General features: G+C 41.8%; 55 protein-coding genes and 1 pseudogene (1 of these 56 running past the window's edge). 50 read left to right on the top strand and 6 right to left on the bottom strand.

Going from position 1 to position 57,671, the window contains the following annotated elements; genetic code table 11:
• From CEF17_RS09505 to CEF17_RS09430, 16 genes and pseudogenes are all read left to right on the top strand, one after another.
• A protein-coding gene (locus CEF17_RS09505) for a proline--tRNA ligase (protein ID WP_100399319.1) crosses the window boundary here: on the top strand, positions 1–651 show its 3' portion. Its footprint begins 1,062 nt before the window's first position; the window shows 651 of its 1,713 coding nt (coding positions 1,063–1,713); the start codon falls outside the window, past its left edge; it ends in the stop codon at positions 649–651.
• Between the two features lie 77 nt (positions 652–728).
• A complete protein-coding gene (locus CEF17_RS09500) occupies positions 729–5,033 on the top strand; it encodes a PolC-type DNA polymerase III (protein WP_100399318.1) in 4,305 nt (1,434 codons plus the stop codon).
• 178 nt (positions 5,034–5,211) lie between these two features.
• Complete coding sequence (gene rimP / locus CEF17_RS09495) at positions 5,212–5,682, top strand: ribosome maturation factor RimP (protein WP_100399317.1); 471 nt, start codon at positions 5,212–5,214, stop codon at positions 5,680–5,682.
• Between the two features lie 57 nt (positions 5,683–5,739).
• A complete protein-coding gene (gene nusA, locus CEF17_RS09490) occupies positions 5,740–6,930 on the top strand; it encodes a transcription termination factor NusA (RefSeq protein WP_100399316.1) in 1,191 nt (396 codons plus the stop codon).
• Positions 6,931–6,944: 14 nt separating this feature from the next.
• Positions 6,945–7,220, top strand: coding sequence for an RNase P modulator RnpM (rnpM, locus tag CEF17_RS09485; RefSeq protein ID WP_083465255.1), 276 nt, complete (start codon positions 6,945–6,947; stop codon positions 7,218–7,220).
• Positions 7,217–7,519: a YlxQ family RNA-binding protein gene (locus CEF17_RS09480; RefSeq protein ID WP_054635330.1), complete on the top strand. Its 303-nt coding sequence runs from the start codon at positions 7,217–7,219 to the stop codon at positions 7,517–7,519. Before rnpM ends, CEF17_RS09480 begins: the two co-directional genes overlap by 4 nt.
• Positions 7,520–7,881: 362 nt before the next feature.
• A pseudogene (gene infB / locus CEF17_RS09475) lies at positions 7,882–9,639 on the top strand (translation initiation factor IF-2); the annotation flags it as partial.
• On the top strand, positions 9,636–9,914 hold the full coding sequence (locus CEF17_RS09470) for a DUF503 domain-containing protein (RefSeq protein ID WP_054635331.1): 279 nt from the start codon (positions 9,636–9,638) through the stop codon (positions 9,912–9,914). The pseudogene infB and the gene CEF17_RS09470, both read left to right, overlap by 4 nt.
• Positions 9,915–9,931: 17 nt before the next feature.
• Positions 9,932–10,288 carry a 30S ribosome-binding factor RbfA gene (gene rbfA, locus CEF17_RS09465; RefSeq protein ID WP_054635332.1) on the top strand — a complete coding sequence of 119 codons (357 nt, stop codon included), beginning with the start codon at positions 9,932–9,934 and terminating at the stop codon, positions 10,286–10,288.
• Positions 10,289–10,489: 201 nt separating this feature from the next.
• Positions 10,490–11,401 carry a tRNA pseudouridine(55) synthase TruB gene (gene truB, locus CEF17_RS09460; RefSeq protein ID WP_100399314.1) on the top strand — a complete coding sequence of 304 codons (912 nt, stop codon included), beginning with the start codon at positions 10,490–10,492 and terminating at the stop codon, positions 11,399–11,401.
• 151 nt (positions 11,402–11,552) lie between these two features.
• Positions 11,553–12,524, top strand: coding sequence for a bifunctional riboflavin kinase/FAD synthetase (gene ribF / locus CEF17_RS09455; RefSeq protein ID WP_100399313.1), 972 nt, complete (start codon positions 11,553–11,555; stop codon positions 12,522–12,524).
• A 153-nt stretch (positions 12,525–12,677) separates the two neighbouring features.
• Entirely contained in the window at positions 12,678–12,947 is a 270-nt protein-coding gene (gene rpsO, locus CEF17_RS09450; protein ID WP_054635335.1) for a 30S ribosomal protein S15, read from the top strand.
• Between the two features lie 203 nt (positions 12,948–13,150).
• Positions 13,151–15,277, top strand: a complete 2,127-nt coding sequence (locus CEF17_RS09445) for a polyribonucleotide nucleotidyltransferase (protein WP_100400864.1) — start codon at positions 13,151–13,153, stop codon at positions 15,275–15,277.
• A gap of 176 nt (positions 15,278–15,453) precedes the next feature.
• Positions 15,454–16,419: a polysaccharide deacetylase family protein gene (locus tag CEF17_RS09440; protein ID WP_100399312.1), complete on the top strand. Its 966-nt coding sequence runs from the start codon at positions 15,454–15,456 to the stop codon at positions 16,417–16,419.
• Between the two features lie 37 nt (positions 16,420–16,456).
• Positions 16,457–17,698: a M16 family metallopeptidase gene (locus CEF17_RS09435; protein ID WP_100399311.1), complete on the top strand. Its 1,242-nt coding sequence runs from the start codon at positions 16,457–16,459 to the stop codon at positions 17,696–17,698.
• Positions 17,699–17,782: 84 nt separating this feature from the next.
• On the top strand, positions 17,783–18,013 hold the full coding sequence (locus CEF17_RS09430) for a YlmC/YmxH family sporulation protein (protein ID WP_100399310.1): 231 nt from the start codon (positions 17,783–17,785) through the stop codon (positions 18,011–18,013).
• On the opposite strand, the gene CEF17_RS20380 is transcribed toward CEF17_RS09430, so the two are convergent.
• The gene (locus CEF17_RS20380) at positions 17,996–18,178 is read right to left on the bottom strand and encodes a hypothetical protein (protein WP_198508938.1); all 183 of its coding nucleotides are present in this window, start codon (positions 18,176–18,178) and stop codon (positions 17,996–17,998) included. The genes CEF17_RS09430 and CEF17_RS20380 overlap by 18 nt on opposite strands.
• A gap of 130 nt (positions 18,179–18,308) precedes the next feature.
• On the opposite strand from CEF17_RS20380, the gene dpaA reads away from it, so the two are divergent.
• The 19 genes from dpaA to recA all read left to right on the top strand — a co-directional run bounded on the left by dpaA (position 18,309) and on the right by recA (position 39,614).
• Positions 18,309–19,184 (top strand): dipicolinic acid synthetase subunit A, encoded by an 876-nt coding sequence (dpaA, locus tag CEF17_RS09425; protein WP_100399309.1) that lies wholly within the window; start codon positions 18,309–18,311, stop codon positions 19,182–19,184.
• 20 nt (positions 19,185–19,204) lie between these two features.
• Positions 19,205–19,801 (top strand): dipicolinate synthase subunit B, encoded by a 597-nt coding sequence (locus CEF17_RS09420; protein WP_100399308.1) that lies wholly within the window; start codon positions 19,205–19,207, stop codon positions 19,799–19,801.
• Positions 19,802–19,939: 138 nt separating this feature from the next.
• Positions 19,940–20,989 carry an aspartate-semialdehyde dehydrogenase gene (asd, locus tag CEF17_RS09415; RefSeq protein WP_054635340.1) on the top strand — a complete coding sequence of 350 codons (1,050 nt, stop codon included), beginning with the start codon at positions 19,940–19,942 and terminating at the stop codon, positions 20,987–20,989.
• Between the two features lie 15 nt (positions 20,990–21,004).
• Entirely contained in the window at positions 21,005–22,219 is a 1,215-nt protein-coding gene (dapG, locus tag CEF17_RS09410; RefSeq protein ID WP_100399307.1) for an aspartate kinase, read from the top strand.
• 89 nt (positions 22,220–22,308) lie between these two features.
• Entirely contained in the window at positions 22,309–23,187 is an 879-nt protein-coding gene (gene dapA / locus CEF17_RS09405; RefSeq protein WP_100399306.1) for a 4-hydroxy-tetrahydrodipicolinate synthase, read from the top strand.
• 215 nt (positions 23,188–23,402) lie between these two features.
• Positions 23,403–25,070, top strand: a complete 1,668-nt coding sequence (locus tag CEF17_RS09400) for a ribonuclease J (protein ID WP_100399305.1) — start codon at positions 23,403–23,405, stop codon at positions 25,068–25,070.
• A 138-nt stretch (positions 25,071–25,208) separates the two neighbouring features.
• The gene (locus CEF17_RS09395; protein WP_100399304.1) at positions 25,209–25,991 is read left to right on the top strand and encodes a ClpP family protease; all 783 of its coding nucleotides are present in this window, start codon (positions 25,209–25,211) and stop codon (positions 25,989–25,991) included.
• The gene (locus tag CEF17_RS09390; RefSeq protein ID WP_100399303.1) at positions 25,988–26,203 is read left to right on the top strand and encodes a YlzJ-like family protein; all 216 of its coding nucleotides are present in this window, start codon (positions 25,988–25,990) and stop codon (positions 26,201–26,203) included. Before CEF17_RS09395 ends, CEF17_RS09390 begins: the two co-directional genes overlap by 4 nt.
• A 114-nt stretch (positions 26,204–26,317) precedes the next feature.
• Positions 26,318–28,657, top strand: a complete 2,340-nt coding sequence (locus tag CEF17_RS09385; protein WP_100399302.1) for an FtsK/SpoIIIE family DNA translocase — start codon at positions 26,318–26,320, stop codon at positions 28,655–28,657.
• Between the two features lie 43 nt (positions 28,658–28,700).
• Complete coding sequence (yfmF, locus tag CEF17_RS09380) at positions 28,701–29,975, top strand: EF-P 5-aminopentanol modification-associated protein YfmF (protein WP_100399301.1); 1,275 nt, start codon at positions 28,701–28,703, stop codon at positions 29,973–29,975.
• Positions 29,975–31,279 carry an EF-P 5-aminopentanol modification-associated protein YfmH gene (gene yfmH, locus CEF17_RS09375; RefSeq protein WP_100399300.1) on the top strand — a complete coding sequence of 435 codons (1,305 nt, stop codon included), beginning with the start codon at positions 29,975–29,977 and terminating at the stop codon, positions 31,277–31,279. Before yfmF ends, yfmH begins: the two co-directional genes overlap by 1 nt.
• The gene (gene ymfI, locus CEF17_RS09370) at positions 31,280–32,005 is read left to right on the top strand and encodes an elongation factor P 5-aminopentanone reductase (protein WP_100399299.1); all 726 of its coding nucleotides are present in this window, start codon (positions 31,280–31,282) and stop codon (positions 32,003–32,005) included.
• 84 nt (positions 32,006–32,089) lie between these two features.
• Entirely contained in the window at positions 32,090–32,347 is a 258-nt protein-coding gene (locus CEF17_RS09365; protein WP_100399298.1) for a DUF3243 domain-containing protein, read from the top strand.
• Between the two features lie 428 nt (positions 32,348–32,775).
• Complete coding sequence (locus tag CEF17_RS09360; RefSeq protein WP_100399297.1) at positions 32,776–33,549, top strand: DUF3388 domain-containing protein; 774 nt, start codon at positions 32,776–32,778, stop codon at positions 33,547–33,549.
• A gap of 16 nt (positions 33,550–33,565) precedes the next feature.
• Positions 33,566–34,525: a helix-turn-helix domain-containing protein gene (locus CEF17_RS09355; RefSeq protein ID WP_198508937.1), complete on the top strand. Its 960-nt coding sequence runs from the start codon at positions 33,566–33,568 to the stop codon at positions 34,523–34,525.
• Between the two features lie 275 nt (positions 34,526–34,800).
• Positions 34,801–35,379 carry a CDP-diacylglycerol--glycerol-3-phosphate 3-phosphatidyltransferase gene (gene pgsA, locus CEF17_RS09350; RefSeq protein WP_100399295.1) on the top strand — a complete coding sequence of 193 codons (579 nt, stop codon included), beginning with the start codon at positions 34,801–34,803 and terminating at the stop codon, positions 35,377–35,379.
• A 32-nt stretch (positions 35,380–35,411) separates the two neighbouring features.
• The gene (locus tag CEF17_RS09345) at positions 35,412–36,638 is read left to right on the top strand and encodes a competence/damage-inducible protein A (protein ID WP_100399294.1); all 1,227 of its coding nucleotides are present in this window, start codon (positions 35,412–35,414) and stop codon (positions 36,636–36,638) included.
• A gap of 16 nt (positions 36,639–36,654) precedes the next feature.
• Positions 36,655–38,256: a DEAD/DEAH box helicase gene (locus CEF17_RS09340; RefSeq protein WP_100399293.1), complete on the top strand. Its 1,602-nt coding sequence runs from the start codon at positions 36,655–36,657 to the stop codon at positions 38,254–38,256.
• 311 nt (positions 38,257–38,567) lie between these two features.
• Complete coding sequence (recA, locus tag CEF17_RS09335) at positions 38,568–39,614, top strand: recombinase RecA (protein WP_100399292.1); 1,047 nt, start codon at positions 38,568–38,570, stop codon at positions 39,612–39,614.
• Positions 39,615–39,665: 51 nt separating this feature from the next.
• Here recA and CEF17_RS20615 read toward each other — a convergent pair whose 3' ends face one another.
• Positions 39,666–39,914: a hypothetical protein gene (locus CEF17_RS20615; RefSeq protein WP_232725607.1), complete on the bottom strand. Its 249-nt coding sequence runs from the start codon at positions 39,912–39,914 to the stop codon at positions 39,666–39,668.
• A 718-nt stretch (positions 39,915–40,632) separates the two neighbouring features.
• Between CEF17_RS20615 and rny the strand changes: the two genes are divergently transcribed.
• From rny to CEF17_RS09320, 3 genes are all read left to right on the top strand, one after another.
• Complete coding sequence (rny, locus tag CEF17_RS09330; RefSeq protein ID WP_100399291.1) at positions 40,633–42,198, top strand: ribonuclease Y; 1,566 nt, start codon at positions 40,633–40,635, stop codon at positions 42,196–42,198.
• Positions 42,199–42,361: 163 nt separating this feature from the next.
• A complete protein-coding gene (locus CEF17_RS09325) occupies positions 42,362–43,156 on the top strand; it encodes a TIGR00282 family metallophosphoesterase (protein ID WP_100399290.1) in 795 nt (264 codons plus the stop codon).
• A gap of 160 nt (positions 43,157–43,316) precedes the next feature.
• Positions 43,317–43,577 (top strand): stage V sporulation protein S, encoded by a 261-nt coding sequence (locus CEF17_RS09320; protein ID WP_100399289.1) that lies wholly within the window; start codon positions 43,317–43,319, stop codon positions 43,575–43,577.
• A 69-nt stretch (positions 43,578–43,646) separates the two neighbouring features.
• Here CEF17_RS09320 and CEF17_RS09315 read toward each other — a convergent pair whose 3' ends face one another.
• Both CEF17_RS09315 and CEF17_RS09310 read right to left on the bottom strand, forming a co-directional pair.
• Positions 43,647–44,117: a RidA family protein gene (locus tag CEF17_RS09315; RefSeq protein WP_100399288.1), complete on the bottom strand. Its 471-nt coding sequence runs from the start codon at positions 44,115–44,117 to the stop codon at positions 43,647–43,649.
• A gap of 152 nt (positions 44,118–44,269) precedes the next feature.
• Entirely contained in the window at positions 44,270–44,599 is a 330-nt protein-coding gene (locus CEF17_RS09310; protein ID WP_100399287.1) for a hypothetical protein, read from the bottom strand.
• A 233-nt stretch (positions 44,600–44,832) separates the two neighbouring features.
• On the opposite strand from CEF17_RS09310, the gene CEF17_RS09305 reads away from it, so the two are divergent.
• The 8 genes from CEF17_RS09305 (at position 44,833) to CEF17_RS09270 (ending at position 51,777) form a co-directional block, all read left to right on the top strand.
• Positions 44,833–45,114 (top strand): 2Fe-2S iron-sulfur cluster-binding protein, encoded by a 282-nt coding sequence (locus CEF17_RS09305; protein WP_054635355.1) that lies wholly within the window; start codon positions 44,833–44,835, stop codon positions 45,112–45,114.
• 155 nt (positions 45,115–45,269) lie between these two features.
• The gene (locus CEF17_RS09300; RefSeq protein ID WP_100399286.1) at positions 45,270–46,040 is read left to right on the top strand and encodes a creatininase family protein; all 771 of its coding nucleotides are present in this window, start codon (positions 45,270–45,272) and stop codon (positions 46,038–46,040) included.
• A gap of 80 nt (positions 46,041–46,120) precedes the next feature.
• Positions 46,121–47,602, top strand: coding sequence for a hypothetical protein (locus CEF17_RS09295; protein WP_100399285.1), 1,482 nt, complete (start codon positions 46,121–46,123; stop codon positions 47,600–47,602).
• A gap of 169 nt (positions 47,603–47,771) precedes the next feature.
• Positions 47,772–48,494: a TenA family transcriptional regulator gene (locus tag CEF17_RS09290; RefSeq protein WP_054635358.1), complete on the top strand. Its 723-nt coding sequence runs from the start codon at positions 47,772–47,774 to the stop codon at positions 48,492–48,494.
• Between the two features lie 92 nt (positions 48,495–48,586).
• Complete coding sequence (locus CEF17_RS09285) at positions 48,587–50,050, top strand: aldehyde dehydrogenase family protein (protein WP_100399284.1); 1,464 nt, start codon at positions 48,587–48,589, stop codon at positions 50,048–50,050.
• A 21-nt stretch (positions 50,051–50,071) separates the two neighbouring features.
• Positions 50,072–50,551, top strand: a complete 480-nt coding sequence (locus tag CEF17_RS09280) for a GlcG/HbpS family heme-binding protein (protein WP_054635359.1) — start codon at positions 50,072–50,074, stop codon at positions 50,549–50,551.
• 87 nt (positions 50,552–50,638) lie between these two features.
• Complete coding sequence (locus tag CEF17_RS09275; RefSeq protein WP_100400863.1) at positions 50,639–51,238, top strand: chromate transporter; 600 nt, start codon at positions 50,639–50,641, stop codon at positions 51,236–51,238.
• Positions 51,235–51,777, top strand: a complete 543-nt coding sequence (locus CEF17_RS09270; RefSeq protein ID WP_100399283.1) for a chromate transporter — start codon at positions 51,235–51,237, stop codon at positions 51,775–51,777. Before CEF17_RS09275 ends, CEF17_RS09270 begins: the two co-directional genes overlap by 4 nt.
• Before the next feature lie 105 nt (positions 51,778–51,882).
• Here CEF17_RS09270 and CEF17_RS09265 read toward each other — a convergent pair whose 3' ends face one another.
• On the bottom strand, positions 51,883–52,677 hold the full coding sequence (locus tag CEF17_RS09265) for an aspartate dehydrogenase (protein WP_100399282.1): 795 nt from the start codon (positions 52,675–52,677) through the stop codon (positions 51,883–51,885).
• Positions 52,678–53,122: 445 nt separating this feature from the next.
• Here CEF17_RS09265 and CEF17_RS09260 point away from each other — a divergent pair, with 445 nt between their 5' ends.
• The 4 genes from CEF17_RS09260 (at position 53,123) to CEF17_RS09245 (ending at position 55,317) form a co-directional block, all read left to right on the top strand.
• On the top strand, positions 53,123–53,455 hold the full coding sequence (locus CEF17_RS09260) for a 2Fe-2S iron-sulfur cluster-binding protein (RefSeq protein WP_100399281.1): 333 nt from the start codon (positions 53,123–53,125) through the stop codon (positions 53,453–53,455).
• Between the two features lie 137 nt (positions 53,456–53,592).
• On the top strand, positions 53,593–54,591 hold the full coding sequence (locus CEF17_RS09255) for an NAD(P)/FAD-dependent oxidoreductase (RefSeq protein ID WP_100399280.1): 999 nt from the start codon (positions 53,593–53,595) through the stop codon (positions 54,589–54,591).
• A 24-nt stretch (positions 54,592–54,615) separates the two neighbouring features.
• Positions 54,616–54,852, top strand: a complete 237-nt coding sequence (locus CEF17_RS09250) for a ferredoxin (RefSeq protein WP_100400862.1) — start codon at positions 54,616–54,618, stop codon at positions 54,850–54,852.
• A gap of 270 nt (positions 54,853–55,122) precedes the next feature.
• The gene (locus CEF17_RS09245) at positions 55,123–55,317 is read left to right on the top strand and encodes a hypothetical protein (protein ID WP_100399279.1); all 195 of its coding nucleotides are present in this window, start codon (positions 55,123–55,125) and stop codon (positions 55,315–55,317) included.
• Between the two features lie 766 nt (positions 55,318–56,083).
• Here the strand turns inward: CEF17_RS09245 and CEF17_RS09240 are convergent.
• Entirely contained in the window at positions 56,084–57,475 is a 1,392-nt protein-coding gene (locus CEF17_RS09240; protein ID WP_100399278.1) for a hypothetical protein, read from the bottom strand.
• Positions 57,476–57,671 lie beyond the last annotated feature (196 nt).

Genomic DNA, 57,671 nt, shown 5'->3' with positions numbered 1-57,671 from the left:
ATGAACAGCCTTTGCGGCGGCAATGAAGAAGACAAGCACTATACCAACGCCAATATTGAACGTGATTTTCGTGTCAATGGTTTTGGAGATTTGCGTTTCATTCAAGAAGGAGATCCCTCAGCTGATGGCCAGGGAACAATTAAGTTTGCCAAGGGAATTGAAGTGGGTCATGTCTTTAAGCTTGGGACTAAATACAGTGAAGCATTAAAGGCAGAGTATTTAGATGAAAATGGGAAGACCCAGCCGCTAATCATGGGTTGTTACGGTATTGGAGTAAGCAGAACGGTGGCTGCAATCCTGGAACAGCACCACGATGAAAATGGCATTGTATGGCCCAAAGCAGTGGCGCCATTCGATCTCCACCTTCTCACACTAAATGCGAAAAAAGCAGAACAGAGTGAATTGGGCACAGAGTTATATGCCAGTCTCCGCAAAGCTGGATTTGATGTATTATATGATGACCGCAAGGAACGGGCGGGCGTGAAATTTAAAGACTCTGATTTATTCGGACTTCCTGTACGAATTGCGTGCGGGAAAAAAGCAGATGAAGGAATTGTGGAAGTGAAGGTGCGTCGAACAGGTGAAATGGAAGAGGTCCACAAGGATGAATTACCTTCTTATCTTGAGTCACTCTTCAACACAATTCAATAAGAAAAGAGAGAATGGTACCCTTAATGTAAGGGTACCATTGCCATTCTAATGGCCAGGTAAGCAAGGAGGGAAGAAGGTTGACTGGGGAAGACCAACAAATACGCAAGGAACGCTTTCAGTTGCTCCTTGAACAGATCATGATGCCTCAGGACGTTGTGAAGGACTATTTTCAAGAGGGGAAAATTGAAAAGCTGTCAATTTTTAAAGAAGAAAAGCGGTGGCATTTCTATTTTCTATTAGATAAACCTCTTACCCATACAGTTTTTCTCCTGCTGCATGAAAGAATACAGCAAGCATTTCAGCATATTGCTTCCGTGCAGTGTTCTATACGATATGCAGAAGGAGCTTTGCCGTCTGAAAAACTGGAAGAATTTTGGCCGGCAATCGTTGATAAGATGGAAGGAGTTGCTCCTCACCTCCGTCAAAGGCTTCAAAACAGTCCGCCAGAAGTGAAGGGAAATCACCTTGTTGTTTCATGCAAAAATGAGGCCGAAGGAACAATGATTGAAAGAAGGGTTCAAGACCCTTTACATGATGCCTTGCTTTCTTTAGGGTTTAATAAATACCAGCTTCAGTCTCAAGTTCATTCATCCAAAGAAGAGCAAGAGCAGTTCGAAGAAAAGAAAAAGCAGGAAGACCAGACGAAAGTGATCGAAGCTTTGATGGAAAAGAAAAAGCAGGAGCAGCAAGCTGCGGAGGGACGGAAACAAGAACGCCTGCAAATCGGCTATCCCATAAAGGATGACCCGGTGGCCCTTGAAACCATTGAAGATGAAGAGCGTCGCATTACGGTACAAGGCTATGTATTTGAATCGGAAACCAGGGAACTGCGAAGTGGCCGAACATTACTAACCTTTAAGATTACGGATTATACCGATTCTATTCTTGTTAAGATGTTTTCTCGTGATAAAGAAGATGTCCCTAACCTGCAGGCAGTCAAAAAAGGCATGTGGCTTAAGGTAAGAGGAGGCATTCAAAACGACACCTTCGTGAGGGACCTGGTTATGATTGCAAATGATGTGATCCAGATAGATCCTCATGAGAGAATGGATGAGGCACCGGAAGATGAGAAGAGAGTAGAGCTGCATCTGCACACGGCGATGAGCCAAATGGACGGAATCCATACAGCGGGCAGCTACGTAGCTCAGGCAGCTAAGTGGGGACACAAAGCAGTAGCAGTAACAGATCATGGAGTTGTCCAGGCTTTTCCTGAAGCATATGGAGCAGCACAGAAGAATGGAATAAAGGTGCTGTACGGCCTTGAGGCCAATTTAGTAGATGACGGGGTCCCTATTGCATACAATGAAGCCCGCCGCCTTCTAATGGATGAGACATACGTCGTTTTTGACGTGGAAACCACAGGATTGTCTGTTGTATATGACACAATCATTGAGCTGGCAGCGGTCAAAATTAAAGATGGGGAAATTATTGACCGGTTTGAATCGTTTGCAAACCCTCACGAAACATTGTCAAATACGATCATTGATTTGACAGGGATCACAGATGATATGGTTGCAGATGCCCCGGAAGTCGGCGATGTGTTAAAGGATTTTCATGACTTTATCGGTGATGATATCTTAGTTGCCCATAATGCAAGCTTTGATATGGGCTTTCTGAATGCAGGCTTTAAAAAAATTGGAATAGGCGCTGCTCCTAATCCTGTAGTAGATACGTTAGAGCTTGGGAGGTTTCTCTACCCGCAGCTGAAAAATCACCGATTAAATACATTATGTAAAAAGTTCGATATTGAGCTGGTCAGTCATCACAGAGCAATTTACGATGCGGAAGCAACAGGTTATCTGCTGTGGAAAATGGTGAAAGATGCTGTGGAGAACCAAATTGAATATCACGATGAGTTAAATAATAATATGGGCCAAGGGGATTTCCATCGTCTTCGTCCGTCACACTGTATTTTGCTCGCGCAAAACCAGGAAGGCTTGAAAAACCTTTATAAGCTTGTTTCCATGTCTCATTTAAACTACTTTTTTAGAACTCCTCGCATTCCTCGTTCTCAGCTGCAACAGCATCGAGAGGGCCTTCTCGTCGGGTCTGGATGTGATAAAGGAGAGGTTTTTGAAACAATGATGCAGAAATCTCCGGAGGAAGCAGAGGAAGCTGCAAAATTTTATGATTATTTAGAGGTCCAGCCGCCTGCCAACTATCACCACTTAGTGGAAAAAGAGCTTGTAAGAAATGAAGAAGCGATTTATGAAATCATTAACAAAATTATAGACTTAGGGCAAAAGCTCAACAAAAAAGTAGTGGCCGCAGGAAATGCCCATTACCTTGACCCCAAGGAGCATATCTACCGAAAGATTCTCATCGCTTCCCAGGGAGGGGCAAATCCATTAAACAAACAAACCCAGCCACAAGTGCACTTTCGAACCACCCAGGAAATGCTTGAATGCTTTTCGTTTCTAGGTGAAGAAAAGGCGAAAGAGCTTGTTATAGAAAACACTCAGGCTATCGCTGATTCTATCGAGGAGATACACCCTATTCCCGATGATCTTTACACGCCAAACATTGAAGGCGCTGATGAAGAAATGCGGGAAATGAGTTACAACAGAGCCAAAAGTATATATGGTGATCCTCTTCCAGAGATTGTAGAAGCCCGCCTGGAAAAAGAGTTAAAGAGTATTATCGGTCATGGATTTGCCGTTATTTATTTAATTTCTCAAAAACTTGTAAAAAAATCCTTGGATGACGGGTATCTTGTCGGTTCACGTGGTTCTGTCGGTTCCTCCTTTGTAGCAACCATGACTGAAATCACAGAGGTAAACCCACTTCCGCCTCATTATGTATGTCCATCGTGCCAGCATTCATATTTCTTTAATGACGGTTCCGTTGGTTCAGGCTTTGACCTTCCTGAAAAAGACTGTGAAAAATGCGGAACAGCGTATGTAAAAGATGGACATGACATTCCCTTTGAAACCTTCCTTGGCTTTAAAGGGGATAAGGTTCCCGATATTGATTTGAACTTCTCGGGAGCCTATCAGCCGAGAGCCCATAACTATACAAAAGAACTGTTTGGAGAGAAGAATGTGTACCGGGCAGGAACAATCGGCACGGTTGCTGATAAGACAGCCTACGGTTTTGTAAAAGGTTATCAGGGGGATCATGATCTCCATTACAGGGGAGCAGAAATTGACCGTCTCGTGTCGGGATGTACAGGTGTTAAACGAACAACAGGCCAGCACCCAGGCGGCATCATCGTTGTTCCTGAAGAGTACGATATTCATGACTTCTGTCCGGTTCAGTTTCCGGCAGATGATAAAACCTCGGAATGGCGGACGACACATTTTGATTTCCACTCCATCCATGACAATCTATTAAAGCTTGATATTCTTGGCCACGATGATCCGACTGTTATCAGGATGCTTCAGGATTTAAGCGGAATCGACCCTAAAACGATTCCTGTGGATGATCCTGAGGTAATGAAAATTTTCAGCGGGCCTGATGTCCTCGGAGTGACTGAAGAGCAGATCCTTTGCAAAACAGGCACGTACGGTATTCCCGAATTTGGAACCCGTTTTGTTCGTCAGATGCTTGAAGAAACAAGCCCGAGCACATTTTCTGAACTGGTGCAGATTTCTGGTCTTTCACACGGAGCAGATGTGTGGCTTGGGAACGCTCAGGAGCTGATTCAAAGCGGAACGTGCGAGCTGAAGGACGTGATTGGCTGCCGGGATGATATTATGGTTTATTTAATCTACAAAGGAGTCGAGCATTCCCTGGCTTTTAAAATCATGGAATTTGTTCGTAAAGGGAAAGGCCTGCAAGATGACTGGGTCGAAGAGATGAAGAAAAACGACGTGCCCGACTGGTACATTGAGTCTTGCCTCAAGATTAAATATATGTTCCCGAAAGCTCACGCCGCGGCTTATGTATTAATGGCTGTACGGATTGCTTATTTTAAAGTTCATTACCCGATCCTTTTTTATGCTTCTTACTTTACCGTAAGAGCCGGGGATTTTGACATTGATACGATGGTGAAGGGAGGAGGCCCGATTAAAGCAAGGATCCAGGAAATACAAGCGAAAGGCTTTGATGCTTCACCTAAAGAAAAGAACCTGGTGACTGTGCTGGAGCTTGCTCTGGAAATGTGTGAACGAGGGTTCTCTTTCCAGAAAGTAGATCTTTACCGTTCAAAAGCTACTGAGTTTGTCGTGGACGGGGAAACGTTAATTCCTCCTTTTAATTCGTTAGACGGTGTAGGAACAAATGCTGCCCTTAGCATTGAAAGAGTCAGAGAAGATGGAGAGTTCCTTTCAAAGGAGGACTTGCAGCAGCGAAGCAGAGCAACAAAGACTGTAATCGAGCATTTAGATGCTCATGGCTGCTTAGAAGGCCTACCAGACTCAAACCAACTTTCCCTCTTTTAAGAAAAACGGGAAGAGGGTGGCCTGTCTTGCAATATTAAGCAGAATATGGTACCTTTTCTATGGTGATACTTTGGATAACGAATGGGGAAAGAGTGGGGAAACCCACTCTTTCGTTTGCATTAAGGACTAATTTATCATATTAACAAACGAAAAGAACTGTATAAAAAGGAGGTTTGGCATGAGCGATCGAGTGACTGAAATTACTTCTCGCTTGGTTGACCCTATTGTGGAGGAAATGAACCTTGAGCTTGTTGATGTAGAGTTCAAAAAGGAAGGGGAAAACTGGTTTTTACGTGTGTTCATTGATGGTGAAAATGGCGTCGATATTGAAGAATGCGGCAAGGTCAGTGAACAATTAAGTGAAAAGCTTGATCAGGAAGATCCCATTAAGCAGGCGTACTATCTTGAGGTCTCTTCTCCCGGTGCAGAACGTCCCTTGAAAACAGAAAAGGATATGTACAAAGCTATTGGAAAAAACGTTTATGTGACAACTTACGAGCCTGTGGAAGGTGAAAAGGCATTTGAGGGAGCACTGATTGACTTTGACGGCTCTGTTTTACAAATCGAAGTGAAAGTAAAGCAAAAGAAAAAAACGTATGAGGTACCATATGATAAAGTAGCAAAGGCCCGCCTGGCTGTTCTTATTTAAAGCTTACGGGGCTAGGAATGGCCGAGAGACGGTCTTTGAAAGGGGGATATAACATCCATGAATAGTGACTTTATGGATGCGTTGTCAACGCTGGAAACAGATAAAGGAATTGAAAAAGAGGTCATTGTGGAAGCCATTGAAGCGGCTCTGATCTCGGCATACAAAAGGAATTTCAATCAGGCTCAAAACGTGCGGGTTGACGTGAACCGTGATACAGGAACCATCAGAGTATTTGCACGCAAAGAAGTTGTGGAAGAGGTTTTTGATCCGCGCCTGGAAATTTCCATTGAAGCAGCTAAGGAAATCAACCCGGCTTATGAGCTTGATGATGTCGTGGAAATAGAAGTTACGCCAAAAAACTTCGGCCGCATTGCAGCTCAGACCGCTAAACAAGTGGTGACCCAGCGTGTGCGGGAAGCTGAGAGAAGCATTATTTATTCTGATTTTATAGACCGTGAAGAAGACATAATGACCGGGATAGTACAGCGCCAGGATCACCGGTTTATTTATGTTGATCTAGGAAAGGTAGAGGCCCTGCTTCCTCAAAGTGAGCAGATGAGCAACGAACATTATAAACATAACGACAGAATTAAGGCTTATATTACGAAAGTTGAAAAGACGACAAAAGGGCCGCAAATCATGATTTCTCGTACTCACCCGGGGCTGTTAAAGCGTCTTTTTGAGCTTGAAGTTCCAGAGATCTATGATGGCACTGTAGAAATTGTCTCGGTCGCCCGTGAAGCTGGTGACCGCTCCAAGATTTCTGTTTATGCTGAAGACAAAGATGTCGATCCTGTAGGCTCGTGTGTAGGTCCAAGAGGTCAGCGGGTTCAGACCATTGTGGATGAACTGAAAGGCGAAAAAATTGATATTGTCCGCTGGTCTGAGAATCCGGTAGACTACGTTGCTAATGCACTCAGTCCTTCAAAAGTCCTGGATGTACAGGTGAACGAAGAAGAAAAAAGTACGCTTGTCGTTGTACCTGATTACCAGCTTTCACTTGCTATCGGAAAAAGAGGACAAAATGCACGTCTGGCAGCAAAATTAACAGGCTGGAAAATTGACATCAAAAATGAAACAGAAGCGAAAGAACTTGGGCTCTATGATCCTCAAACAGCAAATGTTCCTGGTGCAGAACCGAAGAAAGAGCCAGATGAGGAAAGCCATGTTGAAGATGAAGAAGACTGGCTTGAGCCAGGTAATCCTGATGACCCGGAGATGGACTGGGACGAAAGTGAAAAAGACTAAAAGGGGAGAGGACAGTGAAAAAGAGAAAAGTGCCGCTGCGAAAATGCATAGCAACGGGTGAGATGAAGGCAAAGAAAGAACTTATCCGAGTGGTGCGCTCTCCAGAAGGGGAAGTTTCCGTTGACCCAGGCGGGAAAATGAACGGAAGAGGCGCTTATCTTACTAACAGCGAAGAATCTTTTTTGCAGGCCAAGCAAAAGGATTTGCTGTCCAGACATTTAAAAGTCAAGCTGTCTGCAGAGGAATATGACAGACTGGAACAGGAAAGACAAAAGGCGGGCAGGAAATGAACAATTCTTTTTACTCATTTCTTGGTCTTGCGGTCAGAGCAGGAAAGGTACTCTCCGGAGAAGAAATTGTCCTTAAGGAATTGAGGAAAAAGACCGTTTATCTTGTGCTTGTCTCAGATGATGCTTCCCCTAACACAAGAAAGAAAGTTCAGGATAAATGCACGTTTTATCAAATCCCGTGGCGTACTGCCGGGAGCCGGGACCAGCTTGGGCAGGCTATGGGGAAAGAACAGCGAGTAATCGCAGGCATTGCTGATAAGGGCTTTGCAGAAAAAATGATTTCACTTCTTGATGATTGATAATAAAAAGAGTTATGCTTTATTATGATAGGAGTTTTTTAGAGGTGCAGGTGGTTACTACTCCTGTAAAGATTCTGAATCATTGACCTTGAAGACAAAAGGGCAGGATAAGCTTTCTTGTTTGCAAAGAGGCAAAGAAAAGAAGCATTCACCTTTTGATTATAAAAGGATCACTTTGAAAGAAAAGGGACAACAGATCCCAATAGGAAGGCCGTGGTAATAGCATGAGTAATAATGATAAGAAAACCCAGAATAGACAAGGACAAGGAAACAGAAATCCTAACGCAAGAAAAGGAAAGCAGCAAAGACGAGGCGGGGGAGCAAGGAAAAGACCACAGCAGCCACGTCAAACAGTACCTACCCCAGAAAAAATCACTTATCCAGGCACTCTTACAGTAGGAGAATTAGCTGCAAAGCTTCATAAAGATTCTTCTGAAATTATTAAAAAGTTAATGTTTCTTGGTGTAATGGCAACCAAAAATGAACAGCTCAGCAAAGAAACAATTGAACTCCTTGGGGAAGAATTTGGGGTGGAAGTTGAAGAAGAAGTCTATGTAGATGAGCTGGATATTGAACATTACGTGGAAGAAGAAGATGATAAAGAAGAACATGTACAAGAGCGGCCACCTGTCGTGACAATCATGGGGCACGTTGACCACGGCAAAACGACTTTGCTTGACTCTATCCGCCATACAAAGGTAACGGAAGGGGAAGCTGGAGGAATCACCCAGCATATTGGTGCCTACCAGGTTGAGGAAAACGGCAAGAAAATTACGTTTCTTGATACGCCAGGACATGCGGCTTTTACAACCATGCGTGCACGTGGAGCTCAAGTTACCGATATTACGATTCTAGTCGTAGCGGCAGATGATGGAGTTATGCCACAAACTGTTGAAGCAATCAACCATGCGAAAGCAGCTGAAGTTCCAATTATTGTGGCAGTTAACAAAATGGATAAAGAAAATGCAAATCCGGATCGCGTCATGCAGGAGCTTTCTGAACACAACCTTCTCCCTGAAGCATGGGGCGGAGAAACGATTTTTGTAAATGTTTCAGCTGTTAAGAATGAAGGTATAGATGAACTCCTGGAAATGATTCTCCTTGTAGCGGAAGTGGAAGAGCTAAAAGCGAACCCTGATAAACGCGGACGGGGTACGGTCGTTGAAGCTGAACTTGATAAAGGAAGAGGGCCGGTTGCTACTCTTCTCGTACAATCAGGAACGATGAAAGTGGGAGACCCTATTGTAGTGGGTAACACATTTGGCCGTATTCGGGCCATGGTTAATGATGTAGGCCGTCGTGTAAAAACAGCAGGACCTTCTACTCCCGTTGAGATTACAGGATTAAATGATGTTCCACAAGCTGGAGATCAATTTGTGATTTTTGAAGATGAGAAAAAAGCAAGGCAAATAGGGGAAGCGAGAGGCATAAGGGCAAGAGACGAGGAACGCTCTCAAACGAACAAAGTCAGTCTTGATGATTTATTTGATCAAATTCAGCAAGGTGAAATGAAAGAAATCAATATTATCGTCAAGGCAGACGTTCAAGGCTCTGCCGAAGCATTACGAGGATCCCTTGAGAAAATCGAGGTAGAAGGCGCTAAGATTAACATCATTCATACTGGCGTCGGAGCGATTGCAGAATCAGATATTATTTTAGCAGCCGCATCAAATGCCATTGTCATAGGGTTTAATGTCCGCCCTGATGTAAATGCTAAGCGTACAGCGGAAGTTGAAAACGTTGATGTCCGCCTGCATCGTGTTATTTATGATGCTATTGAAGAAATTGAAGCAGCATTAAAAGGGATGCTTGATCCTGAATATCGTGAAAAGGTCATTGGACAGGTTGAAGTGCGTCAGACATTCAATGTTTCCAAAATCGGCACTATTGCCGGAAGCTATGTCCTTGAAGGGAAAATCACCCGTGATTCTGATGTCCGTCTGATTAGAGACGGGGTTGTCATCTATGAAGGTGGGTTGAATGCTCTCAAACGTTTTAAAGATGATGTTAAAGAAGTGCAAAACGGGTATGAGTGTGGTGTAACCCTTAATAATTTCAACGACATTAAAGAAGGAGACATCATTGAAGCCTACGTAATGGAAGAAATTAAACAGGCATGATTGGTGTAGTTCATTGCGAATGCTTCATCTATGAAGCGGGCAGCTTAAAAGAAAAGCGGTCTGTTTTACAAAGCCTGGTCACACGTTTAAGGCAAAGGCTTAACGTTTCAGTAGCTGAAGTGGACCATCAAAATGTCTGGCAGCGTACAGCTCTTTCAATCGTTTGCGTAGGCTCTGAAAAAGAGCCCGTGGAAAGAGAACTGCAGCGGGCTCTTTCCTTGATTGACGGAGTTTATGATTTAGAACGAACAGTCACAACGTATGAGTGGCTGTAAAAAGGAGGACCTAGATCATGGGCAATGTAAGAGCTCACCGTGTAGGAGAGCAAATGAAAAAAGAACTGGCAGATATTTTCACCAGAGAAATTAAAGATCCCCGGGTTCAGTTTGTGACTGTGACAGGTGTAGACGTTACAGGCGATCTGCAGCAGGCAAAAGTCTTTATCACGGTTCTTGGTGATGAAGAAGAAAAAGCCAAAACAGTCAAAGCTCTCCAAGACGCGAAAGGGTTTATCCGCAGTGAAGTGGGGCAGCGGATACAGCTTCGCAAGACTCCGGATATTTCTTTTGAGATTGATGAGTCCATTGAATATGGGAATCGGATTGAACAGCTGTTAAAAGAAGTGAAAACAGACAATCGAGAACAGTAAAGGAGAAAGGATAGGCAAATTTATTGTCTATCCTTTTCTTCCCTTTAAGAAAGACTCTAGTAAATCAATTGTAGTTTTGTGGTATGCAATGTCTCCCCGCATTTTTAGTGGATGGGAAGGGGGAATAAAGCAACTTGAAGCTTTGGTGTTTAAAGAGTCTCTTGATAAATGAAATAAATTATGCAGCAGGGAGTTTATAATATGGATGGTATTTTGCCTTTATATAAACCAAAAGGCTTGACCTCGCATGATTGTGTGATGAAGATTAGAAAAATATTTCAAACGAAAAAAGTTGGACATACAGGTACCCTCGACCCGGAAGTCGATGGGGTGCTTCCTATTTGTATTGGAAGAGCCACGAAAATATCTGAGTACTTAACAGCAAAGCCAAAAACATATCAGGGAACCGTAACCCTTGGCGCGGCAACCGACACAGAAGATGCAACTGGGGACATCATTGAACAGGTAAGTGTCACAAAAGCCCCGGCGATCGCTGATATTGAGACCGTTATCAAGCAGTTTACCGGAACGATCACACAAGTGCCCCCAATGTACTCAGCGGTTAAAGTAAAGGGGAAAAAGCTTTATGAGTATGCAAGAGAAGGGGTAGAAGTTGAACGGCCTAAAAGAGAAGTGACCATCTATGATTTGTCTTTTCATCATCAGTCGATCCGTTCCGAAGAACAAACAGTAAGCTTTGACTTTACGGTGACATGCAGTAAAGGAACTTACGTACGCACATTGGCTGTGGATATAGGGCGAACTCTTGGTTACCCTGCCCATATGTCTGCGCTTACCCGTACTGCTTCAGGTGATTTTACGATAGAAGAGTGCGTAACCTTTGAAGAGCTTGAACAGGCAAAAAAAGATGGTTCCCAGGAGGAGCACCTTCTTCCCATTTCAACAGGGCTGAAAGATTATGAAAAAGTGGAAGTTGATCGGGAAGTCGCAGAGAAAGTGTTAAATGGCGGGGTATTTGAAAAGTTTTCAACCGTCTCTTCTTCTTCATTCTTAATCTCGTATCAAGGAGAAATTCTTGCCATTTATACAGATCATCCGAAAAAGCGAGGCATGGTTAAGCCTGAAACCATGCTGGGGAAGCGAGGAGAATAGAAGTTTAGTTGCTTCTCTTTTGGCTGTGTGAAAGAATATGAGTAGGGTTGCAAGAAAGGCAGTGAGGCACGGAGACCCGGTTTTTTAAAGAGGGCGGCCTCAACTAAGAAACGGAAAGAAAATAAGGGAATTAGTTTGGCAGGTGATAGCTGTGGAAACCATATATCTTTACCATCCTCACTCATATACAAAAAACGACCTTCCAGAAACCGTTATAGCCTTAGGTTATTTTGACGGCGTTCATCGGGGACATCAAAAAGTGATCAAAGCTGCAAAGGCGGAGGCTGAAAAGAGGAGGGCTGATTGTGCGGTGATGACTTTTCACCCTCATCCTAAATCTGTCTTATCTTCCAAGGTCAATGAAGAAGACATGAAATATATTACACCGATGCCAGATAAAGAAAGTGAAATGAAGCGCTTGGGAGTAGATCGCCTCTATATTGTTAATTTTGATCTTACGTTTGCAGCCTTGACCCCTCAAGAGTTTGTGGATCAGTACTTAATCGGCCTCCATGCAGTACATGTCGTGGCGGGCTTTGATTATTCTTATGGAAGAATGGGAAAAGGAACGATGGAAACCCTTCCTTTTCATTCAAGAGGTCAATTCGGTCAATCGACTGTAGGGAAGCTTGAAGAAAAGCATGAGAAAATCAGTTCCACGTTGATCCGCACTAAACTAACTGATGGTGAGATTGAGGATGCAAATACCCTTCTTGGCCGCAGCTATAAGGTAACAGGAAAAGTCGTGCATGGGGAAAAAAGAGGACGGACAATCGGTTTTCCTACAGCTAACATATCCTTTTCCTTTCCTTATGTATATCCAGCGCTGGGAGTTTACGCTGTGTCGCTGAAGGTTGGCCAAAATGTATATGACGGGGTCTGCAATGTTGGCTATAAGCCTACCTTTCATAAAGAAAGAAAAGGAGAACCCAATATAGAAGTCCACCTTTTTTCCTTTGATAAAGATATTTATGAGGAAGAGGTAGAGGTTATCTGGCACAAAAGAATTCGTCATGAAAAAAAGTTTTCTTCGGTGGACGACCTCGTAAAACAGATTGAAAAAGATAAACAGGAAGCAGAACACTTTTTCAAAGAAGAGAAAAGCCGGGCTCCTTCGAAATAGGTTATAGTGAAGGAAAATAACTGTGATCTCTTGCAATTTGGACGAAAAAAAGGTATTCTAATCAATGTATTAAAAGTGACCACTTCTTGGCTGTATCGCTTCTCCGACGAACTGCTAGGAACTGGTTGAAAAAAAATCAAGGAGGTGCCTTTCATGGCATTGACACAAGAACGTAAGCAAGAACTAGTTGAAGAGTTTAAAACTCACGAAAACGATACAGGATCCCCTGAAGTACAAGTGGCGATCTTAACAGAGCAGATTAACACCCTTAATGAGCACTTACGTACTCATAAGAAAGATCATCATTCACGCCGCGGCCTTTTGAAGATGGTTGGTAAGCGCCGTAACCTGCTTACTTACTTGAGAAACAAAGACATTACTCGTTACCGTGAATTAATTCAAAAGCTCGGTCTTCGTCGATAAGCAATAACAAAAGCGGGATATGTTCCCGCTTTTTTGTTAGGTTCAGCAACTGGATATTTTTACAAACCAGAGGAGGATTTACAAATCCTCAAGTGCTCTTCTCCTATGAAATAAACTGTATTTGCTTAAGTATTGAAGCAGTTGGCAAAGATAAGTATATAAAATAAAAATGAATTTAAACACAGGAGGAATACTCATTGGTAATGGAACATGAAAAACAGACCTTTACGTTAGATTGGGCAGGACGGAAGCTCACAGTGGAAACAGGGCAGCTTGCGAAGCAGGCAAACGGTTCCGTGCTTATCCGCTATGGGGACACTGTGGTTCTTTCTACTGCAACAGCTTCCAAAGAACCAAAAGACCTTCCTTTTTTTCCATTGACCGTCAATTATGAGGAGCGGTTGTATGCTGCCGGAAAAATCCCAGGAGGATTTATTAAAAGAGAAGGCCGTCCAAGTGAAAAGGCTGTCCTGGCAAGCCGCCTGATTGACCGCCCGATCCGTCCTTTATTTCCTGATGGCTTCCGTAACGAAATACAAGTGATCAGCATTGTAATGAGTGTGGACCAAAACTCGCCTACAGAAATGGCAGCTATGCTTGGTTCATCGCTGGCTCTGTCTTTGTCTGATATTCCTTTTTCAGGTCCGATTGCCGGAGTGGTTGTGGGACGTGTTGATGGAGAGTTTATCATTAACCCGACAACAGAGCAATTGGAACAAAGTGATATTGAACTAACCGTTGCAGGAACAAAAGAAGCAATTAATATGGTGGAAGCCGGAGCGGAACAGGTTTCTGAAGAAACGATGCTTGAAGCCATTATGTTTGGCCATGAAGAAATTAAAAGACTTGTGGCTTTTCAGGAAGAAATTGCTGAGAAGCTTGCACCTGAAAAAATGGACGTTGTCTTAAAACAACTAGATCCTGACCTGGAAACGAGAGTGCGGGACCATGCTGAAGCAACCTTAAAGAGTGCAGTAACAGTGAAAGAAAAGCATGCCCGTCAGGATGCTATTGATCAAGTTACAGAAGAAATTACAGAACAATTTGAAGAAGAAGATCGAGAAGAAGTGAAAGAAATTCTTCAAAAACTTGTCAAAGAAGAATTTAGGCGCCTGATCACAAAAGAAGACCTTCGTCCGGATGGTCGTTCGTCAGGTGAAATTCGTGACCTTTCTTCAATTGTTAAGCTTTTGCCTAGAACCCACGGTTCCGGCCTTTTTACAAGAGGACAAACCCAGGCGTTAAGTGTCTGTACTCTTGGGGCATTAGGAGATGTTCAAATTCTTGATGGGTTAGGTATGGAAGAATCCAAGCGATTTATGCATCATTATAATTTTCCATCTTTCAGTGTAGGAGAAACAGGGCCGATACGTGCACCTGGAAGAAGAGAAATCGGGCATGGGGCATTGGGAGAACGTGCACTTGAGCCAATTATACCTGATGAAAAAGCGTTCCCTTATACGATTCGTTTAGTTTCAGAAGTGCTTGAATCTAACGGTTCTACTTCTCAGGCGAGTATTTGCGCCAGTACCCTTGCCATGATGGATGCGGGTGTGCCTATTAAAGCTCCGGTTGCCGGGATTGCGATGGGTCTTGTCAAAGAAGATGAGGATGTCTCCATTTTAACCGATATTCAGGGAATGGAAGACGCTTTAGGGGACATGGACTTTAAAGTGGCAGGCACGGAAAAAGGCGTAACAGCCCTGCAAATGGATATTAAAATTTCCGGCATTGACCGTGACATCCTGGAATATGCGTTAGAGCAGGCGAGAAAGGCCCGTCTTCGTATTTTAGAAAACATGCTTGCTGCCATCGGAGAATATCGTACAGAGCTTTCAGAGTACGCTCCAAAAATTCTTACAATGAACATTAAGGCAGAAAAGATTCGTGATGTAATTGGTCCGAGCGGAAAAACCATTAACCAAATCATTGAAGATACGGGCGTGAAAATCGACATTGAACAAGACGGTACCATCTATATTTCTTCTACGGACCAAGAAGCAAACCTGAAAGCAAAAGACACCATTGAAGATATTGTCCGTGAAGTTGAGGTTGGTGAAGTCTACAAAGGAAAAGTAAAACGGATTGAAAAATTTGGAGCCTTTGTGGAACTTTTTAAAGGCAAGGATGGACTTGTTCACATTTCCCAGCTGGCAGAGGAGCGGGTGAACAAAGTGGAGGACATTGTTAAAATCGGTGACGAAATTGAAGTCAAAGTCACAGAAATTGACAATCAAGGCCGCGTCAACCTTTCGAGAAAAGTCCTTCTGAAAGAGAAGAAGAAACAAGAAGAATCTCAGGAACAAAACCAGGAGCAAAATCAAAACTAGGGGCAACAGGACCCTTGTCTGATACAGTAAAGATGCTTGGCTTGGCGAAAGCCAAGTTCTTTTTGTACTGTGAGAATATGGTTTGTTTTTCAGTTTTAAAACCAAAAAGATCCCCCTTCTGCTTCGTTCTATTATTTTCATGTTTCACATAAGAATGGGACGAGGAGGGAATCATGATGAGAAAACGATTTATTGTTATACAACTATTCTTTTTTGCAATAATTGGAGTGATTAGCTACAGTGCAGTTTACAACCCCTTTAGCACTGAGTACATACAGGAAGTAAAACAGGAAGCTAGAATGGCTTCAACTACCATGCAGCAGTCGTTATATGAACAAATTCAAGAAGCTGCTGAACAATACAATGAACCGGCTGTTGATGCGGTAGTGGATAAGGTATGGAAAGCGGTACCAGGATATAACGGGAGAGTTGTTGATATTGAAGCTTCCTACAAGAAAATGAACCAAAAGGGGCAATTTGATAAGGGTCTGCTTGTTTTTAAAGAAGAAAGCCCAAAGGTGCATTTATCCGACCTTCCCCCAAGCCCAATATATAAAGGGAATTCTCAAAAGCCTATGGCAGCCTTTCTCGTAAATGTAGCATGGGGAAATGAATACCTGCCTGATATGTTGAAGACTTTTCAAAAACATAATGTAAAAGCCACGTTTTTTCTCGATGGCTCATGGGTGAAAAATAACCCTAAGTTAGCTAAAATGATTCTCGAAGAAGGACATGAAATTGGCAACCATGCTTATTCACATCCTGATTTAAAGCAAATGTCAAACGAAAGAATTCATGAAGAAATTTTAAAGACCAATGAAACCATACAAGCTGCTCTCGATGTGAAACCACGCTGGTTTGCTCCTCCATCAGGAAGCTACCGCCAGGATGTGGTTGATATCGCCCATGAACATGGAATGGGAACCATCATGTGGACACTGGACACCATTGATTGGAAAAGCCCTGAACCTTCATCTATGGCAGCAAGAATCGTAAAAGACAGCCACCCTGGAGCAATGATATTGATGCACCCGACAGGGGCCTCACGAGATGGCTTAGAGAGCATGATTACAGGAATGAAAGAAAAAGGACTTAAATTTGGCACCGTTTCCCGTTTAGTAGATGAGGGAAGAGTCCAATAGGCAGTAGTAAGGCAGTAGATTTCAAGGAGGCATTACGTTGGTAAATAAAATAACGTTAGATAATGGTGTGCGTATCGTCTCAGAGCAAATAGAGTCGCTGCGCTCAGTTTCTATCGGTATATGGGTAGGAACAGGTTCAAGAAATGAAGAAAAAGAAGAGAATGGTATTTCCCATTTTCTTGAGCACATGTTTTTTAAAGGGACGGAAAAGCGGAACCCTCAGGAAATTGCAGAAAGCTTTGATCAAATCGGGGGACAAGTTAACGCATTTACTTCAAAGGAATATACTTGCTTTTATGCAAAAGTACTTGATGAGCATGCCCCAAAGGCACTTGATGTCCTGTCGGATATGTTCTTTCATTCTACCTTTGATACAGAAGAATTGATGAAAGAAAAAAATGTAGTCCTTGAGGAAATTAAAATGGTTGATGATACACCAGATGATATTGTCCATGATATTTTAGGAGAGGCAAGCTACGGGAACCATCCCCTTGGCCTTCCTATTTTAGGTACTGCGGATACGTTGAACACATTCAGCCGTGAAACGCTGCAAGGCTACCTGGAGCGTTATTACACAGGAGAAAATGTCGTCATTTCCATAGCCGGGAACATTAAAGAAGATATGATTGAACAAATTTCCAGTGTTTTTTCTGAGTTGAAGCCCAAAGGTGCAGATAAAAATATTGAAAAGCCTACATTTTTAACAAATAAAATGGCAAGAGAAAAGGAGACAGAGCAGGCTCACCTCTGTTTAGGTTACCCGGGAGTACCAGCAGGGGATGAAAGCATTTATGCATTGGCACTGCTTAACAATGTGCTGGGAGGAAGCATGAGCAGCCGTTTGTTTCAAGAGATCAGAGAAAAAAGAGGATTGGCTTATTCTGTCTTTTCCTACCATTCTTCTTTTCAGGATAACGGAATGCTCACAATTTATGGAGGAACAGCGCCTGGCCATTTAGATGAGTTGTTTGATGCGACAGTGAATTGTATTAAGGATTTAAGAAAAAAAGGATTAACAAAGAAAGAATTAACAAATGGAAAAGAACAGTTGAAAGGAAACTTAATGCTAAGCCTGGAAAGTTCAAACAGCCGGATGAGCAGAAATGGGAAAAATGAGCTTTTACTCGGATATCACCGCAGCCTCGATGAGGTGATCCAGCAGGTAAACAAGGTTACTGAGGAAGATGTGCTAAAGGTGGCTTCCGAGGTGTTTATCGATGACTTTTCCTTGTCTTTAATCAGCCCTACAGGCAGGTTTCCCTCATCTTTATCTAAATAAAGTACTTTTTTAACCAGTTCGCCAGAACTGGTTAATTTTTTTGTCTTGTACACATACACATAAGAAGAAAAGGAGGGGGCATACATGCGCCTTAGTGAGCTCCATGGTAAAGAAGTGATTGATTATAAAAAAGGAGAAAGGCTTGGAGTCCTGGGTGCTGCTGACGTGTTAGTGGATGAAGCAACCGGAAAAGTAGAGGCCTTTCTATTACCGACACAAAGCTGGATGCCTTTTAGAAAAAAACAAAACGAAATGACTGTTTATTGGCACCATATTAAAACGATAGGCGATGACTTCTTAATCATTGATATGTAAAGAGCCATGATATGGCTCTTTTTGCATCCAAAAATTATCCCCATCAAGTGTAACTGTACATTTTAATTGGTTATCTTCGCTAAGCTCTATTTCTTCTGCACGCTCATCAGGCAGCCTGCATAACCTGAGAGTCCGGGAAGAGATGGAGTTAGGCAAACAGTCCATGCTTTCTTTACATAAAATAATAGGTGTTTGTCCGTCTCACGAAAGTTCTCATTACTCATACCGTAGTAGAGAGAAAAGGAAAAACCAAAATAATTGCATGGAAGGTTGAAGGAGAGGGAGAGGAAGCCCCATGCTGACAGGAAAGAAAATAGCTGTTATAGGTGGAGATGCAAGACAAATTGAGGTGATAGATCGTTTAATTCAACGTGATGCCACCTTGTTTCTAGTAGGATTTGAAAAGTTACAAAGGCAGTTCATTGGTGCCAAGCATGTAACAATGGAAGAAATTTCAGGAGAAGATCTGCACGCTGTATTACTCCCGGTTAGCGGGATGCAGGAAAATGGTGAAGTAGAAACAACGTTCTCAAGCAAACCGGCTGTGGTTACGCAGGAATGGTTAAACCGTACTCCGAAAGATTGCTCGATTTACACGGGTATTTCAAATAAAACACTTGACGAGATGGCAAAGAAAGCAGAATGCTCCTTAATTAAACTATTAGAGAGGGATGACGTCGCCATCTATAATGCGATCCCGACTGCAGAAGGTACGCTGCTTCTTGTCATTCAGGATACAGATATTACGGTACATGGCTCTGAAACAATAATTTTAGGGTTAGGCCGGGTTGGAATGACCGTAGCCAGAACCTTTTCTGCCCTAGGAGCATATGTAAAAGTAGGGACCGATAATTCTGCCGAAAGAGCTCGGGCAGAAGAGATGAAAATGAAAGCTTTCCCACTAAAAGAATTACCTGAAAAAGTCCAAAGCGCAGATATTTGTATAAACACAATCCCAGCTCCAGTTTTAACAGGCCATGTGCTGGCTCATATGGCTCCCCGCTGTATTATTGTAGACTTGGCCTCCAAACCCGGAGGTACAGACTTTACCTATGCAAAGAAAAGAGGAATCCGCGCCAAGCTTGCACCGGGTCTTCCAGGTTTAGTCGCTCCAAAAACAGCCGGGAAGATTTTGGCTGATGTAGCTGTCAGATTGTTAGAAGAGCAGTGAATGTGAAAGGAGGCCCAATAATGACGCTTAAAGGTAAGCGTATAGGGTTTGGGGTAACCGGCTCTCATTGTACGTTGGAAGAAATTATGCCGGAAATGGAGAGACTGCGCGAAATGGGGGCAGAGGTTATCCCTTTTGTCAGTCACACCGTTTTATCCACAGATACAAAATTTGGTTCCTCAGACCACTGGAAAAAAGAAATTCTAAAAGCCAGCGGGCAGGATGATATCATTGATTCAATTGTAAAGGCAGAACCATTTGGTCCTAAAACCCCTTTGGATGCTATGCTGATTGCTCCCCTCACCGGGACTTCTATCAGCAAGTTTGCTAACGCTATGACTGATTCTCCGGTATTGATGGGAGCAAAAGCAACGTTAAGGAATTCAAAGCCTGTCGTCCTTGCCATTTCAACAAATGATGCTTTAGGACTTAACGGAGTAAATGTTATGAAGCTGATGGCAACAAAAAATATTTATTTTGTTCCTTTCGGCCAGGACGCTCCTGATCAGAAACCAAACTCACTAGTTGCCAGAATGGAAGCAATCCCGGCTACAATTGAAGCAGCTATACATGGTCGCCAATATCAGCCAGTAATAATTGAAAAGTTCAGAGATTGAGCCGTAACTATAGTTGATAATTTTTCTCCCATCTTTTATGTTAGTTAAAGAGCCTTTTTTTTCGATTGATTTATTTTCAAAACGGGAATAAAGGTAATTATGAAAAACGGTGACATAAAGAAGGGAGAATCACACATAATGGCAAATGAAGCAGGTTATAACGTAGCAGTTGTAGGAGCAACTGGTGCAGTTGGTGAACAAATGTTAAAAACGTTAGAGGATAAAGATTTTCCTATTAAGTCTATAAAATTGTTATCATCCAAACGTTCAGCAGGAAAGAAGCTTTCCTTTAAAGGGGAAGAAGTTACTGTAGAAGAGGCAACTCCAGAAGCATTTGAGGGAATTCAGCTCGCCCTGTTTTCTGCAGGAGGATCAGTTTCCAAAAAGCTTGCTCCTGAAGCTGTGAAGCGTGGAGCAGTAGTTGTAGATAATACAAGTGCTTACCGCATGGATGAGGATGTTCCTCTTGTCGTGCCGGAAGTAAATGAAGAAGATGTAAAAAATCATAAGGGCATTATTGCAAACCCTAACTGTTCTACAATTCAGATGGTTGTAGCCTTAGAACCAGTTCGCCAAAAGTATGGCCTTAAAAAAGTCATTGTCTCCACGTACCAGGCGGTATCAGGAGCGGGGCTTGAAGCCATCACAGAAATGAAAGAGCAATCAAGAGATATTTTAGATGGAAAAGAAGTAACACCAGAAATATTACCTGTAGGCGGAGATAAAAAGCATTATCAAATTGCCTATAATGCGGTGCCTCAAATTGACCTTTTTCAAGAAAATGGGTACACCTTTGAAGAAATGAAGATGATTAATGAAACGAAAAAAATTATGCATATGAACTCTCTGGAGGTAGCTGCTACATGTGTCCGTCTGCCTGTGGAAACAGGACATTCTGAATCGGTTTATGTAGAAGTGGAAAACGGCGGAGCATCAGCAGAAGAGTTTAAAAACACCATTGCTGAAGGAGAAGGAATCACTTTAAAAGATGACCCATCCCAGCAGGAGTATCCCCTTGCCATTGACTGTGTAGGTCTTCCTGATGTATTTGTTGGACGAATCCGCAGAGACCTTGACCGTGACAATGGTTATCATATGTGGGTTGTTTCTGATAATCTAGTAAAGGGTGCAGCATACAATTCCGTTCAAATTGCCGAAAGTCTTGATAAATTAGGACTCTTGAAGTAAAGAAGAGGGTGGCTTATGAAGGTTGTTGTTCAAAAGTTTGGGGGAACCTCGGTTAGAAATGAAGAAGTAAGAAGGCAGGCAGCACATCATGTCAAGCAAGCCGTTGAAAATGGCTATAAAGTGGTAGTGGTTGTGTCAGCTATGGGTCGAAAAGGTGATCCCTACGCAACAGATACACTTCTTAGTCTTGTGAATGGCAATGATTCCTTTGCTGATGAGCGGGAAAAGGACTTACTTGTATCATGCGGAGAAGTTATCTCCTCTGTTGTTTTTACTGACTTGCTTCAATCTTTGAATGTAAAAGCTTCTGCTGTGACGGGAGCTCAAGCTGGTTTCCGCACAAATGAAGAATTCTCAAATGCAAAAATTATTGATATGCAATGCGACGGCTTAAAAGAGCGTCTGCACCACTTTGATGTCGTAGTAGTAGCAGGCTTTCAAGGCAGCTCGGCTACTGGGGAAATTACGACTCTGGGCCGGGGTGGGAGTGATACGTCAGCCACAGCCTTAGGCGCAGCCTTGCAAGCTGATTACGTTGATATATTTACCGATGTAGACGGGGTGATGACTGCTGATCCAAGAATGGTGGATACAGCACGACCTCTAAAGGCAGTAACATACAATGAAATTTGCAATATGGCATACCAGGGCGCCAAGGTAATTCACCCTCGTGCGGTCGAAATTGCCATGCAGGCTAAGATACCGATTCGCATCCGCTCTACACAATCTGACGTAGCGGGAACTTTAATTACGACAACTCATGGGGGCAGCGCCGGTAGTGATCTGGAAGAACGCCCGGTGACAGGGATTGCTCATTTATCTGAAATTTCCCAGATTACTGTGAAAGAAAAGGAAGGCCAGTATAACTTGCAGGCGGATGTTTTTAAAACGATGGCTCAGGCTAATATCAGTGTCGATTTTATTAATATTCACCCCACCGGAGTAGTGTATACGGTTCCCGATCATCTCGCAGCCAAAGCAGAGCAGCTGCTGCTCGATAAAGGGTATGAATCACAGGTTGTGAGAAACTGTTCTAAGGTTTCTGCAGTAGGAGCTGGGATGACTGGTGTTCCTGGTGTAGCCTCCAAAATCGTGGCTGCATTAACCGAACAAAACATCCAAATTCTTCAATCTGCCGATTCCCACACTACAATCTGGGTATTAGTGCATGGGGAAGATACAAAAAAAGCAGTGAATGCCCTTCATCATATGTTTGAACTTGAAAATTAATAGGTAACGAAAGAGAAATCAGGCGGGGAGAAATCCCCGCCTGACCTATAATGTCAACTTGTGACAACCCTTTCATAGGTGAAAAGGAGATGAAAGAAGTGGACCACGGGCGCTTACTCACAGCAATGGTGACTCCCTTCAATTCGGATGGTGCAATTGAATGGGCTGCGGTTGATGATCTAGTTGAATATTTAATTGCCCACAATACGGAAGGCTTAGTTGTAGCGGGAACGACCGGAGAGTCTCCCACGCTTTCCACTGAAGAGAAGCTTGCTCTATTTAAACGAGTTAAGGAAGCAGCCGGAGGGCGGGTTCCAGTCATCGCAGGGACCGGAACCAATGATACAGCTTATTCAGCGGAGCTGACCCAAAAAGCCTCTTCGCTGGGTGTAGACGGTATTATGGCTGTGACTCCTTACTACAATAAACCAACCCAAGAAGGGATGTATCATCATTTTAAAGCAATAGCAGAGTCAACCTCATTACCGGTTATGATTTATAACATCCCTGGTCGATGTATCGTTGACCTGCACAGTACGACTCTATTAAAGCTTTCTCACATTCCTAATATCACTTCGGTCAAAGAAGCCAATGGAAACTTAGAGCAGATGGCATATGTGATTGAAAATGCCCCGAAAGACTTTAAGCTTTATAGCGGAGATGATTCCTTGACGCTCCCTGTTTTATCAATAGGAGGCCATGGGGTGGTATCTGTTGCCGCTCATTTGATTGGCAGGGAAATGAGTGAAATGATCGGATGTTATTTGACTGGGGATATTACGAAAGCTGCTGGTATTCACAGGGGCCTGCTACCCAAAATGAAAGCATGTTTCATTACTCCAAATCCTGCGCCTATCAAAGGGGTTTTGGAGCAAAAAGGCATCCTTTCGAGAACAACAAGATCCCCGATTCTACCGTTAACAGATCCGGAAATGAATTGGGTTCGAGATATATTTCTCCCGGCATAACAGCCGGGTTTTCTTTTTCCTTCAAGCAGAAAGGAGAGGGAAAACCAACCAGATAAGGTCTCTTGGTCTTGTATTCTCTTTCCAAATTAAGTTATACTACAACCAAGTGATTCGTCCGGGTGCAATGGTGAAAAAGAGAGGATGAGTAACGACTTTTCCTTCCTAGAACAGGAGAGGAAGAAACAATGTAACTGAATATATAGGAGGAACGTAAATTGTCAAAGCAAAATTCAGAAACTGTACGTGTTTTTGCCTTGGGCGGCGTTGGAGAAATAGGCAAAAACATGTATGTTGTTGAAGTAGAAGAAGATATTATTGTAATTGATTCGGGATTAATGTTTCCAGAGGATGATATGCTTGGGGTCGATATTGTCATTCCTGATATCTCGTATCTTATTCAAAATAAAGAAAGAGTAAAAGGCATCATCCTCACACACGGTCATGAGGACCACATTGGAGGTCTTCCTTATGTCCTTCAAAAAATAAAAGTACCAGTATACGGAACAAAGCTTACGATCGGTTTAGTGGAAGAACGTCTAAAAGAAAAAGGATTAATCAAAAAAGCTGATTTAAGACTGATTGATTCTCATTCGAAAATTAAAGTTGGAAATGTTCCAGTCAGCTTTTTTCGGACCAATCACAGCATACCTGATTCGGTTGGTGTTGGAATTGAAACGTCCCAGGGCATGGTTGTCCATACCGGGGACTTTAAATTTGACCAGACACCTGTTGATGGGAAGTTTGCAGAAGTAGGCAAGATGTCTGATATGGGGAAAAAAGGGGTGCTTTGCCTCATGTCTGATAGTACAAACGCTGAACGCCCCGGAACGACTGCTTCAGAAACATCTACCGGAGCAGGGATTAATCAAGTGATACAAGAGGCAGAAGGAAGAGTAATTGTTACCACGTTTGCTTCCAACATTCACAGAATTCAACAGGTAGTTAGAGCCGCCGCCAATGATAATCGCAAAATTGGTGTTGTGGGGACAAGCATGCTGAAAGTAATAGAAATCGCAAAGCGTCTAGGATATTTGCGAGTGCCCAAAAATATATTTATTGAGCTTGATCAAATAAATAACTATAACGATGATCAAATTGTCATCCTTTGCACAGGCAGTCAAGGCGAACCTATGTCAGCGCTGACAAGAATGGCTAAAGGAGCTCATCGCCAAGTATCCATGAAACCTGAGGACACAGTCGTCATCTCGGCTACACCAATTCCTGGAAATGAAAAATCAGTTTCAAGAATTATTGATTTCATTTCGCGCATTGGAGCAGATGTGGTTTATGGGGATAAACAAGTTCACGCATCAGGCCACGGAAGCCAGGAAGAACTGAAATTTATGCTCAACCTCATGCGCCCACGGTTTTTTATACCGGTTCATGGGGAATACAGGATGCAGTTTGCACACAGGGAGCTAGCTCAATCTGTCGGTATTAAACAGGACAGAACGTTTCTCATAGACAAGGGAGAAGTCATCGAATTTACTAAAGGACAAGGAAAAAGAACCGGCAAAGTTCCTTCAGGGAATGTCTTAATTGACGGGCTTGGAGTCGGAGATGTTGGTAATATCGTCCTAAGAGACAGACGACTTCTTTCTGAAGACGGTATTCTCGTGGTTGTCGTAACGTTAAACAAAAAAAGCAGTTCAATTATCTCCGGGCCTGATATTATTTCCAGAGGATTTGTGTACGTCCGTGAATCAGAGAAGCTTCTTGAGGAAGCAAACAAAAAAGTTTCCGATACACTTGAAAAGTGTATGAGTGAAAACGTTAATGAATGGTCTTCCTTAAAAAGTAATATCCGTGATGTGTTAAGCAGGTTCCTTTATGAAAAAACAAAACGCAGGCCTATGATTTTGCCAATTATAATGGAGGTATAAGACCGGGGATTCCCCGGTTTTTTTTCGTAAAAAAGAAGCTTCCCCTGAAAATCGAGAGCATGTCAAATGGCTCCCTTTGTATAAATCCGCACGGGCTCGTTATACTAATCCTATTAATCATAATAGGAGGGTCCATTTATGTTCCAAAACCAAGATCCAAATACCCCGCAGACTTCCCCTCAAGCACCTCCACAGTCACCGCCGCAGCAGCCTGGAGGACAGCCAGGCGGAGCAGAAAAAGGCTCAGGGATATTAAATAAAATCCAAGAGCTTGGGCAGACAAATGTCCCTGAAATGGAACAGACAAATATCCACTGTATTACAATTATAGGTCAGATTGAAGGGCATATGCAGCTGCCTCCTCAAAATAAGACGACCAAGTATGAACACATTATTCCCCAGCTTGTAGCTGCTGAACAAAATGCTAAGATTGAAGGTATGCTGATTGTGTTAAATACAGTAGGGGGAGACGTGGAAGCAGGGCTGGCTATTTCTGAAATGGTGGCCAGCATGTCAAAGCCTACCGTAACCCTGGTACTTGGAGGAGGCCATTCCATTGGTGTCCCCATAGCCGTAGCTGCCGATTATTCTTTTATCGCAGAAACAGCTACCATGACCATTCACCCCATACGCTTGACTGGCCTGGTCATTGGGGTGCCGCAAACCTTTGAGTACCTGGATAAAATGCAGGAGCGAGTGATCTCCTTTGTCACCAAACAATCCAATATTGCCGAAGAGAAATTTAAAGAGCTTATGTTTGAAAAAGGAAATTTAACAAGAGATATAGGTACGAATGTGGTGGGGCCTGACGCTGTTGACTATGGAATTATAAATGAAGTAGGCGGTGTAGGGCAGGCGCTTCGAAAGCTGAATCAATTAATTAGTGAACAGAAGGGGCAGAAAGAAGGAATGATGCAATGATTCTTTATACGCCTGTTCCAATTGAAGCCGTGTACAAAGAGGAACATGAAGCAACTGCTTCCCAGCGCAGCGTACCGTGTGAACATGGAGTGGTCCTCCTTGAAGAACAGGAACCAAACAAATGGATCATTACCAGGCTCATGAGCACGGACCCCCAAGCGTACTTGCAAGATTGCTACCAGCCCGGAAAAGTATGGACAGACAGCCTCTAAACAATATAAAGGACTAGAAAAATATGCTATAATTAAGAAAGAGCCGCCTCCGGCGGCTCTCTTTATGAATAGAAAAGCTGGTTACATATGGAATAAACTTGTCGGGGTGAGGTTATGGCAAAAAAGAAAAAAAAGAAAAGCCAAAAGCAGAATCAGTGGGCTAAGCAAATGAAGTACGAGCTTGCAGGCCTGCTTTTCTTTACCTTGGCAATCATTGCACTTTTCAGATTCGGTTTCGTTGGGGAAATAGTTGTTCAGCTTTTTCGCTTTTTTCTAGGAGAATGGCATGTCCTGTTAACTCTTTTTGTCCTGTTTGTTTCTGTCTACATTATCGTAAAGCGCAAGTTTCCGCCACTGGCAGGGAGACGTTTAAGTGGTTTGTATATTGCCATATCGACCTTTCTCCTGTTAAGTCATTTAATGCTGTTTGAAAATCTTGGAGCACAGAGTCCTTTTCAGAGCGGTTCTGCCCTTCTGCAAACATGGGAGCTTTACTGGCTCGATGTGAGCGGAAACAGCGCATATGAAGATATCGGCGGAGGGATGATCGGGGCTCTCCTGTTTACTGTAAGCATGTTTCTGTTTGATGGAGGAGGAACAAGGGTAGTCTCAGTATTTTTGTTTGTCATTTCATTTATTTTATTAACTGGCATTTCCATGCAAGGTATTTTTCTTACCGTGGTAAATAAAATGAAAGAGAGCACTCTTGCAGCCGGCAAAGCTGTACAAGCAAAAGGAGCTGAATTTAAACAGGCCAGTGAGCAAAAGAAAGAAGAAGGGAAAAATAAAAAGGGAAAAAGGCAGGCACAAAGTCAGGCCAATAAAGAAGAGAAGGAGGTAAAAGAAGTAAAATCCGACGAAAGACCGGAACCAGTCATTTATAATTTTGCGGATCAAGCATATTCGTCAGATAACCGGAACCCTTCTGATAAAGAACCCCAGGTTTCTCAGCGGGAGAAGAAGGATAAAGAGACTGAAGAAGCCGTGAAAGAACCTCTTATGGTGGCGGCTGAAACGACAAATGAGGATTACCAGGTCCCTCCTATTGAGTTATTGTCAAGCCCTAAACAGAACAGTCAAAAGCATGAAAAGGGCCAGATTTCTTCCAATGCGAGAAAGCTGGAGCAGACCTTATTAAGCTTTGGTGTGAAAGCAAAGGTAAATGAAGTGCACTTAGGCCCGGCAGTAACAAAGTATGAAGTGCAGCCTGATATTGGGGTAAAAGTGAGTAAAATCGTAAATTTAGCCGACGATCTTGCTTTGGCACTAGCTGCAAAAGATATCCGGATCGAAGCACCAATCCCAGGAAAATCCGCTATCGGCATTGAAGTTCCGAATCAGGAAGTTGCCATGGTAGGGCTGCGGGAAGTGCTTGAAGCAGGAAAGAAAAAGGATGAGCATATTCTTTCTGTTGCTTTGGGAAGAGATATATCAGGTGAACCTGTACTGGCATCCTTAAACAAAATGCCTCATCTTCTGGTAGCTGGAGCAACTGGAAGCGGGAAAAGTGTATGTATTAATGGAATTATTACCAGTATTTTGATGAAAGCAAAACCCCATGAAGTCAAGCTCATGATGATTGACCCTAAGATGGTTGAACTCAACGTGTATAATGGGATTCCTCATTTACTGACACCAGTTGTAACAGAGCCTAAGAAAGCGTCTCAGGCCCTTAAGAAGGCTGTTGCAGAGATGGAACGCCGCTATGATCTGTTCTCTCACAGCGGAACTCGTAATATTGAGGGGTATAATGATCTGATTAGGAAGCAAAATGAGAAAAACAATGAAAAACAGCCAACATTACCGTATATCATTGTCATTGTTGACGAGCTTGCCGACTTGATGATGGTAGCGTCAAGTGATGTGGAGGATGCCATTACCAGGCTTGCTCAAATGGCAAGGGCTGCTGGTATCCATATGATTATTGCAACACAGCGTCCATCTGTCGATGTTATTACCGGAGTCATAAAAGCAAACATCCCATCAAGAATTGCTTTTGGTGTGTCCAGCCAGACCGATTCCAGGACTATTCTGGACTCAGGAGGGGCTGAAAAGCTCCTTGGCCGGGGGGACATGCTGTTTATTCCAGTAGGAGCAAACAAAAGCACTCGTATTCAGGGCGCGTTTGTATCAGATGAAGAAGTAGAGGCCGTTGTCAATGCCGTAATAGCTCAGCAGAAAGCGAGCTACCAGGAAGAAATGATGCCTGAGGAAATTCCTGAGGTTGAGTCTGAAGTTCAGGATGATTTGTATGATGATGCTGTATCTCTTGTCATGCAAATGAACAGCGCGTCCGTATCCATGCTTCAAAGAAGGTTTCGAATCGGCTATACTCGGGCAGCACGGCTGATTGATGAAATGGAAGTCAGGGGAATTGTAGGGCCATATGAAGGCAGCAAGCCTCGTGAAGTATTAGTAGATCGACGTGAGGAGCAATCGTCAGAGCAAGCCTGATACGCATTCATTACAGCTATAGTTGGAGAAAGGGTGTTTAACGATGATCCAAGAAGAAACGTATTCTGTTAAGGGATTACATGTCCATGTTGTTCCCACTGATAAGTTCAAAACCAATACTGTCGTTCTTCAAGTAAAAGCCCCGTTAAAAAAAGAGACGGTGACGCAAAGGTCGCTGTTGGCCAATGTGTTAAAAAGCGCTACTAAAAACCATCCTACGAGAAAGGATATCCGCTTATATTTGGATGAACTTTACGGAGCTTCATTTGGGATCGATGTGACCAAAAAAGGTGAAGCCCACCTGATCTCTTTTCGAATTGAAGTGGCAAATGAAAAATATTTACAGGATCCAAGCCCTCTCTTAACAAAGAGCCTGGAATTTCTCCGGGATGTCCTCTTTGACCCTTTCATGGAGAATGGAGGGTTTTCTGAAAGTATCATTACTGAAGAAAAGCGCACATTGAAGCAGCGCCTGGAGTCTATTTTTGATGATAAGATGCGCTACGCAAATGTTCGTTTAATTGAAGAGATGTGCAAAGACGAACCATACGGGATTCACCCTTATGGGAGTGAAGAGGAAATTGAGAAGATAGGCAAAGATGACTTGAAAGAAACGTACGATAGCATGATCAACGAGGATGACTTTGATTTGTATGTCGTAGGTGATGTGAAAGAAAATGAATTAAAAAAGGATATACAAGAGCTGTTTCGTCTTCCCGAAAGAGAAGGAAGCCTTGAGGCCTCTTCGGCAGCAATTACAAAGCCTGAAGATGTACGGGAGATAAGCGAAGAACAGGACGTTCAGCAAGGAAAACTGAACATTGGATACCGTACGTCCATTATCTTTAAAGATGAAAATTATCCGGCGATGCAGGTGATGAATGGACTGTTTGGCGGTTTTCCTCATTCAAAGCTCTTCATTAATGTCAGGGAAAAAGAGAGCCTGGCGTACTATGCGGCATCCAGGTATGAAAGCAGTAAAGGTCTTCTGCTTGTTATGTCAGGGGTGGACCAGAAAAACTACGATAAAGCTTTAACCATTATTAAAGAGCAGATGAAAGCAATGAAAGACGGCGACTTTTCTGATAAGGAAATTGAACAGACGAAACAAATGCTAAAAAACCAATTACTTGAGATGGCAGATGTACCCCGGGGATTGATCGAAATGTTTTACCAGGGTGTCGTTTCAGGGAAAAAAAGGTCTCTTGATGACTGGCTGGAAGCGATTGAGAAAGTGACCAAAGAAGATGTAATTGAATGTGCGAAAACGGTTGAAATGGATACGATTTATTTCTTGCGAGGAAAGGAGGCTAAATAATGGCTGAAAAACAAACATTTGACCAGCTGAAGGAAACGTTGTACCAGGAAAAACTTGACAATGGACTTTCTGTATATGTACTCCCTAAAAAAGGTTTTAACAAAACGTATGCTACTTTTACGACAAATTATGGTTCAGTTGACAATCATTTTGTCCCTCTGGGAGAAAACGAAAAAGTAAAAGTTCCTGACGGTATCGCTCATTTTTTAGAGCACAAAATGTTTGAAGATGAAAAAGGAGACGTTTTCCAGGTTTTTGGAGAACAGGGCGCCTCGGCTAATGCATTTACCAGCTTTACTCGAACAGCTTACCTTTTTTCAAGCACCCAGGAAGTAAAGAAGAATCTAACGACATTATTAGATTTTGTCCAGCATCCTTATTTTACTGAACAGAGTGTAGAGAAGGAGAAAGGAATCATCGGGCAGGAAATAAAGATGTATGAAGATAACTCTGATTGGCGTGTGTTTTTTAACCTTCTGGACAACATGTACCATAATCATCCTGTAAAAATTGATATTGCAGGTACTATTGATTCCATTGACAAGATTACAAAAGATGATTTATACACCTGCTACAATACCTTTTACCATCCATCAAATATGGCATTATTTATCGTCGGCCCCGTTGAGCCAGAGGAGATTCTGAAGCTGGTTAGGGACAACCAGGGAGAGAAAGAATTTAAAGAGCCAGAAGAGATCGAAAGGTTTCTTGCCGAGGAGCCGGAAAACGTTCGCAGAGAAAAAGAAGTCCTTCCAATGAGCGTAAATACACCAAAATGCCTGGTTGGCTACAAAGAACCCGATCCAAAAAAACAAGGGAAAGAACTGCTTCGCTATGAACTTTCTTTGCAGATTATCCTTGAACTCATGTTTGGCCAGGGCTCAGAAACATATCAACAGCTGTACAAAGAGGGACTGATTGATGATTCCTTTTCCTTTGATTATACAGGGGAGAAAACATTTGCATTCAGTGTGATTGGCGGAGATACTAAAGATCCTGATGCTTTGGCACAGAAGATACAGGAAGCCGTTCGCAGCATGAAGCAAGAGGGGATAAATGAGGAAGAGGTAGAGCGGATCAGAAAGAAAAAGATTGGATCCTTTTTAAAGCAATTGAATTCCCCGGAATTTATCGCAAATCAATTTACTCGCTATCTCTTTAATGACATGCATTTATATGATGTGATTCCTATGTTGGAAGAATTGACTTCAAAAGATTTAGAAGCTGCGCTTACGGAGCATTTTGGTGAAGACCAATGCACCATTTCCCAGGTGGTGGGCAAGAAAGCAGAGGAATCTGCATAAATGGCTGAGCACGTTTTAATTACTGGTTCAAGCGGAGCCATAGGAAAGGAAATAGCTTTAAAAATGGCGGCTTCCGGCCGCCCTTTATTTTTACATTATAATGCTTCCAAAGAAAAAGCAGAATCTCTAAAGAGAGAATGTGAAGGATTTGGCGTGGAAGTAAACCTTATACAAAGCGATTTATCAAGGCCTGAAGGAGCTACTGAGCTATTAAAAGGCATTCATTCACCTGTGGAAGCCGTGATTCATAACAGTGGAAAAAGCTCCTACGGCCTATTTACAGACCTTGACTCCAAAGACATACAAGACAATATTCAACTTCACTTAACAAGCCCTTTAGAGCTTACGAAAAGCTTGCTGCCCGGAATGATTCAAAGGCGCCATGGGCACATACTTGTTATTTCCTCTATATGGGGATTAACCGGGGCTGCCTGCGAAGTGATGTATTCTACGGTTAAAGGAGGATTAAACACCTTTGTGAAGTCCTTAGCCAAAGAAGCAGCTCCATCGGGGGTGTATGTCAACGGAATAGCACCAGGAGCTATTGAATCACCAATGATGTCTGCTTTTTCTCCTGAGGAAAAGGAGGCCCTGCGTGAAGAAATCCCAATGAGCAGACTAGGTTCTCCTCATGAAGTAGCTGATGCTGCAGAGTTTCTCCTCTCCTCTAAATCGAGCTATATATCAGGACAAATTCTTTCAGTAAATGGAGCCTGGTACTGTTAACACAGGAATTTTAACAGGAAGGGAATAATTTTTCTTTACTAATGAAAAACTACGAAAGAAACCATTAGTAAGGAGGGAAGCTTCATGTCTGTATTAGACAATTGGGAGCAGTGGAAAGATTTTCTAGGCGACCGTTTACATCAAGGACAAGGCGAAGGAATGAATAATGAAACAATTTCTGAGGTAGCTTATGAAGTTGGAGAATATTTAGCCAACCAAGTAGAACCAAAAAATGAACAAGAACGCGTTTTAGCTCAAATGTGGAAGGTAGCCAATGAACAAGAGCAGCATGCCATTGCCAACATGATGGTTAAGCTTGTTCAAAACGAAGGAACGCATTAAGTTAAGATATAAAAATGAAGGGTGCTGCGCGATGCGGTGCCTTTCTTTTATGCAGTTGTATTTTTACACAAAGGAAGGAAGACCCTTTAAAGGAAGCAAAGTTGGCTGTATAATATATTTACTGTGACAAACCCTTATGTTTTATGAGGGCAGTCCATTCAAAGACCAAAAGGGAGCCTAGGTAAATATTTGCGCAGGTGAAAGAGGAAAAGGGAGTTAATACTTTGCACTCAGGTGTATTCGAATCATTTATCGGGAAAATCCTGTTCAAACAATAAGAAATAGCGTAAAATTACAAGTGATCTATAACGGAAGAATGAGGCAGAGAATACAATGCTTGCCGTTCTGCAGGGAATTAGACAGGTGTTTTTATATAAAACAGCTTAACCAGTGCCAAAGTAACCTCTAAAGAAGAAAGGTGCTCAAATATGGAAGCAAAAGAATGGTATTTAGAGTACGAAATCCACAAAAACAGACCCGGATTATTAGGTGACATTTCATCCCTTCTAGGTATGCTTTCCATTAATATTGTGACGATTAATGGTGTGGAAGACCGCAGACGGGGAATGCTTATACGCAGCAAAAGCGACGACCAGCTTGAACGGTTTAAAGCGATCTTGGATACTGTGGAAAATATCACAGTCCGTAAATTCAGGGAACCAAGGCTTAGAGACAGGCTTGCTGTTATGCATGGCCGGTACATAGAAAGAGATGCAGACGATAAAAAGACTTTCCGATTTGTGCGAAAAGAGCTCGGGCTTCTTGTTGATTTCATGGCTGAACTTTTTAAAAAGGATCGCCATTTTTTAATAGGTATTCGCGGGATGCCCAGAGTGGGGAAGACAGAGTCACTCGTTGCAGCAAGTGTGTGTGCAAACAAAAGGTGGTCGTTTATTTCTTCAACACTTTTACGGCAGACTGTACGAAGCCAGCTTGCTGATGATGAATTAGATGGCGAGCATGTATATATTATTGATGGGATTGTAACGATGATGCGAGCTTCCGAGAAACACCGCATGCTTGTCGATGAGGTGATGAGGCTTCCTGCTGTCAAGGTGGTTGAACATCCTGACATTTTTGTTAGAGAGTCAGGATACTCTTTAAAAGATTTTGATTGTATCATTGAATTGAGAAATGAAGAAAACGAAGAAATTTCCTATGATATTGTGGATACTGGATTTTCTTCTTTTGATATTAGTTAGTTGGTAGGTGTTAGGTGTGTCACAATTAGGAGAGTTTCTAAAAGAGAAACGAGAAGAACAAGGAATATCTCTTGAAAAAATGCAGGAGATGACAAAGATTCAAAAAAGGTACCTAAAAGCAATTGAAGAGGGAGATCATTCAGCCCTTCCAGGGTCATTTTATGCACGTGCTTTTGTAAAAAGCTACGCGGAAGCACTACGGCTCGATCCAGACGAAGTTTTCGAGGAATACGGCAGTGAACTTCCTAAGCCTAAACAAGAACCAGCTGAAATACCTCCCCGGATGGAAAGAAGAAAGCCCCCTGTAAACCGGAAGAAGAGCAATAAGCTATCCTTTTTGCCTGCTGTCATGGTTTTTGTGTTTGCTACAGTGATTGCCGTAGGGATTTGGGTCGTTGTTCAAGGCTTTGGAGGCAATGATACGACAGAAGGGGAACCGCCGGCAGACGACCCCGGCTTTGAAGTAGATTCCAATGAGGAGGCTATCGGGCCTGCTGAAGAAGAGGAAAACGGTAATGACGAAGAGGAAAACGGTGAAGAGGAAGCTGCTGAGGAAGAAGCGGAGAACGGCAATGAGGAAGCTGTAAATGATGAGGAAGAAGAGGAAAACGGTACTGAAGAAGAGGAAAATGGTGAAGAAACCGGTGAAATAGAGCATGTAGATACAGAAAGCTACCGTTCTACTTACACTTTAACAGGAACAGATGAATTACTTGTTGAGATGGAGTTCAGCGGAAACTCATATGTTGACATTAGAGATGAAGATGGCGATATTACTGAAACCATTCACAGTTCCAGCGACGGAGATTCTGAATCGTACGATTTCAGCGGTCAGTCTGCTGTTACGGTAAATGTTGGCAATACCTCAGCGGTAACACTTTATATAAACGGTGAAGAGATTGATTACCCTATCAATGAGGCAAGACAGCATATTATCGTTGAAATTGGAGAAGAGAATGATGACGAAGAAGAGTAAAAAGTGAGCCTCCAAAGGCTTGCTTTTTTTGTCACATCATTTACTCATTGGCGTCGGAAGGTGCTAGAAATGAGAGAAAGCATTAATTTCTGGACCTGTTGCTTTTCTTGTATAAAACAAGCATAATCTCCCTCTTTTACGGGAAGTTATGATACAATAAGTCCAAATGCTTCCTTCGTGTTTCGTACGGTGACAACGTTTCTTCCTCCTTTCCTTTACTTATATAAATTACTGCCAGATAAATAAATCTTTATGAGACAGCAGGGAGGATAATAGTGAATTTACCTAACAAAATTACAATCGGAAGAATTTTTTTAATTCCGCTCTTCATGGTCGTTCTGCTTGTTCCCATGGATTGGGGAGAGGTTTCTATTGCAGGAAGCACTCTTCCTTTCACTCATCTTATCGGAGCGGTCATTTTTGTGGTGGCTGCCGGAACAGACTGGCTCGATGGATACTTTGCTAGAAAATATGAATTAGTTACTAATTTTGGGAAGTTTTTAGATCCACTGGCAGATAAACTGTTAGTGACAGCAGCTTTGATCTCACTAGTTGAGCTTCAACTGCTTCCAGCCTGGATGGCTATTGTGATCCTAAGCCGGGAATTTGCTGTGACGGGTGTCAGGTTAGTAGCAGCGGCCGAAGGAGAAGTGATCGCTGCTAGCTCTCTGGGTAAGTGGAAAACGGTATTTCAAATGGTAGCGATAACTGCCCTGCTCATTCATAATGTTCCTTTCGCGGCAGCAGGCATTCCTTTTGCAATGATTACCATGTGGATTGCTGTTATTTTAACTCTTATTTCCGGATGGGACTATCTAGTGAAAAATAAGCATGTAGTATTAAAGTCCATGTAAAACAGACGGATGGTGAAAAAAGAGGTGGAACAATGAATGCAGAAATCATTGCAGTAGGATCAGAACTATTATTAGGGCAGATTGCTAATACTAATGGCCAGTATATATCGAAGGAGCTGGCTTTGTTAGGGATTGATGTCTACCGTCATACGGTGGTGGGCGATAACGCAAGCCGCTTGAAAGAAGCGCTTGCAGAAGCAGAGGAAAGAGCAGATATCGTTATACTCACCGGTGGTTTGGGCCCGACAGATGATGATTTAACAAGAGAAACAGTGGCAGCGCATCTCGGAAAAAAAATTGCAGTTCACAGTCCTTCTTTGGAAAACATTGAAACGTTTTTTGCAAAGTCCAAGCGGGCCGTAACGGCTTCTAACCGTAAGCAGGCTCATCATATTGTTGGAAGCAATGTGTTTATGAACCAAGCAGGCCTGGCTTGCGGGATGGCCTGCTCTAATGAAAGGACTCACTTTTTGCTGCTTCCTGGACCTCCTCGTGAAATGAAAGCTATGTTTCAAGCGTCAGTGAAGCCGTATGTTAAGAACCTATACCCAAAAGCAAAGGCTGTTCGGTCTCGCGTGCTCCGTTTTTTTGGGATCGGGGAATCTTCACTTGAGGATCAGCTGAAAGATCTTATCGAGACTCAAACAAATCCGACACTTGCCCCTTTAGCTGAAGAAGGAGAAGTAACTCTTCGTTTAACCATTAAAGAACAAGACAGGGACCTTGCAATAAAAAGCTTAGATGATTTAGAGTGTAAAGTGAGGCAAAGAGTAGGGAATTATCTATATGGATACGGTGAAGATACATTAATGGGCAAGGCGCTAGAACTTCTTAAGGAGAAGGGGTGGACTGTGGCTGCTGCTGAAAGTTTAACGGGCGGCTTATTCAGCCAGGAGCTTACTTCTTTGCCAGGAGCTTCATCGGTCTTTGCCGGAGGAGTAATAACGTACACGAATGAAGTGAAAGAAAATGTGCTCGGCATTGATTCACTCCTCCTTGAAAGAGATGGAGCAGTAAGTGAGAATTGTGCCAAGAAAATGGCCGAGCAGGTAAAAGAGAAATTTAAAAGCAGTATCGGCATAAGCTTTACCGGAGTGGCTGGTCCTGGTGCTCATGAAGGAAAACTACCTGGGGATGTTTGGGTAGGCGTAGCTACTCCTGAAGGTTCTTTTGCAAAAAAACTTACATTGAGCGGCTCCAGAAGCACGATCAGGCTACAAACGGTAAAACACGGTGCTCATTTATTATTGAAAGTGTAGAAAAGGTGATGTGAGAATGTCTTATTTTGAAGATTTTACTATTAAAGAGGAAATTAAAAAGGCAATAAAGGATATGGGCTTTGAAGAGCCATCACCCATACAAGAAAAAGCAATTCCGGCCATACTAAAAGGTGATGATTTAATTGGCCAGGCGCAGACAGGTACAGGAAAAACAGCAGCTTTTGGAATTCCGCTATTAGATTCTATTTCCAATGAACCACATGTGCAGGCGATGATTCTTACACCTACACGTGAGCTTGCTATTCAAGTTTCAGGAGAGCTTCAGAAGCTATCCAGACATTTAAATGTTAGAACTCTTCCGATTTACGGCGGCCAGTCCATTGGACATCAAATTAAAGCGTTAAAGCAAGGCGTGCAAATCGTAATTGGAACGCCCGGCAGACTTCAAGATCATCTGCGACGCAGAACGCTTAAGCTTGACCGTGTTCAAATGGTTGTCCTGGATGAAGCAGATGAAATGCTTGACATGGGTTTTGTAGAGGATATTGAAGCGATTTTAAAACAAATTAACGTGGATAGGCAGACACTTCTTTTTTCTGCTACAATGCCAGGACCGATAAAAAAACTATCCAAACGTTACATGGTTGATCCAGTGACTGTATCTATCAATAGAGGAGAAGTGACAGCCCCTTCTATTGACCAGGCTTATTTCAAGGTTCTCGAACGGAATAAGCTGGAGTCTTTATGCCGCATTTTAGACAGTCAGGATCCGGAGTTGGGTATTATTTTTTCTCGTACAAAAAAAGGTGTGGCTGAGCTCACAGAATCCCTCCAGGCAAGAGGATACTTGGCAGACGGGCTTCATGGCGATTTAACTCAGTCACAGCGGGATGCAGTCATGAAAAAGTTCCGCGATTCTTCCATTGAGTTTCTTGTAGCTACCGATGTAGCCGCCCGGGGGATTGATGTGGAGAACGTCAGCCATGTTATTAACTTTGATATTCCTCAGGACCCGGAAAGCTATGTGCACCGAATTGGCCGTACAGGGCGAGCCGGCCGTACAGGACAAGCCTTAACGCTTGTGACGCCAAGAGAGATGAAGCATCTTCGTGCGATTGAAGCAGAAATTAAATCCCAGATTCCGACAAAGGACGTTCCATCTATTGAAGAAGTGGTGGAAAAGCAGCAGGATTCTTGGAAAAAGCAGATAACGGCACAGATGGAAAATCTGGAAGGCATGAGCTTGTTTGATGACTTAGCTGAAGAGCTTTTGCATAATTATGAGGCGAAGGACGTTGTCCGAGCCTTAATGAAAATGAACTTTTCTTCTGTTACTGATGAAAGTGACGACGGATACAACTTTGGTGAAACCGGCGGAGCCAAGGGAATGGTACGTTTCTTTATTAATGTGGGACGCAATGCCAAAATGAGTCCGAAAGTGCTCATTGAAGAGATTTCCGATATTGTAGGTATCCCTGGAAAAGCCGTGGGACGCATTGATATATTTGAAAAATTCACGTTTGTAGAAGTTCCTGAAGAGGTTGCTCCATTTGTATATGAAGCTCTTCGCTATTCACGAATTAATGGTGCACGAGTGAATCTGGAACCAGCGAAACCTCGCCCTCCTCGGGAAAAACGTGCTCCTAGAAAACAATAAACGAAAGCGTAGGTGCCCCTTTGAACCCAGTTCTTCAAAAGGGCATCTTTCTTTTTTGAAAAAGAGGCTTTCAACATAAAGATCGGTCTTTTGAGCAATACGCTCACTAAACATCACTATCTTTTTTTGAGAAAAGCGAATAAATGTTCGTAAAAAGTATTGGCATACATCTCAAAACAATGTATGATTAAGTAGATGAAACAAGTCAAGTATCTATCAGGCTGAGAAGCAATGAAAACAAGAAGGCGGACGGGTATTTTTGCTTTCTTTATTTCTTGTGAGGCCTTTAACTTATAAAGGAGAGATGGCACATGGGCGAACGTAAAGCAGCTCTTGATCAAGCTCTACGTAACATTGAAAAACAATTTGGTAAAGGGTCTATTATGAAACTCGGTGAACAGGCTGAGAGAAGAGTATCAACAATCTCAAGCGGTGCATTGGCTCTTGATATAGCACTTGGGGTCGGAGGATATCCTCGTGGCCGGGTGATTGAAGTATACGGTCCTGAATCCTCTGGTAAAACGACGGTAGCCCTCCATGCTATTGCAGAAGTACAGCGAAAAGGAGGACAAGCGGCTTTTATTGATGCAGAACACGCATTAGATCCGGTATATGCTCAAAAGCTGGGTGTAAACATTGATGATCTTTTATTGTCTCAGCCAGACACAGGAGAGCAGGCGTTAGAAATTGCTGAAGCTCTTGTACGAAGCGGAGCAGTCGATATTCTGGTTGTTGACTCTGTTGCTGCCCTTGTGCCAAAAGCTGAAATTGAAGGTGAAATGGGTGACAGTCATGTAGGTCTGCAAGCAAGGCTCATGTCTCAAGCTCTTCGTAAGCTGTCTGGGGCTATCAGCAAATCCAATTCTATTGCTGTATTTATCAACCAAATCCGTGAAAAAGTCGGAGTAATGTTTGGGAGCCCTGAAACAACACCAGGCGGCCGTGCCCTTAAGTTTTACTCTTCTGTACGTTTGGAAGTACGCCGGGCAGAAACCTTAAAGCAAGGAAATGACATGGTTGGTAACAAAACAAGAATTAAAGTAGTTAAGAACAAAGTTGCTCCTCCATTTAAGCAGGCAGAAGTTGATATTATGTACGGAGAAGGGATTTCTAGAGAGGGGTCTATTCTTGATATCGGTTCTGAGCTTGATATTGTTCAAAAGAGCGGAGCCTGGTATTCTTTTGACGGGGATCGTCTTGGTCAAGGGAGAGAGAATGCAAAGCAGTTCCTGAAAGAAAACCAGGAAATTGCCGGCATTATTGAAGAGCGCATCCGAAGCCACTATGAATTAGACGTTAAGCAGGCTGAAGGCGAAGCCGTAAATGAAGATGGTTTGCCATTAGATGTTGAGGAGTAAGAAAAAGCACTCTTTTAAGAGTGCTCAGACTGTCGAGGAACCCACGCTTTTCTAAAGCGTGGGTTCCCCGTGTTTTGGAGAAATGTCGTCTTTCAGCCATTTTATTTGCTCTAATAATACAAAAACACCCCTTAGCTGGCTGTGAGGTGGTTGGCGATCTTCTTTATGTTCTGCACTGTGGCTGTCATAAGCGGGGCTTGACTTTGTCATATATATAGGAAAAATCAATTGTGGCTTCAATTTTCCGGAGTAAGTGGTCTTCAGGAACCAGTTGATCAATCGATACCATTTCCAATTCAACTTGCTTCTCTCGGACGTAACATGTGTTATCCTCCTTTCTTGAGTAGCGAAAGACGGCGACTCCGGCGGGAAGAGCAGGAGCTGAAGACCCCGCAGGGTGATTTTCCCGAGGAGGCTGAGGCCCTGCCCGCGGAAAGCGTCCGTCTGTAGCGATTTCTTACTATATATTATTTATAATTATCTGAATAATCGAATTATTAAAGGTGAAAAACAGGTTGTTAAGCCGACTTTCTCAACAACCTGAGCACTCTTTTAAGAGTGCTTTTTTTGAAGAAGAATCGAGCCAAATAAAACAAATAAATCTATATACATAAAAGTAAAAGCAAAGAAAGTCAAAGATCTAAAAGATCCGACAATTTTTTGAGGTTTTGTTCCTCCTTGTGCTTTACAGGCAGATCTTTGAAAATTATGGGCCCGGCAAACGTGAATGCTCTCTTTTCCTTACTGCTTCAGCCTTAGGGAGTCTTGACATGTATATTATTCAAGGATACAATTAACAGGAATGATGTCTACAAGCATCATATTTTACTGAATGTTCGCAGGAATGAGCAAGAAAGTGAGTAATCAGCGTTTAGCAGTGGAACATTCATTGTAAGATTATATCGTTTCATTTTTCACACCAAATAATTATTTAATGATCTGCCGACAATTTTTTGAAAAAGTCGGCCGGCTGAAAGGCCAACAAAGACAAATTGATAGCAAGAGGAGGTGAAAAGACATGGATTTAATCTTTATCATCTCCATTTTGCTAATAGTCGTTGCAGCTTTGAGCGGATTTATCGGTTATTTTATTCGTAGATCCATAGCGGAAGCGAAGATTTCAAGTGCGGAGCAAGCTGCTAAGCAGATCACAGAGGAAGCTGAACGAAATGCCGAGGCAAGCAGAAAAGAAGCTATCCTTGAAGCGAAAGATGAAGCTCATAAGATTCGTGCGGAAGCTGAGCAAGATCTTCGCGAACGAAGAAATGAAATTCAGAAACAAGAAAACCGATTGATGCAAAAAGAAGAGATTCTTGACCGTAAAAGTGAAACAATGGACAAGAAAGAGGAATCGTTGGAAAAGAGAGAAGAAACTCTCGCCGACAAACAACGACAAGTTGACGAAAAACATAGCAAAGTGGAGGAAATCCTTTCTAAGCAGCAAGCAGAATTAGAACGAGTTTCAGGGTTGTCTCGTGAAGAAGCTCAAGCGATGATTCTTCGGGATGTGAAACAGGAACTTCAGCACGAAACGGCATTAATGATTAAGGATCATACCGAGCGAGCCAAAGAAGAGGCTGATAAGAAAGCAAAAGAAATTCTTTCGCTTGCGATCCAGCGTTGTGCCGCTGATCATATTGCTGAAACCACAGTGTCTGTAGTAAACCTTCCGAATGATGAAATGAAAGGCCGCATTATAGGACGGGAAGGCCGTAATATTAGAGCTTTAGAGACACTTACTGGAATCGATTTAATTATTGATGATACACCAGAGGCCGTAATTCTATCAGGGTTTGATCCGATTCGACGGGAAATTGCCAGAACTTCTTTAGAAAAGCTGGTACAAGATGGTCGTATCCATCCAGCACGAATAGAAGAAACGGTTGATAAATCACGTCGAGAAGTAGATGAACTTATCCGGGAATATGGGGAGCAAACTACTTTCGAGATGGGAATCCATGGGCTGCATCCAGATTTAATTAAGATACTTGGACGTTTAAAATATCGTACAAGTTATGGCCAAAATGTACTAAAGCATTCAATGGAGGTAGCTCACCTTACTTCACTAATGGCAGCTGAACTTGGAGAAGATGAACAATTAGCTAAACGTGCGGGTCTTCTTCATGATATCGGGAAAGCCATCGATCATGAAGTAGAAGGAAGCCATGTGGAGATTGGGGTCGAATTGGCCACGAAATACAAGGAGCATCCTGTTGTGATAAACAGTATAGCTTCACACCATGGGGACACTGAACCAACTTCCGTGATTTCAACGTTAGTGGCTGCGGCTGATGCATTATCAGCTGCTCGTCCAGGAGCAAGAAGAGAAACATTAGAAACGTATATTAAGCGTTTAGAGAAGCTAGAAGAAATTGCAGAATCATTTGATGGTGTTGAAAAAACGTATGCGATTCAAGCTGGCCGTGAGGTGCGCATTATGGTTAAACCAGACTTGGTAGACGATGCGGTCGCACATCACTTGGCTAGAGAAATAACTAAGCGAATTGAAGATGAACTCGACTACCCGGGACACATTCGGATCACCGTGATTCGAGAAACGAGGGCCGTTGAATATGCGAAATAAAGTGGCAGCTTCTGCCACTTTATTTCTTTTTCTAAAAGATTCGCTTACTCAGCTCACATAGGGCAAACCATTTGATTAGTATTGTTTTAAGATGGGAACGTTTTAGTAATAGGAAAATCAGTATACTACTGTTCAGTGATATAAGGAAAGGAAGTAGAAAACGATGAGATTAATGTTTATAGGAGATGTTGTTGGATCTCCAGGAAGGCAGATGGTAAAAGAATATTTGCCTAAACTAAAAACCAAGTATAAGCCCACCCTGACTATAATCAATGGAGAAAATGCAGCAGGAGGGCGGGGAATTACCGAGAAAATCTATAAAAATTTTCTTGATTCGGGAGCCCAGGCAGTCACGATGGGAAACCATACATGGGACAATAAAGAAATTTTTGAGTTTATCGAAGAGGCTCCTCATTTGGTTCGGCCGGCTAACTACCCTGAGGGAACCCCAGGAAAAGGATATACTTATGTAAGAATTAATGAGATTGAATTTGCTATTATCAATTTAATGGGACGAACGTTTTTGCCGCCGAATGATTGCCCGTTTCGCAAAGCAGATGAATTGATTGAAGAAGTGAGCAAAAGAACTTCATTTATCTTTGTGGATTTTCACGCAGAAGCGACAAGTGAAAAGCAAGCAATGGGGTGGTATCTTGATGGCCGGGTTACAGCGGTTGCCGGAACTCATACTCATATTCAGACTGCAGATGAACGCATCCTTCCAAATCAGACAGCCTACATTACCGATGCAGGTATGACAGGCCCCTATGATGGGGTGCTTGGGATGGATCGGGAAGCAGTGTTGAAAAAATTTCTTACAAATCTTCCTGTAAGGTTTGAAGTCACCAATGGCAGGGAACAGTTAAATGGAATTCTTGTGGATGTGCATCCAAAAACAGGAAAAGCAAGTAAAATACAAAGAATTCAAATTAGTGAAGATAAGCCATTTTTTGAATGAAGTTCTTTTTTGAGACAAGGGGGCTCAGGGCCGCTACTCTTTCAAATTTACATTCTCACCAGAAAATTTTGAAAACATTTACCTTTGAAAGAAGGAATATAGGCTCTTATCAGGAATATAGTATGGGAGTGGCATTATCCCACAAAAGGAGGTACTAAAGATGGAAGTATTAAAAGTATCAGCTAAATCTACCCCTAATTCTGTAGCCGGTGCCCTGGCAGGCGTCATCCGGGAAAGAGGAGCAGCAGAAATACAAGCAATTGGCGCTGGAGCCCTCAATCAATCTATTAAAGCTGTGGCCATCGCTCGAGGATTTGTAGCACCAAGCGGCATTGATCTCGTATGTATCCCTGCATTTACTGATATTACAATTGAGGGTGAAGAGCGAACGGCAATAAAATTAATTGTGGAGCCAAGGTAACACACTGTTCATCCTGGGCGGGAAAGGAAAAGCATCACCACTAGCAGGTGATGCTTTTCCTTTTTCTATTTATTTTACTTCGACAATTAAATCTGTTTCTACGGCAGCGAGACCAGGAAGTGAATTAACTCCAACTGCACAACGAGCATGTTGACCCCTTTCCCCAAATAAGTCAATTAATAAATCAGATGCTCCATTAATTACAAGAGGGACGTCTTCATAATCCTCTCTGCAATTTACATATCCTACTAGTTTTATGACGCTCTTAATTTGTTCTAAGCTGCCAACCATCGATTTAATGACTGCTAAGTGGTTCAATGTACACAGCCTGGCAGCATAGTAAGCCTCCTCAGTAGAAACATCCGTCCCCACTTTTCCTTTATATTCAATCTGACCGTTAGTTTTACACGTTATTCCGCTTAAATATATACACTTACCATATTGTTTGGCAGGTATATAATTTCCTGATCTTTTAGGAAGCGGGGGGAGTGTCAAGCCCATGCTTTTTAAATCATTTTCAATCGTGTCTGTTTCTTTCATAGGATCCTCCTTTATTGTTGGAGCAGCGTTCCTGTAATGAGAAAGTTGTAGAAATATCAATATAATTTTTATAATAAGAAAAGCACCTGAGCTTTTTCAACTGAAAAAGTGGTGCTTTATCTTATTTAAACTATAAAATAATATCGTCATGATTAAGAGGGAATCGTTATTTCATTTGTAGTATTCTTTACTAACCGTGCACTTTCAGAATCGGGACCAGCGATTTCTCCTAATTCTTCATGTGCTTCTTCGATTTTCTCGTAGGCTTCAAAGAATTTAAGAGGAATATGATTTGTATAGGTTTTTCCGTCTTTTTCCTCTCGTAAGGTTACTTTGATATCATCTTTAATTACTTTAGCAATAGTGTAGGTGGCCTTTAACTGTTTAAAAAAGTAATATTCATAGGTTTCCACAATTTCTAAGCCCTCATTTTGCACATCTGTTTGATAGTCCGCTTTATTTGTTAAAATAATATAACTCATGTTTTCTCCTCCTTAAGTAAATTAGGGTGTTGCTTTACGCCGACAGACAAAAGGTAAAGTTCACCCCTTTTATGGGATATTGTATACCATAAATAATAAAGGAAATCAGTAAATAAAACAAGAGAAAAATTAAATAATTATAATTATTAAAAATTTTCACGCAATATGTTGATTTACCAACCAAACTACCTTTATAATGTTGTTTATATTCCAAATATTGAGGGGTGTATAGTATGCCAACAGTAAAATTGCATCAAAACAATGAAGTTTACGAGCAAGAAGTAGAAAAAAATAGTAATTTAGTAGTTTTGGCAGGTATTAAACAGTTTCCAGCATTAAAATATGGCTGCGGAATGGGGAAATGCACGAAATGCACATCTAAAATTATAAGTGGACAGGAAAACTTGGCCCCGCCAAACTGGAAGGAAAAAAAGATGCTAGGGGATAAGCTCGATGAAGGGTATCGTTTAACATGTCAATTGACGATCCAGGGAGACATAGAATTAGCTCAATAGTGTCTAAATATCTGGTATACAATATTCAAAAAGAGGTAAAATCTACCACCTATAGAAAAAGAATCGTACATTATCTGCCAAACTTCTCATCAAAACCACTCTTTTCATTTATAGTTAATGGTATACCAAATACTTTGTAGGGAGGAGGGAAAGACATGAAGAAATATAATTTAACCGAGATGACTTGGGAAGAAGTTGATGAGGCACTCCCTGCAACAAAGATTGCTATTATTCCAGTAGGAGCTCATGAGCAGCATGGACCCCACATGGCAGAAAGCTGTGATGCCGTTCTGGCAACGGAAATGGCCGATTTATTAGCACAGAGACTGTCTCCAATGGCCCTGGTAACACCAACAATAAATATGGGTGTTTCTCCACATCATTTACATTTTCCAGGGACGATCTCTCTTCAACCGGATACTCTTATTGCAGTGATTAGAGATATAATTGAGTCATTGCGCGGGCATGGCATTAGGAATTTCCTTTTGCTTAACGCCCATGGGGGTAACCAGTCAACTCTCAGTGTGGCAAGCATGAAGCTGTCAAAAGAGTTAGACGTTGCTGTTTATTTTGCGAAAACTACGAGCTCAGCCAAAAAAGCGATGGATACGAATATAGAATCTGTTCTGTTTGGCCACAGTTGTGAAAGGGAAGTGTCTGAAGCCCTTTATCTTGCTCCTCACGTCGTCCGCCGTGAGCGTCTCGAAAAAGGAGACATTCATTCTGGAAATTGGGAATTGCTGCGTCCTGGCAAACCTGTGCAAGGGTTTTACTACTATGAAGAGATGACGAAAAATGGCTGTATAGGGGATGCTCGCAAAGCGAGCGAGGAAATAGGAAGAGAAATTGTAGAAGAAGCATTAGATAACCTGTCCGCATCCATCTCAAAGCTGCTTGAAACCTCTGACAATGTTCATGAAGTGTAAATGTGCAAAAGTGCCTGGCTGAGTTAAAAAAGTGGGGGAGATAAGATGAATACTGCTGCCCTAATAACGGAGGGGAAATAATGGAAAGTGTGACATTGACAAGCTCCCATTGGATTTACTTAACGGTGATTTTCACAATATTCGCTTTTATGATCTTCAGGCGTGATGTGGTCCTGCCCTCAATCATTGGACTTTTTGTCTTAGGATGGATGTTTAATTCTGAAGCAGGCTTCATTGACGGAGCAATCGGTTCTGGACAAATCGTCTTTCAGGCATTTTTAAATGCCGGGGTAGAACTATTTGATATTATGCTTGTTATCGCATTGATGGTTGCAATGTTAAAATCATTGCAGTCTCAAGGGGCTGATGTACTCATGATCGCTCCTATGAAAAAGCTAATGGTGAACACGACAACAGCATTTTTTGTCTTAGGTATTACGATGTACCTGGCTGCTACGTTTTTCTGGCCTACACCTGCTGTCGCTCTTGTAGGTACAGTTCTTATTCCAGTTGCTATGAAAATGGGCCTCCCAGCTATGGGAGCTGCAGTATCCATTAACTTGTTTGGACATGGGATGGCTCTTTCAGGTGATGTGGTTATTCAAGGGGCCACAAGGCTAACCTCTGCATCAGCAGGAATTGATTCTGCCATTCTCCTGCCTTATACGTTTATGTTTTCTTTGATAGTCGGATTTGTAGCTATCGGAATTTCTTATTATACGATTAGAAGAGATATGAAAAAAGGAAAATTGAAGGCTGAAAAGCCTCCAATCGACATTGGGAATGAAAAAAAGAAAGCGCTTCCAGATGATAAAGCATCAAAGGAAATTGCTGCAACGGTTGAAACTGGCTCGCCGCTAGGCAAGTATTCAAGATTTTTAGCTGTATTAGTTCCTGCTTCATTGATTGCTATCGTTGCATTAATGGTATACCGAAGTGTGTTTGACCCGGATAACGCCATACAAGGCGGAGATGCAACGTCGTTATTAGGAGGTACAGCTGTTGTATTGTTAATCATATCAACGCTGTGCAGCCAGGGAACAAAAGCGATTGAAGGGATTGTCAGTTATATAAGAGAAGGTTTCTTCTTTGCCATTAAGATCTTTGCTCCAGTTATCCCTATTGCTGCTTTTTTCTTGATAGGACACCCGGATCATGCAGAAACAGTGTTAGGTGAAGGAGCTCCCGGATATTTATTTGATTTAGGGAATTCCATGGCGCAATACATTGATGGAAACACGATCACCTTAACATTCGGTATTGTAATCATTGCCATATTAACAGGGATGGATGGTTCTGGTTTTTCAGGGCTGCCCCTTGTTGGCGCACTTTCTTCGGGACTTGGAAGCGGGGCTGGTGTGGATATCGCTGTATTAGCAGGCCTTGGACAAGTAGCTGCTATTTTTGCTGGCGGCGGTACGTTAGCTGCATGGGCGTTTGGGGTAGCAGCAGATGCCGGTATTGCCGGCGTAAAACCGATTGATTTAGTACGCAGAAACTTTATTCCTGTAATGACAGGCTTGTTTGTTGCCTGTATTGTGGCAATTATGTTCTTCTTATAACTGAAGAAAAAAAATATTTAGAAAATTTCTTCAAAGTTATTGACAGAAGACATAGTTGTCCATTACGATGAAACTATCATTTGGTATACCAAATACAAAATACTAACATCGTTTGGTCGTACCTTTTTAGAAAAACCAATTTCTTATACTTTTAAAGGAGGCTATTAAAATGGCAGAACTATTATCAAGAGAAGAATTTCGTAAAGAGTTAGAGGAAGCAATCAAAGGAAATCATAGTGAGGCTGCTCCATTTACAATTGCATGGGCTAATGGAGATCTTAAAAGAGAACATTTCGCACGCTGGGCTGAGAACCACTACCATTATGTGGGACCATTCGCTGACTATCTAGCATATATGTATCACAATACTCCAGAACAATACTCTGATGCGAAAGACTTTATTCTCCAAAACATGTATGAAGAAGAAATTGCTGGTGACAGACATACAGATTTGCTTATCCGTTTTGCTGAAACATGTGGAACCACTCGTGAAAGAGTAGAAGATCCTAAAAATATGGTTGCTACTACTCTAGGTCTTCAAAGCTGGTGCTACACAGTAGCTCAACGTGAAAACTTCGTCGTAGCTACAGCTGCCCTTGTTGTAGGATTGGAATCACAGGTGCCAGCTATTTATCGTAAACAAACTCCAGTATTGCGTGAAAAATACGGATTTACAGATGAAGAAATTGAATTCTTCGATCTGCACATTGTCTCTGATGAAATTCACGGAGAAAGAGGGTACAAGATCGTTCTAGAATATGCAGATACTCCTGAGTTGCAGCAACGATGCCTTGAAATTGTCCGCACAGGGGCCAAAATGAGAAGAATGTACATGGATGGTTTATGGGATGCTTACTTAAAAGAAGACTTGGGTGAAGCAGTTAAGTCCTAATTCCGAACATTTTGTCCATTTAAACAAAATCGGCAGTTTCCACCTGGAAACTGCCGTCCTTATTCATAAACTGACAGCAGAGGGTGGTATACGTGTTAAAAACAAGTGTGAATACGTTCCAGAATTATATAAACGGAGAATGGGTGGAAAGCACAAGTGAAGAAACGTTTACAAGCATTAATCCGGCTGACACAAATGATGTTCTCGGTGAATTTCAGTCTTCTGCACCTGAAGATGTAGAAAAGGCAATTGAAGCTGCAGAAGAAGCTTTTAAAACTTGGTCCAAGACGTCTCCTTCCAAGCGTGCTGCTATTTTAAACAAGGCTGCAGAAATATTAGAAAGCCGCGTGGATGAGTACGGAGAAGAATTGACGCGCGAAGAAGGGAAAATCATATCAGCAGCCAAAGGGGAAGTGAAAAGAACAGCACAAACGCTTCGGTTTTATGCGGTAGAAGGGCAGACCTTTACAGGAGAAACGTTCCCAAATGATGACCCGAATATGGATGTCTTTACGCAAAGGGAGCCATTGGGGGTTGTATCAGTTATCACTCCATGGAACTTCCCGATTTCCATCCCTGCAAGAAAGATTGCGCCAGCTTTAATTACAGGAAATACTGTCATTTTCAAGCCGTCATCTGACACGCCTTTAATTGCGCTTCGGCTTGTCCAGGCTCTTCATGAAGCAGGGCTTCCAGAAGGCGTTTTAAATTTTGTTACTGGATCCTCTTCAAAAATAGGTGACTCCATTGTTTCCCATCCAGCTATTAAAGCCATAACTTTTACAGGCTCCACTTCAGCGGGTGAGCAAATACACCGAAGCACATCTCTTACGACACGCACTCAAATGGAGCTTGGAGGAAAGAACCCGGTTATTGTAATGGAAGATACAGACTTGGACCAGGCTGCTCAAATTGTGATTAACGGTGGCTTTTCCTTAACAGGACAGGCTTGTACGGGTACCAGCCGAGTGATAATTATGGAATCTGTGGTGGAAGAATTCACACAGAAATTGGTAGAGAAAACAAAAGAATTACGGATAGACCATGGACTTGATGAGAAGGCGAAAATTGGCCCTCTTGCTAATAAAAAACAGCTGACCAACGTATTAAATTACATTGATATCGGTAAAGAAGAGGGAGCCGTTCTTCAATATGGCGGCGAGCAGGTGAAAGGTGAAAAATTTAAAAACGGTTATTTTGTCACTCCTGCTATTTTTACCAGTGTGACTCCTGAGATGCGCATAGCACAGGAAGAGATTTTCGGACCTGTTATCTCTATCATAACGGCTGGCAGCTATGAAGAAGCGATTAAGATCGCTAACAATGTAGAGTACGGCTTGTCTGCTTCCATTCTTACAAACAATATTAAGCTGGCAAAACAATTTACGAAAGATATTGAGGCAGGAACAGTTAAAGTCAATCGGACAACGACCGGTAATTTAATAAATGCTCCATTTGGAGGACTGAAGAAATCGAGTACTTCAACGTTTCGAGAGTCTGGAAGAGTCGGGTTAGAATTTTTTACCCAAATCAAAACTGTTTATATAGGTTATTAAATCAAGGGAGGGGATCTATTAATGAAACAAGCGCTCAAACTCACTTTAGAAGAAGCTCATATTATGATAGAAGCAGCAAAACAAAAAGCTGAAGAAATCAATGTTCTGGAGACCATTGCGATAGTAGATGAAGGGGGATATTTAATTGCTCTTGATCGAATGAACAATTCCAGGATTACAGGTCCTGAAATCGCAATGGCAAAAGGCTTTACGGCGGCCGGACACAAAAGGTCTACTCATTTATTTAACAAGGAGCCCAATGGCCCCGTGCTTCCTGGAAACGAAGCCTTCGGTATCCAGCATATGATTCCTGGGAAATTTGCCGTATTTGTTGGCGGTTTTCCAATCGTTGTTAATGGTGAAGTTGTCGGCGGAGTAGGAGTCAGCGGAGGAAACGGTGAACAGGATACAGCAGTAGGTACAGCTGCGCTTAAAGCACTAGAAGAGCATGTAAAAGACCAGGATTTAAGCGTTGTTACAGATGCAGACATAAAATTATAAAGAAGGAGAAGTCGTCATAGCATCCAAAGATCGGGAATGCTATGACGATTGTTTTCTCCAGGAGAAAAAAGAGAGGGAGCAGGAGAGATGAGTGCTTACTTACAAATTATCACAGGTTTTGCAAGATCAGGGGTGTTGGGGTTCGGAGGGGGCCCTACAGTTATTCCGTTAATAGAACATGAAGCCGTAAAAAAATATAAATGGATGGACTCAGATGAATTTGGGGATACGCTCGCCTTAGCCAATACCCTGCCAGGTCCAATAGCAACAAAGATGGCAGCATATATCGGCTATAAGGTAAAAGGGTCGAGCGGGGCGGCTGTAGCCATTTTAGCCCATATTATGCCGTCTATTATTGCTATGATCGGGCTTCTTGGATTTTTATATACGTACCGTAACTCCGGGATTGTAAGTGGAATGGTCCAAGCTATTACCCCCGTTATTGCTGTTATGCTTGCTGTTATGGCATTTGGTTTTTTCAAAAAAGCGTCAAGCGGTCTTGGCAAAAAAGGAATGATTGTGACCTCAGGGCTTTGTTTGTTGTTTTTAGAAGTCTTTTTTATCCATCCAGGAATTATCATTGCTTTTATACTAACTATTGCCTTTTCATATGGTACCTATCTCAGCCGTCGTCAGAAGCTGGCTGCTGAAGAAGAGAATGAGTTAAGAAAGGATGCCACCTTATGATTTATGTGGAAATTTTTATTGCTTTTTTTATTGCAAATTTACTAGGATACGGTGGTGGTCCTGCGACCATTCCTTTAATTCAGCATGAAGTAGTTACTAAATATGAATGGATGACGATGGAGGAATTTGGTGATCTTCTGGCCATTGCGAATGCTCTTCCAGGGCCGATTGCCACAAAAATGGGAGGATTTATTGGCTATGAAATTGGCGGAGTACTGGGAGCAAGTGCCGCTCTGATGGCTACAGTAGCTCCTTCAGCGGTAGCTGTCATTATCTTGTTTAAGTTTGTGAACTTATTTAAAAATGCGCTGCAAGTAAAGTTTATGACCCGGTCCGTACAGCCGGTCATAGCTATTCTGCTGGCTGTACTGGCCTATCAGTTTTTTTTAAACAGCTTTGAACAAAGCGGGATTTTTCAACTTCTCCTTTTGACGGCTATAAGCTTTCTTGCTTTAGAAAAGTGGAAGGTTCACCCTGCTTTAGTTATTTTAGGGGCATTATGCTACGGTGCTGTTTTTCTCTCTGGCATGGTTATTTAAACTATGCCATTTTTCTTTGGCATTTTTTCAATAAAAAGACACCTCAACTGTTATCCCTGTCGTTACTTTGATAAGGACCAGGAAACTCTTTGAGGTGCCGAAAAACTATATTCCCATTACTAATGGTTTTGTATACCCATGTAAGACTTTAGCAATGCTCATCGCAACGATGTAGCCTGTTTTTGGGTTATGAGGGGAGGGAGTATTTTGGACTTCTATTTTCGTTGATCCAAAAAGCCCTTCTATATAAATTTCATGAATGTTCTGGTCTATGGATGGGTCTACATAAACATCAACTTCTGTTTTTTCAAAACCAATCCCAGCCAGGCTTAAGGCGGCTGACACATTTACATTTTCAGGGAACTTAACAGCTGACTCCCGCGCGATACCAGAAAATACTAGTAAGGGTTCTGTAATGGATGGTAAATCATATTCTTTTTCAATAATTGTACCGTACCAGGCTTTGGGAGGCTTCTTCGTAATTAATTTCACTTGTGAAATATCTCCCATTGCCCCGGCTGCCACTCTATCCAAACCACCGATTGCTGCAGAGGGAACAATGATTTGTTTCTTATTGGCTGCAGCTTTGTCCTGTAGATCATTTAGAAATTCAGGATCTGCAAGCGAGCCTACTGAAACAATGATGACATTGCTGTTTTTAACAATTCGGCTACTGTATTGTTTCACAGCTTCATGACCGGCGGCTTCCACCACATAATCAAAATTATTGGAAAAAAATTGGTCAGGATCATCAGTAAACGGCAAAGAGATATCACTATTCATCTCGGCTTTTTCTTTGTTCCGTACGAGAATACTCCCTACATTTACTTCTTCCTTGGAAAGTAAAGAAAGCAATTGCTTTGTGATGGTGCCAAACCCTATGATACCTATTTGAATCATATTACCACCGCCATTTTGTATATTGTATACCTAATTAAGAAAATAAATTTTCCTAAAAACAAAACCAATAGGATAATAAGTAAAAAATGATGAGTTTGAAAAGGTCCAGTTATATCTTGATTTTGCCTTACTTCTATCTTTATGTCAAATAAAGTGGAGGATTATTCTGAATAATAATATTTATGAGAAAAATAAATAAAATATATTGTCAGAAAATTAAGTTTGTGATATTGTATTTGGTATACAATATTTTATTTTGAGGGGGAAGCCTATTGGAAAAGAAAGTGAATGGGGACTCGCTGTTAGCAAAGGCTGCTTCTAATAAAGTATCTGTTCAGGGGGAAACGAAAAAAAGAAAGTGCAGTAATTGTACATGTGTCTGTAAGAAGTAACTGGAATTGTGATTCTCTACATTCATAAAGATTTTAAAGGAGGATTTATTTAAATGGCTATTATAAAAATTAAAAACACGGATAGACAATTAGAGGTAGAAGATAATTCTAACATCCTGAGAAACTCATTAAGATACGATGGTGATGTACCAAACCGCTGTGGTGGAGGGTATTGTGGGACATGCCTCGTAAAAATTGAAGATGGAAGTGAAAACCTGGATAACATTAAACCAGCTGAAAAGAAGAAAGTAGGAGAAGATCTATTGGAAGAAGGATATCGACTGGCTTGCCAGACATTTGTTGTAAAAGATGAAATTACTCTTTCTTGGGATAAAGAAATGACTAAAAAAGTACAAAGACAGAAAGTAAAAAAAGTAAGCACCTAAGTTTGGGTGTAATTTAGTAGAATGATATGTTCCATCGGGAATGTATCATCGGTCTTTTTCACTTTTTGGTATACAATATACCTAATAACAAGAATATGAAGGAACGTAAGAGTACGGAGCTAAAGGAGACAGGATTTATGACTACTAAAGAACATATACATGATATTACGATTATAGGGGGCGGGCCCGTTGGTTTATTTACTGCTTTCTATGCAGGGATGCGTCAGTTATCTGTAAAAATCGTAGAAAGCCTGCCCCATTTAGGGGGACAGCTTTCAGCCCTTTACCCAGAAAAATATATTTATGATGTTGCAGGTTTTCCGAAAGTGAAAGCACAGGAACTAGTTGACAGGCTGTGGGAACAAGCTAACTACTTTAACCCTGATGTTTGCCTCGGAGAGATGGTTGAAAATATTGAGGTCCAAGAAGACAAAACAATTAAGCTTACCACTAATCAGCAGGTTCATTTTACGAAAACAGTTATATTAACGGCAGGCAACGGTGCTTTCAGTCCAAGGAAAATTGAATTGGATAATGCAGTACAGTATGAAGGGAAAAATCTCCATTATTTTATAAATGACTTGAACAAGTTTAAAGGAAAAAATGTACTGGTGTTTGGAGGCGGGGACTCAGCAGTGGATTGGGCTTTAATGCTTGAACCATTAGCAAAAAAAGTAACGCTGGTGCACCGACGGGAAAAGTTTCGTGCCCATGAATTCAGCGTGGAGCAGTTATTTAACAGCTCTGTTGATATTAAAACACCTTATATACCTGACTGTTTCCAGGGAGATCATGACACTATTAAAGAAACAATCTTAAGACACAGCAAAAAAGAGAGTGACAGACAAACCGTGGAAGTGGATGATGTTATTGTTAATTTTGGATTCCTCTCTTCACTTGGGCCGATGAAAGACTGGGGGCTTACGATTGAGAAAAACTCTATTGTAGTAAATTCAAAAATGGAAACTAACATTCCCGGGGTATATGCGGCAGGAGATATTTGTACGTATGAAGGAAAAGTTAAGCTGATTGCAACTGGCTTTGGTGAAGCGCCGACAGCGGTAAATAACGCTAAGTCCTTTATTGATCCGAAGGCGAAGGTGCAACCGCTTCATAGTACAAGTATATTTTCTTAATAATAATAGAAGGGCGGGTCGATGATGGCAAAATATACAATGGTGGATAAAGAGACATGTATTGCGTGCGGGGCTTGCGGCGCTGCTGCACCTGAGATATTTGACTATGATGATGAAGGACTGGCAGAAAGTATAGTAGATGGTAATAAAGGGGTAGAACAAGTGGACGAGGAGCTTGAAGAAGACTTGCTGGATGCAGAAGAAGGCTGTCCGACAGAATCAATTAAAGTCTCAACGGAACCCTTTTATTCAACGGTATAAACATTTCCTCTTCCACTTTGGTTTCTTTTTTCTATACGCTAACATAGTTAACGCTTCCCATAATGCATCTTCTCTGTGGGGAGCTTATCTAATGGATCACAAAGGAGATAGAGTTTACGTGTTTTCCCATCATTTTAATGAGTCCATATTAGAAAGAATATTATAAATTATTGAACTTTTGCAATTTAGGTTTTATCTTTACTTCGTTCGGTATACAATAAACCAAGGAGAGTGTAATAAATAAAAAAGAAAGAAGTGGAGAGAATGTTTATGAAGATTCTACCTAAACAATTAAATTGGTGGGAAAATATGTTTGAAGAAAGGGTCGTTCAGGTCAAAGAGGACCAGACAGTCTCTTGCGAATTATACGGACAGGTTTGCAAATCACACTGTGAACAATGTCCCTGGTTAACAAGTGAAACAACCGAATATAATGAAATTGCATGCCGTCCACCTGTCATTTAAGGATGCCACGTGATAGATAATAAAAAAACTGCCCCTCAAAAATAATATAGGCGCAGTTTTTTTATCATTGGAAAGGAGTGAGCTTTAATCATCAGTACAGATGAACAATAAGCAGCTGTTTTTCCTACTCGATCTGTTTTTCTTCCTTCCTTTTTCTTCCTTTTAAAAGTCCCACAGAACCCCTAAAATCGTGTCCCGTTTTGCCTTTCATTAATATTGAGTGATTCTGCGGACAGCCCCTTTTTAGAATAAGAGGCCTCTATTTCTAGAGTTTTTTCAAGGCATCATTCTATGAACACCAAAGTTTTACCGTTACTATATACCGTGTTGTCCCTGTCAGAGTATCAAATGGATCATACGACTTTATAAAATGGTTAACTACCATTATTGTATGAAAAAATGTTGAATTTACTTGAGAAAATAGGACTTATTTTACCTTTTTCCAGCAGTAAATCCTCTCTTATATTCATATCATATTAATGATTCAGGTTATAAAGAAATAGAAATTAGTGACTGACTACAATCGTCCTTAACAAGCACAAAAAGAAAATCTGATTGAAAAGAATATAGAAATAGACAAAAAAAGATAGCGTAGATCTCGACCTTTCTGGTGGGGAGAGGACCTAGTCATTATGTAAACATTGCCATCCCTCCAATTATGTTTCACAACTACCAGGGTTAAAAAGGACCCGACAAAAAAGACGTGAGCACAGCACTATGCTGAACTCACGCCCAGGAATCTGTTAGACAGCTTCTATAAAAAAGATTAAAAGATAAGTTGTAGAATTGAGATAAGAACCAATAATAATACGAGGTACATAAAGGTAAAACCAGCATTCCACCGTGATATCTTATAAGGATCTTCGTCTATGATATTAGACATAAGCCCTAGGGTTGCATTATATGGACCCATTAAAAATGCCGGCACCGCTCCTCCTAACATAGCTAACGTGAAGACAACCGGCGAGATGCCAAGGATAGAAAAGTCGATTGCTTCAACGAGAAGTGCTAAAGCAACAGCCGGATGCAGGCCAATAAAGGCTAAAGCAAGGGGTAACAGCGGCACAATAAATAAAAAAGCATGCTCTCCTATAACAGTTATCAGTCCCCCAATCCATTTATTAATAGTTTGTTCTGTACCCGAAATACCGATGGCTGAAATGAAAAAACCAGCAGATAAAAAGATAAAAAACTGGTCTTTCATTTTCAACAGGTGAGTATCAAAGTGCTCTTTTAATCCAGTCAAAAATCCCTTGCCTTTCTGGATAAGAAGCGCCCAAGTAAAAGAAAATGGGATGACTAAAATCGTAACTAAAAACAAGAAACTTACGTCTAAGTATAGGTCTGCAAAAGTAATAATGACGTTTAATAAGAGAACAGCACCAATTAAATGAAACAGCTTAGAAGTTTTTTCACCTTGAGAAGAATGATCTATAGCTGCTGCCATTTCTTTGTAAGCTTGAGGGCGTCCTAATGGGCTTGGAGCATGGTATTTTTTTGATAAGTAAACTCCAGTGGCCCAATCCAGCAGAAGGCCTAAAATACTTAAAGGAATCAGAATAGGAAGCATGGCTCCCCAGGAGACACCAGTCATTTCGATTACAATCCCCACGATCGGCGTGACAGGTGTCCATAATAAAGGCATAGCAAAGCCGTGAGTAATAGACCTGCTCATGAAACGAGGTTTATTCGTAATAGAAAACAGTCTGATCGATGGCTGAATCGCATAATACGTCATTGGGAGGGCAGCGAGATTCATAAAGGAGCTTAAGAAGTAAGATATCCCGGAAGACAGCATGTAAAGCTGGCCAGAATTTTTTACTTTTTCGTGTATAATCTTTTGAACAGCTTCAGCATAGTTCCCTAATTTAATGGGCAAAGCTAGAATGGGGACCAAGGCAAATAAACTTAGTAAATTAAGCATGCTGCCAAATGAAAATAAATACTGGCCTGGGCTCGTCCCACTCGTGTAAAGCATAAATATCCCCAAACCCAGAAAAGCAAGACCGAATTTTAATACCATTTTATTAACTAAAGTGATAGTTAGTAAAATACTTAATAGGGATAGAAGTGAAACAAGGAATTCAACGGCAGGAGAAGGGAATAAAACTGATAAAAGATACACACTTATTAGTACGGTAAACAAATAATTCAGCATCCGTATCCACCTACTATTTTGTTTTTATTGCAGACAATTCAAAAAATACTAGCTTATTAAATAATTATTTGTATACAATATACCACAAAGTGCTATATAATAAAAAGAAAACGATGAGAATTTCTGCGTTATCGGTTTTCTTCTTTACTGAAATAAGCTACGGAAGTTGGTTTCATTGGTTTAATGCAGGAAATAC

It is taken from the genome of Bacillus sp. FJAT-44742 (assembly GCF_002797315.1).
Taxonomy (GTDB): domain Bacteria; phylum Bacillota; class Bacilli; order Bacillales; family Marinococcaceae; genus Thalassorhabdus; species Thalassorhabdus alkalitolerans.
The sequence above is the reverse complement of the archived record's forward strand: the minus strand, read 5'-3'. Positions and strand labels throughout refer to the sequence as shown.

Bases quoted from the DNA above. Each gene is read 5' to 3' on its own strand.
- CEF17_RS09280 (WP_054635359.1), top strand. From the start codon at position 50,072: ATGAAACAAGCGCTCAAACTCACTTTAGAAGAAGCTCATATTATGATA.
- recA (WP_100399292.1), top strand. From the start codon at position 38,568: ATGGGCGAACGTAAAGCAGCTCTTGATCAAGCTCTACGTAACATTGAA.
- CEF17_RS09340 (WP_100399293.1), top strand. From the start codon at position 36,655: ATGTCTTATTTTGAAGATTTTACTATTAAAGAGGAAATTAAAAAGGCA.
- yfmF (WP_100399301.1), top strand. From the start codon at position 28,701: ATGATCCAAGAAGAAACGTATTCTGTTAAGGGATTACATGTCCATGTT.
- CEF17_RS09240 (WP_100399278.1), bottom strand. From the start codon at position 57,475: ATGCTGAATTATTTGTTTACCGTACTAATAAGTGTGTATCTTTTATCA.
- CEF17_RS09365 (WP_100399298.1), top strand. From the start codon at position 32,090: ATGTCTGTATTAGACAATTGGGAGCAGTGGAAAGATTTTCTAGGCGAC.
- CEF17_RS09445 (WP_100400864.1), top strand. From the start codon at position 13,151: ATGGAACATGAAAAACAGACCTTTACGTTAGATTGGGCAGGACGGAAG.
- truB (WP_100399314.1), top strand. From the start codon at position 10,490: ATGGATGGTATTTTGCCTTTATATAAACCAAAAGGCTTGACCTCGCAT.
- CEF17_RS09440 (WP_100399312.1), top strand. From the start codon at position 15,454: ATGAGAAAACGATTTATTGTTATACAACTATTCTTTTTTGCAATAATT.
- CEF17_RS09430 (WP_100399310.1), top strand. From the start codon at position 17,783: ATGCGCCTTAGTGAGCTCCATGGTAAAGAAGTGATTGATTATAAAAAA.
- CEF17_RS20380 (WP_198508938.1), bottom strand. From the start codon at position 18,178: ATGGACTGTTTGCCTAACTCCATCTCTTCCCGGACTCTCAGGTTATGC.
- CEF17_RS09480 (WP_054635330.1), top strand. From the start codon at position 7,217: ATGAACAATTCTTTTTACTCATTTCTTGGTCTTGCGGTCAGAGCAGGA.
- nusA (WP_100399316.1), top strand. From the start codon at position 5,740: ATGAATAGTGACTTTATGGATGCGTTGTCAACGCTGGAAACAGATAAA.
- CEF17_RS09245 (WP_100399279.1), top strand. From the start codon at position 55,123: ATGAAGATTCTACCTAAACAATTAAATTGGTGGGAAAATATGTTTGAA.
- CEF17_RS09360 (WP_100399297.1), top strand. From the start codon at position 32,776: ATGGAAGCAAAAGAATGGTATTTAGAGTACGAAATCCACAAAAACAGA.
- CEF17_RS09270 (WP_100399283.1), top strand. From the start codon at position 51,235: ATGATTTATGTGGAAATTTTTATTGCTTTTTTTATTGCAAATTTACTA.
- CEF17_RS09305 (WP_054635355.1), top strand. From the start codon at position 44,833: ATGCCAACAGTAAAATTGCATCAAAACAATGAAGTTTACGAGCAAGAA.
- CEF17_RS09290 (WP_054635358.1), top strand. From the start codon at position 47,772: ATGGCAGAACTATTATCAAGAGAAGAATTTCGTAAAGAGTTAGAGGAA.
- rbfA (WP_054635332.1), top strand. From the start codon at position 9,932: ATGGGCAATGTAAGAGCTCACCGTGTAGGAGAGCAAATGAAAAAAGAA.
- CEF17_RS09390 (WP_100399303.1), top strand. From the start codon at position 25,988: ATGATTCTTTATACGCCTGTTCCAATTGAAGCCGTGTACAAAGAGGAA.
- CEF17_RS09275 (WP_100400863.1), top strand. From the start codon at position 50,639: ATGAGTGCTTACTTACAAATTATCACAGGTTTTGCAAGATCAGGGGTG.
- rimP (WP_100399317.1), top strand. From the start codon at position 5,212: ATGAGCGATCGAGTGACTGAAATTACTTCTCGCTTGGTTGACCCTATT.
- CEF17_RS09255 (WP_100399280.1), top strand. From the start codon at position 53,593: ATGACTACTAAAGAACATATACATGATATTACGATTATAGGGGGCGGG.
- dpaA (WP_100399309.1), top strand. From the start codon at position 18,309: ATGCTGACAGGAAAGAAAATAGCTGTTATAGGTGGAGATGCAAGACAA.
- CEF17_RS09310 (WP_100399287.1), bottom strand. From the start codon at position 44,599: ATGAGTTATATTATTTTAACAAATAAAGCGGACTATCAAACAGATGTG.
- CEF17_RS09250 (WP_100400862.1), top strand. From the start codon at position 54,616: ATGGCAAAATATACAATGGTGGATAAAGAGACATGTATTGCGTGCGGG.
- ymfI (WP_100399299.1), top strand. From the start codon at position 31,280: ATGGCTGAGCACGTTTTAATTACTGGTTCAAGCGGAGCCATAGGAAAG.
- CEF17_RS09260 (WP_100399281.1), top strand. From the start codon at position 53,123: ATGGCTATTATAAAAATTAAAAACACGGATAGACAATTAGAGGTAGAA.
- CEF17_RS09300 (WP_100399286.1), top strand. From the start codon at position 45,270: ATGAAGAAATATAATTTAACCGAGATGACTTGGGAAGAAGTTGATGAG.
- CEF17_RS09420 (WP_100399308.1), top strand. From the start codon at position 19,205: ATGACGCTTAAAGGTAAGCGTATAGGGTTTGGGGTAACCGGCTCTCAT.
- CEF17_RS09320 (WP_100399289.1), top strand. From the start codon at position 43,317: ATGGAAGTATTAAAAGTATCAGCTAAATCTACCCCTAATTCTGTAGCC.
- CEF17_RS09385 (WP_100399302.1), top strand. From the start codon at position 26,318: ATGGCAAAAAAGAAAAAAAAGAAAAGCCAAAAGCAGAATCAGTGGGCT.
- rny (WP_100399291.1), top strand. From the start codon at position 40,633: ATGGATTTAATCTTTATCATCTCCATTTTGCTAATAGTCGTTGCAGCT.
- CEF17_RS09325 (WP_100399290.1), top strand. From the start codon at position 42,362: ATGAGATTAATGTTTATAGGAGATGTTGTTGGATCTCCAGGAAGGCAG.
- CEF17_RS09395 (WP_100399304.1), top strand. From the start codon at position 25,209: ATGTTCCAAAACCAAGATCCAAATACCCCGCAGACTTCCCCTCAAGCA.
- dapG (WP_100399307.1), top strand. From the start codon at position 21,005: ATGAAGGTTGTTGTTCAAAAGTTTGGGGGAACCTCGGTTAGAAATGAA.
- asd (WP_054635340.1), top strand. From the start codon at position 19,940: ATGGCAAATGAAGCAGGTTATAACGTAGCAGTTGTAGGAGCAACTGGT.
- CEF17_RS09295 (WP_100399285.1), top strand. From the start codon at position 46,121: ATGGAAAGTGTGACATTGACAAGCTCCCATTGGATTTACTTAACGGTG.
- rpsO (WP_054635335.1), top strand. From the start codon at position 12,678: ATGGCATTGACACAAGAACGTAAGCAAGAACTAGTTGAAGAGTTTAAA.
- CEF17_RS09470 (WP_054635331.1), top strand. From the start codon at position 9,636: ATGATTGGTGTAGTTCATTGCGAATGCTTCATCTATGAAGCGGGCAGC.
- yfmH (WP_100399300.1), top strand. From the start codon at position 29,975: ATGGCTGAAAAACAAACATTTGACCAGCTGAAGGAAACGTTGTACCAG.
- CEF17_RS09345 (WP_100399294.1), top strand. From the start codon at position 35,412: ATGAATGCAGAAATCATTGCAGTAGGATCAGAACTATTATTAGGGCAG.
- CEF17_RS09265 (WP_100399282.1), bottom strand. From the start codon at position 52,677: ATGATTCAAATAGGTATCATAGGGTTTGGCACCATCACAAAGCAATTG.
- dapA (WP_100399306.1), top strand. From the start codon at position 22,309: ATGAAAGAAGTGGACCACGGGCGCTTACTCACAGCAATGGTGACTCCC.
- CEF17_RS09315 (WP_100399288.1), bottom strand. From the start codon at position 44,117: ATGAAAGAAACAGACACGATTGAAAATGATTTAAAAAGCATGGGCTTG.